The organism is Marinomonas foliarum, assembly GCF_003337275.1.
Lineage (GTDB): Bacteria > Pseudomonadota > Gammaproteobacteria > Pseudomonadales > Marinomonadaceae > Marinomonas > Marinomonas foliarum.
This window is the reverse complement of sequence record NZ_QPJQ01000032.1, coordinates 1-56,850: the sequence shown is the minus strand read 5'-3', so window position 1 is coordinate 56,850 and position 56,850 is coordinate 1. Positions and strand designations below refer to the sequence as shown.

General features: G+C 42.4%; 49 protein-coding genes and 1 tRNA gene. 33 read left to right on the top strand and 17 right to left on the bottom strand.

Annotated elements, in window-relative coordinates:
- Positions 1–103: 103 nt before the first annotated feature.
- Positions 104–1,915, top strand: a complete 1,812-nt coding sequence (locus DFP77_RS15230; RefSeq protein ID WP_114413085.1) for an ATP-binding protein — start codon at positions 104–106, stop codon at positions 1,913–1,915.
- Between the two features lie 9 nt (positions 1,916–1,924).
- Positions 1,925–2,971 (top strand): HD domain-containing phosphohydrolase, encoded by a 1,047-nt coding sequence (locus DFP77_RS15225; protein WP_114413090.1) that lies wholly within the window; start codon positions 1,925–1,927, stop codon positions 2,969–2,971.
- 1 nt (position 2,972) lies between these two features.
- Here the strand turns inward: DFP77_RS15225 and DFP77_RS15220 are convergent, their stop codons facing one another.
- Complete coding sequence (locus DFP77_RS15220) at positions 2,973–3,482, bottom strand: YchJ family protein (RefSeq protein ID WP_114413084.1); 510 nt, start codon at positions 3,480–3,482, stop codon at positions 2,973–2,975.
- A 93-nt stretch (positions 3,483–3,575) separates the two neighbouring features.
- Between DFP77_RS15220 and sbcB the strand changes: the two genes are divergently transcribed.
- The 5 genes from sbcB to pyrC all read left to right on the top strand — a co-directional run bounded on the left by sbcB (position 3,576) and on the right by pyrC (position 11,189).
- Positions 3,576–5,030, top strand: a complete 1,455-nt coding sequence (gene sbcB / locus DFP77_RS15215; protein ID WP_114413083.1) for an exodeoxyribonuclease I — start codon at positions 3,576–3,578, stop codon at positions 5,028–5,030.
- A gap of 9 nt (positions 5,031–5,039) precedes the next feature.
- Positions 5,040–6,074 carry an AI-2E family transporter gene (locus DFP77_RS15210; RefSeq protein ID WP_114413082.1) on the top strand — a complete coding sequence of 345 codons (1,035 nt, stop codon included), beginning with the start codon at positions 5,040–5,042 and terminating at the stop codon, positions 6,072–6,074.
- Between the two features lie 163 nt (positions 6,075–6,237).
- Positions 6,238–8,097, top strand: a complete 1,860-nt coding sequence (locus DFP77_RS15205) for a DEAD/DEAH box helicase (RefSeq protein WP_114413081.1) — start codon at positions 6,238–6,240, stop codon at positions 8,095–8,097.
- Between the two features lie 382 nt (positions 8,098–8,479).
- The gene (locus tag DFP77_RS15200) at positions 8,480–10,150 is read left to right on the top strand and encodes an LTA synthase family protein (RefSeq protein ID WP_181858571.1); all 1,671 of its coding nucleotides are present in this window, start codon (positions 8,480–8,482) and stop codon (positions 10,148–10,150) included.
- Between the two features lie 7 nt (positions 10,151–10,157).
- On the top strand, positions 10,158–11,189 hold the full coding sequence (gene pyrC / locus DFP77_RS15195) for a dihydroorotase (protein ID WP_114413079.1): 1,032 nt from the start codon (positions 10,158–10,160) through the stop codon (positions 11,187–11,189).
- Positions 11,190–11,338: 149 nt separating this feature from the next.
- Here pyrC and DFP77_RS15190 read toward each other — a convergent pair.
- Positions 11,339–11,423 (bottom strand) — tRNA-Leu (locus DFP77_RS15190).
- Positions 11,424–11,605: 182 nt separating this feature from the next.
- On the opposite strand from DFP77_RS15190, the gene DFP77_RS15185 reads away from it, so the two are divergent.
- The 5 genes from DFP77_RS15185 to DFP77_RS15165 all read left to right on the top strand — a co-directional run bounded on the left by DFP77_RS15185 (position 11,606) and on the right by DFP77_RS15165 (position 16,884).
- Complete coding sequence (locus DFP77_RS15185; RefSeq protein ID WP_114413078.1) at positions 11,606–12,337, top strand: DUF599 domain-containing protein; 732 nt, start codon at positions 11,606–11,608, stop codon at positions 12,335–12,337.
- On the top strand, positions 12,327–13,031 hold the full coding sequence (locus tag DFP77_RS15180) for an O-methyltransferase (protein ID WP_114413077.1): 705 nt from the start codon (positions 12,327–12,329) through the stop codon (positions 13,029–13,031). The genes DFP77_RS15185 and DFP77_RS15180 overlap by 11 nt, the downstream gene beginning before the upstream one ends.
- Before the next feature lie 213 nt (positions 13,032–13,244).
- Positions 13,245–15,173 (top strand): molecular chaperone HtpG, encoded by a 1,929-nt coding sequence (gene htpG, locus DFP77_RS15175; RefSeq protein ID WP_114413076.1) that lies wholly within the window; start codon positions 13,245–13,247, stop codon positions 15,171–15,173.
- Between the two features lie 155 nt (positions 15,174–15,328).
- On the top strand, positions 15,329–16,168 hold the full coding sequence (locus DFP77_RS15170; RefSeq protein WP_114413075.1) for a DNA ligase: 840 nt from the start codon (positions 15,329–15,331) through the stop codon (positions 16,166–16,168).
- Positions 16,169–16,194: 26 nt separating this feature from the next.
- On the top strand, positions 16,195–16,884 hold the full coding sequence (locus DFP77_RS15165) for an alpha/beta fold hydrolase (protein WP_258861185.1): 690 nt from the start codon (positions 16,195–16,197) through the stop codon (positions 16,882–16,884).
- Positions 16,885–16,907: 23 nt separating this feature from the next.
- Here DFP77_RS15165 and DFP77_RS15160 read toward each other — a convergent pair whose 3' ends face one another.
- The 3 genes from DFP77_RS15160 to DFP77_RS15150 all read right to left on the bottom strand — a co-directional run bounded on the left by DFP77_RS15160 (position 16,908) and on the right by DFP77_RS15150 (position 19,003).
- Positions 16,908–17,222, bottom strand: coding sequence for an ArsR/SmtB family transcription factor (locus tag DFP77_RS15160; protein WP_181858570.1), 315 nt, complete (start codon positions 17,220–17,222; stop codon positions 16,908–16,910).
- A 174-nt stretch (positions 17,223–17,396) separates the two neighbouring features.
- Positions 17,397–18,212 carry an exodeoxyribonuclease III gene (gene xthA, locus DFP77_RS15155; protein WP_114413087.1) on the bottom strand — a complete coding sequence of 272 codons (816 nt, stop codon included), beginning with the start codon at positions 18,210–18,212 and terminating at the stop codon, positions 17,397–17,399.
- A 140-nt stretch (positions 18,213–18,352) separates the two neighbouring features.
- Positions 18,353–19,003, bottom strand: coding sequence for a hypothetical protein (locus DFP77_RS15150; RefSeq protein ID WP_114413074.1), 651 nt, complete (start codon positions 19,001–19,003; stop codon positions 18,353–18,355).
- A 226-nt stretch (positions 19,004–19,229) separates the two neighbouring features.
- Between DFP77_RS15150 and gorA the strand changes: the two genes are divergently transcribed.
- The 8 genes from gorA to DFP77_RS15110 all read left to right on the top strand — a co-directional run bounded on the left by gorA (position 19,230) and on the right by DFP77_RS15110 (position 26,999).
- Positions 19,230–20,603: a glutathione-disulfide reductase gene (gene gorA / locus DFP77_RS15145; RefSeq protein WP_114413073.1), complete on the top strand. Its 1,374-nt coding sequence runs from the start codon at positions 19,230–19,232 to the stop codon at positions 20,601–20,603.
- A 193-nt stretch (positions 20,604–20,796) separates the two neighbouring features.
- A complete protein-coding gene (locus tag DFP77_RS15140) occupies positions 20,797–22,269 on the top strand; it encodes an aminoacyl-histidine dipeptidase (protein WP_114413072.1) in 1,473 nt (490 codons plus the stop codon).
- A gap of 395 nt (positions 22,270–22,664) precedes the next feature.
- Positions 22,665–22,985, top strand: coding sequence for a cupin domain-containing protein (locus tag DFP77_RS15135; protein ID WP_114413071.1), 321 nt, complete (start codon positions 22,665–22,667; stop codon positions 22,983–22,985).
- A gap of 835 nt (positions 22,986–23,820) precedes the next feature.
- Entirely contained in the window at positions 23,821–24,252 is a 432-nt protein-coding gene (locus DFP77_RS15130; RefSeq protein ID WP_114413070.1) for a hypothetical protein, read from the top strand.
- A gap of 70 nt (positions 24,253–24,322) precedes the next feature.
- Positions 24,323–25,300, top strand: coding sequence for a hypothetical protein (locus DFP77_RS15125; RefSeq protein WP_114413069.1), 978 nt, complete (start codon positions 24,323–24,325; stop codon positions 25,298–25,300).
- A 101-nt stretch (positions 25,301–25,401) separates the two neighbouring features.
- The gene (locus DFP77_RS15120; protein WP_147270563.1) at positions 25,402–25,848 is read left to right on the top strand and encodes a hypothetical protein; all 447 of its coding nucleotides are present in this window, start codon (positions 25,402–25,404) and stop codon (positions 25,846–25,848) included.
- Between the two features lie 99 nt (positions 25,849–25,947).
- On the top strand, positions 25,948–26,271 hold the full coding sequence (locus DFP77_RS15115) for a hypothetical protein (RefSeq protein WP_114413067.1): 324 nt from the start codon (positions 25,948–25,950) through the stop codon (positions 26,269–26,271).
- A gap of 152 nt (positions 26,272–26,423) precedes the next feature.
- On the top strand, positions 26,424–26,999 hold the full coding sequence (locus DFP77_RS15110; RefSeq protein WP_114413066.1) for a YdeI/OmpD-associated family protein: 576 nt from the start codon (positions 26,424–26,426) through the stop codon (positions 26,997–26,999).
- A 134-nt stretch (positions 27,000–27,133) separates the two neighbouring features.
- On the opposite strand, the gene DFP77_RS15105 is transcribed toward DFP77_RS15110, so the two are convergent.
- The gene (locus tag DFP77_RS15105; RefSeq protein ID WP_113917703.1) at positions 27,134–27,310 is read right to left on the bottom strand and encodes a DUF1328 domain-containing protein; all 177 of its coding nucleotides are present in this window, start codon (positions 27,308–27,310) and stop codon (positions 27,134–27,136) included.
- A gap of 415 nt (positions 27,311–27,725) precedes the next feature.
- Between DFP77_RS15105 and DFP77_RS15100 the strand changes: the two genes are divergently transcribed.
- From DFP77_RS15100 to DFP77_RS15065, 8 genes are all read left to right on the top strand, one after another.
- On the top strand, positions 27,726–28,595 hold the full coding sequence (locus tag DFP77_RS15100; RefSeq protein ID WP_114413065.1) for a 2Fe-2S iron-sulfur cluster-binding protein: 870 nt from the start codon (positions 27,726–27,728) through the stop codon (positions 28,593–28,595).
- 50 nt (positions 28,596–28,645) lie between these two features.
- On the top strand, positions 28,646–29,923 hold the full coding sequence (gene sbcD / locus DFP77_RS15095) for an exonuclease subunit SbcD (protein ID WP_114413064.1): 1,278 nt from the start codon (positions 28,646–28,648) through the stop codon (positions 29,921–29,923).
- A complete protein-coding gene (locus DFP77_RS15090) occupies positions 29,920–33,648 on the top strand; it encodes an AAA family ATPase (protein WP_114413063.1) in 3,729 nt (1,242 codons plus the stop codon). The genes sbcD and DFP77_RS15090 overlap by 4 nt, the downstream gene beginning before the upstream one ends.
- 304 nt (positions 33,649–33,952) lie before the next feature.
- On the top strand, positions 33,953–34,678 hold the full coding sequence (gene minC / locus DFP77_RS15085; protein WP_114413062.1) for a septum site-determining protein MinC: 726 nt from the start codon (positions 33,953–33,955) through the stop codon (positions 34,676–34,678).
- A gap of 59 nt (positions 34,679–34,737) precedes the next feature.
- A complete protein-coding gene (minD, locus tag DFP77_RS15080) occupies positions 34,738–35,547 on the top strand; it encodes a septum site-determining protein MinD (RefSeq protein ID WP_114413086.1) in 810 nt (269 codons plus the stop codon).
- 1 nt (position 35,548) lies between these two features.
- Positions 35,549–35,806 carry a cell division topological specificity factor MinE gene (gene minE, locus DFP77_RS15075; protein WP_110572897.1) on the top strand — a complete coding sequence of 86 codons (258 nt, stop codon included), beginning with the start codon at positions 35,549–35,551 and terminating at the stop codon, positions 35,804–35,806.
- A gap of 192 nt (positions 35,807–35,998) precedes the next feature.
- Positions 35,999–37,180: a cytochrome-c peroxidase gene (locus DFP77_RS15070; RefSeq protein ID WP_114413061.1), complete on the top strand. Its 1,182-nt coding sequence runs from the start codon at positions 35,999–36,001 to the stop codon at positions 37,178–37,180.
- Between the two features lie 154 nt (positions 37,181–37,334).
- The gene (locus tag DFP77_RS15065; protein WP_114413060.1) at positions 37,335–38,387 is read left to right on the top strand and encodes an aldo/keto reductase; all 1,053 of its coding nucleotides are present in this window, start codon (positions 37,335–37,337) and stop codon (positions 38,385–38,387) included.
- Positions 38,388–38,518: 131 nt separating this feature from the next.
- Here DFP77_RS15065 and fusA read toward each other — a convergent pair whose 3' ends face one another.
- The 5 genes from fusA to DFP77_RS15040 form a co-directional block, all read right to left on the bottom strand.
- Positions 38,519–40,609 carry an elongation factor G gene (fusA, locus tag DFP77_RS15060; protein ID WP_114413059.1) on the bottom strand — a complete coding sequence of 697 codons (2,091 nt, stop codon included), beginning with the start codon at positions 40,607–40,609 and terminating at the stop codon, positions 38,519–38,521.
- Between the two features lie 184 nt (positions 40,610–40,793).
- Positions 40,794–41,963 carry a cation:proton antiporter domain-containing protein gene (locus DFP77_RS15055; protein WP_114413058.1) on the bottom strand — a complete coding sequence of 390 codons (1,170 nt, stop codon included), beginning with the start codon at positions 41,961–41,963 and terminating at the stop codon, positions 40,794–40,796.
- Positions 41,964–41,979: 16 nt separating this feature from the next.
- Positions 41,980–42,645: a TIGR04211 family SH3 domain-containing protein gene (locus tag DFP77_RS15050; protein ID WP_114413057.1), complete on the bottom strand. Its 666-nt coding sequence runs from the start codon at positions 42,643–42,645 to the stop codon at positions 41,980–41,982.
- A gap of 123 nt (positions 42,646–42,768) precedes the next feature.
- The gene (locus DFP77_RS15045; RefSeq protein ID WP_114413056.1) at positions 42,769–43,245 is read right to left on the bottom strand and encodes a DUF934 domain-containing protein; all 477 of its coding nucleotides are present in this window, start codon (positions 43,243–43,245) and stop codon (positions 42,769–42,771) included.
- A complete protein-coding gene (locus DFP77_RS15040) occupies positions 43,229–44,890 on the bottom strand; it encodes a nitrite/sulfite reductase (RefSeq protein WP_114413055.1) in 1,662 nt (553 codons plus the stop codon). The genes DFP77_RS15045 and DFP77_RS15040 overlap by 17 nt, the downstream gene beginning before the upstream one ends.
- 260 nt (positions 44,891–45,150) lie before the next feature.
- Between DFP77_RS15040 and nfuA the strand changes: the two genes are divergently transcribed.
- The gene (gene nfuA, locus DFP77_RS15035; RefSeq protein WP_114413054.1) at positions 45,151–45,732 is read left to right on the top strand and encodes a Fe-S biogenesis protein NfuA; all 582 of its coding nucleotides are present in this window, start codon (positions 45,151–45,153) and stop codon (positions 45,730–45,732) included.
- Between the two features lie 84 nt (positions 45,733–45,816).
- Here the strand turns inward: nfuA and DFP77_RS15030 are convergent, their stop codons facing one another.
- On the bottom strand, positions 45,817–46,893 hold the full coding sequence (locus tag DFP77_RS15030; protein ID WP_114413053.1) for a 3-deoxy-7-phosphoheptulonate synthase: 1,077 nt from the start codon (positions 46,891–46,893) through the stop codon (positions 45,817–45,819).
- Between the two features lie 96 nt (positions 46,894–46,989).
- The gene (locus DFP77_RS15025) at positions 46,990–47,751 is read right to left on the bottom strand and encodes a sulfite exporter TauE/SafE family protein (RefSeq protein ID WP_114413052.1); all 762 of its coding nucleotides are present in this window, start codon (positions 47,749–47,751) and stop codon (positions 46,990–46,992) included.
- Positions 47,752–47,859: 108 nt separating this feature from the next.
- On the opposite strand from DFP77_RS15025, the gene cysB reads away from it, so the two are divergent.
- Complete coding sequence (gene cysB, locus DFP77_RS15020; RefSeq protein ID WP_114413051.1) at positions 47,860–48,834, top strand: HTH-type transcriptional regulator CysB; 975 nt, start codon at positions 47,860–47,862, stop codon at positions 48,832–48,834.
- Positions 48,835–48,908: 74 nt separating this feature from the next.
- Here the strand turns inward: cysB and wrbA are convergent, their stop codons facing one another.
- The 4 genes from wrbA to DFP77_RS15000 all read right to left on the bottom strand — a co-directional run bounded on the left by wrbA (position 48,909) and on the right by DFP77_RS15000 (position 52,605).
- Positions 48,909–49,511 (bottom strand): NAD(P)H:quinone oxidoreductase, encoded by a 603-nt coding sequence (gene wrbA / locus DFP77_RS15015; protein WP_114413050.1) that lies wholly within the window; start codon positions 49,509–49,511, stop codon positions 48,909–48,911.
- A gap of 28 nt (positions 49,512–49,539) precedes the next feature.
- A complete protein-coding gene (arsC, locus tag DFP77_RS15010; RefSeq protein WP_114413049.1) occupies positions 49,540–49,884 on the bottom strand; it encodes an arsenate reductase (glutaredoxin) in 345 nt (114 codons plus the stop codon).
- 72 nt (positions 49,885–49,956) lie between these two features.
- Positions 49,957–51,681: a proline--tRNA ligase gene (locus DFP77_RS15005; protein WP_114413048.1), complete on the bottom strand. Its 1,725-nt coding sequence runs from the start codon at positions 51,679–51,681 to the stop codon at positions 49,957–49,959.
- 54 nt (positions 51,682–51,735) lie between these two features.
- Positions 51,736–52,605 (bottom strand): SMP-30/gluconolactonase/LRE family protein, encoded by an 870-nt coding sequence (locus DFP77_RS15000; RefSeq protein WP_114413047.1) that lies wholly within the window; start codon positions 52,603–52,605, stop codon positions 51,736–51,738.
- 85 nt (positions 52,606–52,690) lie between these two features.
- On the opposite strand from DFP77_RS15000, the gene DFP77_RS14995 reads away from it, so the two are divergent.
- The 3 genes from DFP77_RS14995 to DFP77_RS14985 all read left to right on the top strand — a co-directional run bounded on the left by DFP77_RS14995 (position 52,691) and on the right by DFP77_RS14985 (position 56,498).
- Positions 52,691–53,134: an HIT domain-containing protein gene (locus tag DFP77_RS14995; protein WP_114413046.1), complete on the top strand. Its 444-nt coding sequence runs from the start codon at positions 52,691–52,693 to the stop codon at positions 53,132–53,134.
- A 56-nt stretch (positions 53,135–53,190) separates the two neighbouring features.
- The gene (locus DFP77_RS14990; protein ID WP_114413045.1) at positions 53,191–54,819 is read left to right on the top strand and encodes a DUF2786 domain-containing protein; all 1,629 of its coding nucleotides are present in this window, start codon (positions 53,191–53,193) and stop codon (positions 54,817–54,819) included.
- A 161-nt stretch (positions 54,820–54,980) separates the two neighbouring features.
- The gene (locus tag DFP77_RS14985) at positions 54,981–56,498 is read left to right on the top strand and encodes a fumarate hydratase (RefSeq protein ID WP_114413044.1); all 1,518 of its coding nucleotides are present in this window, start codon (positions 54,981–54,983) and stop codon (positions 56,496–56,498) included.
- Positions 56,499–56,850: the final 352 nt, after the last annotated feature.

Genomic DNA, 56,850 nt, shown 5'->3' with positions numbered 1-56,850 from the left:
CTGCTTTATCTGTGGTAAGAAGAAGTGTATCAACTTCAGCAGTTGGCTTCTTCTACACCTGATTTGCAGTGTCGCACTTATTATCTGAATTTAGGCCTTTACAATGGTGTTCATTATAGCAATGCTGTTTAAACAGTTGAAAATCACTAAAAAATCTTATGAAAAATCGCGAAAGCTCACCCGTGATTTAGAGCTGGCTGTTCAGTCTGCGAAAAAGGCGCTAAAGGTCAAAACTGATTTCTTAGCAACAATGAGTCATGAAATACGCACTCCGATGAATGCGATAATTGGCTTTAGTTACTTATTACTTGATGATGAGCTAAGTAAAAAACAGCATGAAAAAGTTAATAAGATTCAGAAGTCTGCAGACAGCTTACTTTCCATTATTAACAGCATTCTTGATTTTTCTAAAATTGAGTCTGGAAAAGTAGTTTTAGAAGAAAAAACCTACAGCTTAGATGATGTATTAGATTACGTTTATTGCAGTAGTGAGGTTTCAGCTAACTCCAAAGGTATCGATTTTATCGTCAGTCGTGATTTTTCGATTGCTGATCAGTTAATAGGTGATAAAACTCGATTGCAGCAAATTTTAATCAACATTGTTGGTAATGCGATCAAGTTTACTAAGTCCGGCTTTGTTAAGGTTAATTTATATCAAAACTCTGCTCATGATCTTGTCTTTGAAATAAAGGACACAGGGGTAGGTATCCCTGAAGGTGTTAATGTATTTGATGTTTTTCAGCAAGCGGACAGTACAACGACGCGTTTGTATGGTGGAACTGGGCTTGGGTTAAGTATTACTGATAAATTGGTTGAACTGCTGGGAGGAAGTATATCTTTCGAAAGCACCTTAGGGCGTGGCAGCACCTTTACTGTTCGGCTACCCTATACTCCTGATCCTGCCGCTGAACCTACTGTTGCTCAAAGCATTGCGGTGATAGATCAAGACTCACGCATACAGGCATTATTTGCTAGCCTAAATATTGATTATTTTACTGTTGATTTTACTGGAGCTCTTGCTCATCGATCTATCCTAGGTATAGATGTTCATTGGTTCAAGAATCAAAATGCTTTAGCCTTTGATGTGGTCTCTGCTCTGAAAGAAAAAGCCGTTTTTATTTCAGGGGAGAGTGAATCTATACAAGGTGCTTTAGTAACAGGGCTGTTAACCCCTTCTAATGTTAAAAATAAATCAGCCTTTTTGATGTCGAAAGACACCCATACAGTTGATCATAAAAAGCCACAGCATAAGCATGATTTATTAAGTGGTAAAACAATACTTTTAGCAGAAGACAATAAAATTAACGCTAACATTGTGATTGCTGTTTTAAATAAAGTAGGCGCGAAAGTTGACTGGGTAGAAAATGGTGAAATAGCTTTTAAAAAAGCTCAAGAGTATCCCTATGACTTAATTCTAATGGATATTCGAATGCCTGTTATGGATGGCTACCAATCGAGTAAAGAGATTTCACGACACCTAAAAAATAGCAAGCCTCCAGTTGTTGTTTTAACCGCTGATACGTTTGAGATGGAAGGGCGAACTAACGTCGACTTCGGCATAGACGACTTTCTATTTAAGCCTTTAGATCCTCATCTTTTGATTGAGAAAATAAAAAGTTGGACGTCCATCGACCCTCGCTTGCACTTTGGTAATGAGCAGGCTCTAAAAGGCCTTTCTGAAGATAAATTAAATGACATTATCACAAAGCTTGAAAATCTTGAGTTGCTTCTAATGGAAGGTAGTTTGAAATCAGAAAACAGCATGGATGATATTGTTAAAGAGTGTGAAGGTGTGATTGATTTGAGCATTCTTAGGTCTGCAACTGAGGATATTGCATCTTATGATTATCAGGATGCAATGACGAAAGTCGAGAGTTTTAAAAGAAATTTATTTGCAAATTGTAAGGGAAATTAAGTGATCGATATGGCAGAAACCAACGACAAGGTGTTGGGTGAAAATGAGCGCATTCTTATTGTTGATGATGTTCCGAGAAATATTGATTTGCTAAAAGAGATTTTAACAGAGCACTATCAAGTGCAAATAGCAAAAAGCGGTGCATTAGCACTAGATATTATTGCTCGCACTATGCCTGACCTCATATTGCTGGATATTATGATGCCAGATATGAACGGTTTTGAGGTATGTGCAAAAATTAAAGCCAATCCTAAAACAGCAGATATCCCCGTTATTTTTTTAACAGCGGTGACCGATCCTCAGCATGAGCAGAAGGGGTTTGATGTTGGATGCGTAGACTTTATTACTAAGCCAATAACGCCGTTGACAACACTTGCTAGAGTGTCAACTCATTTAAAATTGGCGGAAGAAAATCTACGTAAAAAGCAAATTATCGATGATAGAACAAGAGAGCTCGGTGAGGCGCTGGAATCTACTGTTGGTATGCTAGGTGCTGTAAGTGAGCTTAATGATACCGATACTGGTGTGCATATGTGGCGAATGGCAGATTATTGTGCTGCATTGGCTAGGGCAATGGGTTGGGAGGAATCACAGGTTGAATTGTTAAAGCTGGCAGCCCCTATGCATGATACAGGTAAGGTTGGTATCCCCCATAGTATTTTGAAATCGCCAAATAAGTTAACGGATGATGAATGGGTGATAATGCGTCAGCATACAGTTATTGGGTATGAGATATTAAGAAGAGGGGAGGCGCCATTATTTAAACTGGCAGCTGAGGTGGCATTAGGTCACCACGAAAGGTGGGATGGCCAAGGCTATCCGTCAAAGCTAAAGGGTGGGGAGATTCCTCAATCTGCTCGAATTGTTGCATTAGCCGATGTATTCGATGCACTTACAATGGCGCGCCCTTACAAAAAGAGTTGGACGATAGAGGAGTCATTTGAACATATCCAGCAAGTGTCAGGTACTCACTTTGATCCAGAGTTAGTACGCACTTTCCTATCGATTGAAGATGAGTTGAGAGACATTAAAGAAAAATGGGACGCTGTTGACTAGGTTAGACAACAGCACAGCACTTCTTAAATTTTTTGCCTGAGCCGCAAAGGCATGGATCATTACGGCCTATATTCATTGCCGCAGAGTTGACTAAAGGGGTGTTTTTTTGCACCGCATGATCACCTGAAATATAAAACCATTGGCCCTTGATTTTTTTGAAGATAGAGCGCTCGCTCAGTTTGCCAATGTGTTTTCCTTCTTTGAAGTGCGCAGAGAACGCCACGACACCTGATTTATCTTTTTCTAAACCATCTTCAGTATCATTTATTTCTAACTTTATCCATTGCGTATTTTCGTTGCTGTCTTGAATGTCTGACGCTGCTTGATCAGGTCCCTCTTTTAACTTTTGCGTTTGTGATATGTACTCAAAGTTACCAATAGCAAAAGCGGTGTAGCGAGAGCGCATGAGGGTTTCAGCAGTAGGCGCTGTACCTGGATTGTTATGATACATACCACAACACATTTCATATGGACTTCCTATTCCGCAGGGACAAAGTACTGGGACTGGCATTGATCAACTCCTCTCTTCGCCAAATACACTTTAACAAATGAACTTTAAGGTGCGTATAATACCTTTTTATTTAATGGCTAACAGGAATTATTTGTGACTTCATCGGGCCCAACCTCATTTTTTTGGTTTGATTTTGAAACGACCGGAACGGACCCAGCGCGAGATCGCCCCATGCAATTTGCGGGTATTAGAACGGATCTTGATTTTAATCCGATCGGCGAGCCAATTATGTTTTACTGCCGTTTAGCGGAGGATGTATTACCTCAACCCGAAGCTTGTTTATTAACGGGAATTAGTCCGCAAGATGCCAATCGTGAGGGCTTATGCGAAGCAGAATTTATGCAGGCAGTTGAAGCAGAATTGTCCTCACCTGGAACCTGTGCACTTGGTTACAATAGCATTCGATTTGATGATGAAGTAGTACGTTATGGCTTCTATCGAAATTTTATTGATCCTTATGCGAGAGAGTGGCAAAACAACTGTTCACGTTGGGACATTATTGATTTGGTCCGTATGACGTATGCGATGCGCCCAGACGGCATTGTTTGGCCAAAAGGCGAGGATGGTCAAGTTTCCATGAAACTTGAAGCATTAACCAAGGCTAATGATATTGCGCATGAGCAAGCTCATGACGCCTTATCAGATGTCTATGGGACGATTGAAATCGCTAAGCTGATTCGTCAAAAGCAACCAAAACTATTCAATTATTATTTAAAAATGCGTCAAAAGCATGAGTTGCAACAATTTATCGATGTTGCGCGATTAAAACCTTTTTTACATATTTCTGGCATGTTTGGTCAAGCAAAACATTATTCCTCTTTTGTTGTGCCTATTGCTCCGCATCCTACTAATAAGAACGGTGTGATCGTATTTGATCTGATGGCCGATGCTCAGCCTCTGATTGACTTGAGTGTGGAAGAGATTCGTCATCGCGTATTTACACGACAAGAGGAGTTAGGTGACGTTGAGAGGCTTCCCCTTAAAGTTATTCATTACAACAAGTCTCCTGCTGTGGCTCCAGCGACTTTTTTGAAAGATGCCGATGTGGTTAAGCGCCTCGCCTTGGATGGTGCGATTTGTCGTCATAATCTTGCCATCATAAAAGGGCAAGCTGGTCTAGCAGCTAAGCTGAGTGATGTCTTTGCTCAGGAAGATCGACCAATACATAAAGACCCAGATGTTATGTTGTATTCTGGAGGCTTTTTTTCACGAGAAGATAAAGTCAGAATGGAGAAAATTCGTTCTACTCCGGCTGATCAGTTATCAGGGCTGGCAATATCGTTTGATGATCGTCGTTTACCTGAAATGTTAATGCGTTATATTGGAAGGAATTACCCCGATCAACTAACAGAACAGCAACAGTTCGAATGGGAAGAGTATCGACAAGTTCGCTTGCTTGAAAAAGATGGTGGTGGTTCTATTAATATGGAGCAGTATTTCGATCGCTTGAACCACATTGCTCAACTGCCAGATTTGTCTCAATCGAAACAGATAATGCTTCAAGACCTAGCGGATTACGCTCAAAGCATTTATCCAATACCTCTATAAGGAATAGATATGAATGAACAGAATAAAGGAATCCATTGGCTGGTTGGTTTTGCTGCCTTTGTGATTATCATAGCCGCCCTCAAAGCGGCATCTCAAATTGTTGTGCCCTTTATGCTGTCAGTATTTATTGCCATTATTTGTGCGCCAGCTATGTCTAGTTTGCGACGTCGTGGCGTGCCAACTTGGCTTTCTATTATGCTAGTGGTTTTGGTCATATTGGTGGGCATTAGTTCACTTGCTGTTCTCGTTGGTGCGTCTTTGGACGACTTCTCTAATCAGTTGCCAAATTATAAAAAGCGTTTTGCAGAAGAGGCAACGAGTGTCATTCAGGTTCTAAATAGCTTTGGCTTAAATGTCTCCTATGATCAAGTTAAAGGTTATATTGACCCTTCGGCTTTGATGCAGATGGTAGCGAATGCTTTAAGAGGACTTGGAAGTGCGCTGACTAATTTTGTCTTGGTAGTGATGATTGTGATCTTTATTCTCTTTGAGGCTGTTGAATTACCTAAGAAGCTGACCTTGGCATTTAGTGATGCTTCTAAATCCTTAGATAAGTTTGACTCATTCATCAAATCAGTTAATCGTTACTTGGTAATAAAAACCTTAGTGAGTATGTTTACTGGCGTTTTGATTACCTTACTTATGTGGGTGTTGGGTGTAGATTTCCCAATTTTGTGGGGTGTCTGCGCTTTCCTTCTAAATTTTGTTCCTAATATTGGCTCCATTATTGCTGCTGTTCCAGCTGTACTGCTTGCTTTTGTTCAACTTGGCAGCTTATCTGCTGGTTTAGTAGCAGGGTCTTTTTTATTGGTGAATTTGATCGTAGGTAATATGATTGAGCCACGCTATATGGGGCGAGGCCTAGGGTTGTCGACCTTAGTTGTGTTTTTATCCTTGCTGCTGTGGGGGTGGGTTTTTGGTCCAGTGGGGATGCTGCTTTCTATTCCATTGACTATTATTATGAAGTTGGCTTTCGAGGCCAACCCAAAAATGCGTTGGCTGGTAACTCTAATAGACTCAGAAACGAGTAAATCTAAGCTTTAAAAGCAATCGAAGCTTGCTGTGAAATAGAATCTATTTTGTAATTTTACTAGCGTATTTTGCTTTTTTTGTATATACTTCGCGATCAGTTTTTCCTCCGAGAATTTCTTTAAGGCATGTAAATGGTTACAGGCCTTATCCTCACCAAAAAAAGGTACTAATTTACATGTCTGACGCTGATACTCAGCCTACATTTGATTCGTTGGGTCTAATCGCCCCTGTTCTTAAAGCGGTTGCTGACTTAGGTTACGAGCAACCATCTGCTATCCAAGCGCAAAGTATTCCATATCTATTAGAAGGTCGAGACCTTTTGGGGCAAGCGCAGACGGGTACTGGTAAGACAGCAGCGTTCGCGCTTCCGTTGTTGTCTCGCATTGACGTTACAGATAAAACGACACAATTACTTGTCTTGGCTCCAACTCGTGAACTTGCTATTCAGGTTTCTGAAGCATTTCAAAGTTACGCTCGTAATCTTCCAGATTTTCATGTTCTGCCAATTTACGGTGGCATGTCATACGACACTCAACTTCGCCAGCTAAAACGTGGTGTTCAAGTTGTTGTTGGTACGCCTGGTCGAGTTATGGACCACATTCGTCGTAAAACATTAAAACTAGATGGCCTTAAAGCCTTGGTTCTTGATGAAGCAGATGAAATGTTACGCATGGGCTTCATTGACGATGTCGAATGGATTCTTGAGCAAACACCATCAACTCGTCAAATTGCTTTGTTCTCTGCAACTATGCCTGCAGTGATTCGTCAGGTAGCTAACCGCCATTTGAACAATCCTAAAGAAGTTAAAATTGTTACCAAAACTTCTACGGCAATGACAATTACTCAAAAATACTGGCCAGTAAGCGGTCTACATAAGCTAGATGCTTTGACTCGTATTCTTGAGATGAATGAACACGATGGCATGATCATCTTTGTTCGTACTAAAGCGGCAACGGTTGAATTGGCTGAAAAGCTAACGGCTCGTGGTCACGCTTGTGAAGCCTTAAATGGTGACATTAGCCAGAATTTGCGTGAACGTACAGTTGATCGTATTAAGAAAGGTCAAATTGACATTCTTGTAGCGACTGACGTTGTAGCACGTGGTTTGGACGTAGAGCGTGTAAGTCACGTTGTTAACTATGACATTCCATACGACACTGAATCTTATGTTCACCGTATCGGTCGTACTGGTCGTGCTGGTCGTTCTGGTACTGCAATTTTATTCGTTGCTCACCGTGAGCGTCGTATGTTGCAAGCTATTGAACGTGCAACTCGTCAGCCAATCGAAAGCATGACATTACCAACTGCTTCAGATATTAATGCGCATCGTGTTAATCGCTTCAAGCAAAGAATTACAGATGCGATGGATAACGAAAATCTTGATTTCTTCTTGGAGCTTGTTCAAAGCTACCAGAAAGAAAACGAAGTTGATCCATTGAAAATGGCTGCTGCTTTAGCGCATATGGCTCAAGGCAAAACGCCATTGCTATTGTCTGAAATGGAAGTTCGCCAAGAGCGCCGTGAACGTCGTGATGACCGTGAAAATAATCGTGGTGATCGTGCACCTCGCGAGCGTAAAGTTCGTCCGGTTACTGCTGAAGCTATGCCATTGAAAGATGATCCTAGTACTTCAATGACACGTTTCGTTGTTCAAGTCGGTTACAACGCTGGTGTTAAACCAGGTAACATCGTAGGTGCCATTGCTAACGAAGCGGATATTGAAAGCCGCTACATCGGCCACATTGAAATTTATGAAGATTTCTCTACCGTTGATTTGCCAACCAACCTAAACGCTGATGTTTTGGGTAAGTTGAGCAAAACACGTATTTGTGGTCAGCGTACAGACATTGCGAAATTAGAAAATGCAGACGAGCTGAATAAGCGTGCAGCATCTCCTTCTACTCGCAAGCGTCCTGCTGGTGGCAGTGATCGCCGCCCATCTAATGGTGGTGAGCGTCGTCGTCCAGCCGGTGGTCGTGATCGTGATAATAATCGTGCAGAGCGCCGTCCTAGAACGCCACGTAAAGACGGTTAATCAATTGTTTTAGATGTGATTAAAAAAAACCGAATCTAGTGATAGATTCGGTTTTTTTGTATTATACAGCTCCAATTTTGATAAGGCTTTAATAAGGTTTGATATGGAAAGAGCACCTCATTTGAATAGAAAGAAAATTAATATAACGCCATTTCTCTTTTTTGGTATGGGTTTGCTTTTTGTCCTCATAGGATACATCGTCACAAGATGTTATTTCTTAGCTGTTAACTCAGGCTATTTTATTAGTGAACCAGTCGGTGATATCTCTCTTGCTCTATTACATGGTTTACGGTTTGATTTAGCTGCCATTGCTTTATTAAATGCTCCTCTTCTACTGCTGTTATTGATATCAATATGGTTCCGCATTTTATTAGGTGCGAATATGAAGTTGATATATGGCTACTTATTTGTGGTCAACGTATCTGCAATTGTTGTTAACTTCATCGATACTGTTTATTTCCCTTATACTGGTCGTCGTAGTGGTCCAGAAGTTTTTTCTATGGCAAATGATGTCGTTTCTCAGCTACCTGAGTTGATTTTTGTCTATTGGTGGTACCTTGTCGGTAGTATTTTTATTCTTTGGTTCTATATCGCGGCTTTTCGAAAAATAGCAAGAAAATTAAAGGCTGTTTATATGCATTGGCTGTTGGTTTTTTGTCTCTGTTTTTTGTTGGTCTTGATCTTTATAGTTGCTGGTCGAGGAGGCTTTCAGTCTAAGCCTATTCGCGCTCTAAATGCTTACAGCTATCCTTCTAGTAGTCTGGGTGGTTTGGTGTTAAATACGCCTTTCAGCATATTAAAAGAGGATGCTGAGGATTTAGAAAGAGTTCATTATTTCCAGTCTGAAGATGACATCAGAGAAGTACTTGAGAATGGGAAGGCAGCAGGAGCAACAAGAAATAAAGATATTAGTGAGATAAATAAGCAAAATGTCGTTATTTTAATACTAGAAAGTTTTGGGCTTGAGTATTTGGGGCCGCCGTATGGGATAAAATCTTATGCACCATTTATTCAAGAGCTTGCAGAAAAAGGACGCTTTTTTCCTAATGGTATTGCTAATGGAAGGCGCTCAATAGAAGCGGTACCTTCTATACTGGCTGGTATACCGTCGTTAATGTCTGAAGCCTACATGAGATCACCCTATCAATCTAACACGACCTATGGGCTAGGTGAGATAGTGAAGTCGTATGGCTATAGTACTGCTTTTTTTCATGGAGCAAAAAATGGCAGTATGTATTTTGATAATACAACATACCGTTTTGGCTTTGATCACTATTTTGGCCGAAATCAATACCCAGACCCATCTCATTTTGATGGGCAGTGGGGGATATATGATGAGCCATTTTTGCAGTTTGCTGTGGATGAGCTAGACAAGTTGCCTAAGCCTTTTATGTCTGGGATTTTTACTATTAGCTCTCATCCTCCTTATAACTTACCTGAGCAATACCAAGACAGTATTCCTGAGGGTGATATTCCTATGCATAGAGTTGTTCGCTATTCTGATATGGCTTTGCGCAAGTTTTTTGAGTCGGCAGCCAAAAAAGATTGGTACAAAAACACTTTATTTGTTCTTACCGCTGATCATACGTCGGATAACTTTGATCCTCGATTTGCGTCTTCCTTAGGGCGACATCAAATCCCTATTATTTTATATCAGCCAGACGATAATATTGAGCAGGGTGTTATTAGTGAGGTTGCTCAACAAATAGATATTCCAGCCACAATAATAGATTATTTGAACCTTCCTGAGCAGGATAAAGTATTACCTTTTGGGCGTTCTTTACTGACTCAAAACAGCCAAGCGGATGCCGTTATAAAAGAAGAAGATTCTTATTGGTTATTATCGCAAGGTAAGTATGTCAAATTGTCGATGGAAGAAAATCTGCCTGTTGAGGTGGGTGATTTGCCTGCTACTTTCATGAAACCAGCAGGCCAAGTGGTTCAGGCTGATCTTGGGCAATTAGAGCGTCGATTGAAAGCGTACGTACAAATTTATACTAATGGATTGATTGATAATTCTTTATACAGTTTTTCATCTGAAAACACACAGTAGGTAAACAATGAACGAAATTACTATTATCAAGCCAGATGATTGGCATTTACACTTTCGTGATCAAGAGATGTTGCTTGAAACTGTTCCAGCAACAGCACGTTGTTTTGAGCGTGCGGTGGTGATGCCTAATTTGGTTCCGCCAGTCACCACGGCAGATTTAGCAATGAGCTATAAGGCACGCATTTTAGCGGCACGCCCTGAAGGTAGCTCTTTTACTCCAATTATGACGATTTATCTAACAGATAAAACGAGTGTTCAAGATATTCAAGAGGCCAAAAAAGCGGGTGTTTTGGCGGCTAAAATGTACCCTGCAGGCGCGACGACTAATTCGGATTCTGGCGTGAGCTCGTTGGAATCACTTTACCCTGTGTTTGAGGCTTTGGCTGACAATGATATGTTATTGCTTATTCACGGTGAGGTAACTCAAAAGCATGTTGATATCTTTGACCGTGAAAAAGAATTTATCGATCAACATATGGTTAATATTGTAGAGCGCGTGCCAAATCTTAAAGTGGTATTCGAGCACATTACAACGAAAGACGCGGTTGATTTCGTATTGGCGGCTCGTGATGGTGTGGCAGCAACGATCACGCCTCAGCATTTGTTGCTAAACCGAAATGATATGCTGGATGGTGGTGTTCGCCCACATAACTATTGTTTGCCTGTGCTTAAGCGTAGTACCCACCAAGAGGCACTTCGAGCTGTCGTTAAATCTGGTTCACCTAAGTTTTTCCTAGGAACGGATTCAGCACCTCACGCGAAGCATCGCAAAGAATCTGATTGTGGCTGTGCAGGTTGTTACAGTGCTTGGTCTGCGCTTGAGCTTTATACGCAAGTATTCGATGAGCTAGATGCTCTTGATAAGTTAGAAGGCTTTGCGAGTATCTATGGGGCTGACTTCTACGGTTTGCCGCGTAATACAGAAACAGTGACTTTGGTTCGTGAATCTTGGGAAGTGCCAAACAATATCACTTTACCAAACGGCGAGCCAATAGTGCCTTTCTTTGCTGGCAAGCAAGTCTCTTGGAAATTGAAATAATTAGAGATTAAACTTTATCTAGAGAAAGCCGAATTCAGCAATGGGTTCGGTTTTTTTATTGTGTTTTAGAGTTATGGTTAGGTGGGTAGTGTGAAAAAATTAAAAGTGAAGTTTGGCTTTGATTGCACGAGGGGTAAAAAGAAAATAAATGGTGCGGATGGAGAGACTCGAACTCTCACGCCGTGAAGCACTGGAACCTAAATCCAGCGTGTCTACCAATTCCACCACATCCGCATGTCGTGTTGACGGGCGAGATATTACCTATATTTTCAGTCGATGCAAGTGTTTTCGATGAAGTGTTTATAATTATTCTCTTAATGGCGCTTGCTGTTTTTTATAAACAGAAACGAGGACATATAAAGTGAAAAGTGATCTAATATTGTTACCCTAAATCGTTATACTTGCAGAGTTTAAATATGGAAAGTCATTCCGTCTATTTGCTATTAAACCCCCTTGATCTTGCCACGTTTTTTGTCTTTTTTGCTTGTTGGTGGGGGTACGCTTTTTATGCCCAATATAATTCCAAGCGTCGCTCTTGCTTAGTGAGTGTGCTTCACCAATTTCGTTTAGCTTGGATGTCTAGGCTTCTAAGAAGAGATAACCGAATTGCCGACGCGTCAGTGATGGCGAATTTAGAGCGAAGCAGCTTGTTCTTTGCTTCCAGTAGCCTATTGATTATTGCTGGCTTATTTACTGCCTTTAATTATTCTGAAAAAGCGATTGGTATTTTATCGGATTTTTACCTTCTGGCGCCGATGAGTCAGCAAGAGTGGGAGTTGAAAATTATCATTCTGGTGGCCATCTTCTCCTATGCATTTTTCACTTTCACATGGTCTGTAAGGCAATATAATTTTTGTTCTGTTCTAGTTGGCAGCGCGCCACTTGCGACAGAGCGCGGTATAGAAGACAGTGAGCGTGAATTATACGCAATGCACATGGCTCAAATTTGTAGTCTAGCAGCCAATCAATTCAATTACGGGCTTCGTGCGTTTTATTTTGCAATGGCGTTTTGTGGCTGGTTCCTTGGCCCATATTTCTGTATGGCGGCGAGTGTTATGGTGGTGGCGGTACTGTATCGCCGCGAATTCCGTTCTAAAACTTTTAAAACATTGAGCCGCGGACTCGTTATGAAATCTCATGCTTCCTAATTTCCCCAAACCTTTACCTGAAGATGATAAGCCTGTTAATCGTACCGTTAATGTTGATGACAGGCTGTACCAGTACTTAGTTGATGTATCCGTACGTGAAGATGATTTATTAAGAGCTTTGCGCCGTGAGACGGCTCAGTATCATATGGCGCGTATGCAGTTGTCGCCAGAAGTAGGCCAGTTTTTGGCCTTGTTGGTCAAATTGCAGGCACCAAAAAAGCTCCTCGAAATTGGTGTTTTTACGGGCTACAGCACCTTGTCTATGGCGATGGCGATGCCAAAAGAATCAAGGCTTATTGCGATCGAAAAAAAGCAGATGTGGCTAGATATTGCGGCTCGTTATTTAGATCAAGCGGGCGTGATGGATCGTGTAACGACTTTTTGTGATAAAGCTTTGTCAGTCATGGAAGCTTTATCACAAACTGAGCGCGAAACGTTCGACTTCATCTTTATCGATGCAGATAAGCAAAACCTCTTAGCTTATTATCAGTTAGCCAAGAAATTATTGCGTCCAGGTGGTTGTTTGTTGATTGATAATACCTTGTGGTGGGGGAATGTTGCGGATGAAGCCTTTACCGATAAAGACACCAGAATAGTTCGTGAGTTGAATAAAACCATTCATGAAGATACGGAAGTTGAGCTATCGCTCATTCCTATTGGTGATGGTTTGACCTTGGTTCGAAAAAGTATCTAAAGCCTGATCGTAAATTGATCAGGCGTCTTCGCTATTTCTTCCTGAATACCTTTAGCTTGTTTATATCCATAAACTTATTGTGACTTTTTTACTTCTTTTAGTGAGTTAGCCTCTTGAAATTGCTCCAAGAGGCTTTATCTATGAGGCACAAGTGAAACGAAATACGCCTTTGGTTTTGTCCGAAGGTTCATTCAAATAGGAGCAAGTTACAACATGGCAACTGATACTCAAAAAGAAACGTTAGGGTTTCAAACGGAAGTTAAACAACTACTTCATTTGATGATCCACTCTTTGTACTCCAACAAAGAGATCTTTCTACGAGAGCTTATTTCGAACGCATCCGATGCGGTAGATAAGCTTCGCTTTGAGTCTGTCGCTAACGCAGACCTTCTAGCAGAAGACCCAAACTTACGTGTTCGTATTGAATTTGATAAAGAAACGAATACGGTTGTTATCGATGATAACGGTGTAGGTATGTCCCGTGACGAAGCGATTGCTAACCTAGGTACGATTGCAAAATCCGGTACGTCTTCTTTTCTAGAGCAATTGAGCGGCGACCAGAAAAAAGACAGCCAATTAATTGGTCAATTTGGTGTAGGCTTTTATTCTGCGTTCATTGTTGCAGATAAAGTAACTGTGGAAACGCGCCGTGCAGGTGCTGCGCAAGACGAAGCGGTTCGTTGGGGATCGGATGGTTCTGGCGAATTTACTATCGAGAACATTGATAAAGATTCACGCGGTACGCGCATTATTTTGCATCTTAAAGCAGATGAGGCTGAATTTGCTGATAACCATCGTCTTCGCCATTTAGTTACTAAGTATTCCGACCATATTTCTATCCCTGTTGAAATGGAAAAGCCGGTTTATCCAGAAATGGATGAAGAGGGCAACCCTAAGCCAGTGGAAGAAAATAAAGCGCCAGAATATGAAGCAGTTAACTCTGCAAAAGCGCTTTGGACTCGCCCTCGTAACGAAGTAACTGATGAAGAATACCAAGAATTTTACAAGCACATTTCTCACGATTACCAAGAACCTTTGAAGTGGTCTCACAACAAAGTAGAAGGTAAGTTGGAATACTCAAGCTTGTTGTACATTCCATCCAAAGCGCCTTACGACCTTTGGAATCGTGATATGCAACGCGGCCTAAAATTATACGTTCAGCGTGTATTTATCATGGATGAAGCAGAAGCATTCCTACCTCCTTACATGCGTTTTGTGAAAGGTGTAGTGGACTCAAATGATTTGTCTTTGAACGTGTCTCGTGAAATTTTGCAAAACGACCATGCGGTTGATTCTATGCGTTCAGCATTGACGAAACGTGTGCTAGACATGCTAGGCAAGATGGCGAAGAACGAACCAGAAGATTACCAAAAATTCTGGGACGAGTTTGGTAACGTTATCAAAGAAGGTCCAGCAGATGACATGGGCAATAAAGACAAAATTGCCGGCTTGTTACGCTTCAGTTCTACAAACACGGATGCCGCTGAGCAGACTGTGTCTTTGGCTGACTACATCGAGCGCATGAGCGAAGGTCAAGATAAAATCTATTACATCTACGCTGAGAGCCATAACACGGCAAAAAACAGCCCACACTTAGAAATCTTGCGCAAGAAAGGTTTTGAAGTCTTGTTGTTGAGTGATCGTATTGATGAATGGATGATGTCTTCTTTGCAAGAGTTTGAAGGTAAGCAATTCCAAGATGTCACTAAAGGTAAGCTAGACCTAGCAGACTCTGAAAACGAAGAAGAGAAAAAAGAAAAAGAAGAAAAGGCAGAGCAAATTAAGCCGCTTCTTGAGCGCATGAAGTCTGTTCTTGAATCTAAAGTCACAGCAGTTAACAGCACAGACCGTTTGACTAACTCGCCTGCCTGTCTGGTTGTTGGTGAATACGATATGGGTCTGCAAATGCGCCGTTTGCTTGAGCAAGCAGGTCAGCAGTTACCAGAGTCTAAACCTAGCCTTGAGGTGAACCCAGATCATCCAATTGTGGCGAAAATGGATGCTGAAACGGATGAAGATCGTTTTGCAGATATGGCGTGGTTGTTATTTGAACAAGCGACTCTATCTGAAGGCGGTCAGTTGGAAGATCCAGCGACTTTTGTTAGCCGTATGAACAAACTGATCGTGCAGCTAAGCAAGTAAAATCTATACCTAAACAGTTATAGTCTAAGCCCATATTTGCTTGCAAATATGGGCTTTTTTTACGGGTTTTAAAAGTGGATTTGCGTATAGAAATAAAATCGTATAGCGTTAATGAGTGCTAAGGAATAGCGCTTTTATTATCAATGGAGTGAGTCATGTTTATATTTAAAAAATGGTTAGTCTGTGTATTGTTACTTCCCCTGTTTGTCCTAGCTGAGCCTGATGTTCAATTGGCGAAGGTGTACTCGGATGACACTCAAATACAAGATTACTTAGTCAGTGAAAAATACGACGGGATTCGTGGAATCTGGACAGGAAGCGAGTTATTAACTCGCCAAGGCAACGTTATCAATGCGCCTTCATGGTTTACCGAAAAATTGCCACCAGTTTGGTTAGATGGCGAACTGTGGTCAAAGCGCAATGATTTTGCTTACATCATGTCCACTGTGAGTAAGCAGGTTCCAATAGACAGTGAGTGGCGTAATATCTATTACATGGTATTTGATGCACCTGATAAAGCGCGTTTATTCACCTTTTATGAGCGTTACCAGCGCTATACCGCCATCGTTACTGACCTTAATCTTCCTCATGTTTTACCTGTTGAGCAATTTTCTGTAAACACGACCGACGAGTTGAATAAATTATTGTCGTCTTATACGGACAAAGGGGCAGAAGGCTTGATGTTGCAGCGCAAGCTTGCACGTTTTGAATCTGGGCGTACTGATAATCTCTTGAAGCTAAAACCTCATATGGATGCCGAGGCAGAAGTGGTGGAAATATTAAAAGGATCGGGTAAATACCAAGATGTGATGGGTTCTTTAGTCGTGAAAATGCCTTCAGGGTTGCGCTTTAAAATAGGTACAGGCTTTACGGATGCGGAACGAGAAAATCCGCCAAAAGTTGGAGAGATTATTACTTACAAATATCATGGTTTTACCGAACGCGGGGTTCCAAGGTTTGCCAGCTATATGCGAATTCGTGATACCCATTTTTAATTGACTGATTCTAAGTTGAGACGGTAGTGGAAATTTATTGTTTACCAGGCACCATGTGTGATCATCGGCTCTGGGGCTTCACACAACAGGCTTTAGGTCGCTCTATTACTTTGCATCATATTGCTATCCCAATGGAAGAAAGCCTTGAGTCTATTGTGGACGCCTTGGCGAAATCCTTGCCTGATAAGCCAATAGACCTGTTAGGCTTTTCTATGGGGGGATACCTTGCGAGTCGTTTTTCGGTTAAATACCCAGAGCGTATTAATCGTCTAATGGTTTTGTCTAATACGGCAACAGCTCTATTAGACAGCGAGCGGAAGCAGCGTGAAGTGGCCTTAAATTGGGTCGCTGCCCAAGGGTATCGTGGTATTCCGCGAAAAAAAGCGGTTGCTATGCTGGGAGAGAATAATAAAACCAATGACATTTTGATCAGCTTAATTCAAGACATGGACAAAACACTGGGCGAAGAGGTGCTAATACAGCAACTTAAAAGTAGTTTAGATCGCCCTGATGTATTGTCAGTGCTTGAAACTGTGCATTTTCCTCTGTGTTTCGCCCTAGGGCAACATGATGGGTTAATTTCAAAAGAGACGATAGACAGGATGACAAGCGTGTCTCGATTTGATGTCAGAATGGTAGCGTGTGGTCACATGTTGCCATTAGAGCAACCAGAATGGCTGGCGAGTTTAATAACGGGATTTTATGAAGGTGCGTAGCTCAACCACACTCTAATATTGAGTTAGAGTGTTGGGCAAAAGAGTTGATGTAAGGTCAGAATCATCTCTTTGACTCTGTTGTCTCCAATGCTATAGAAAATGGTCTGTGACTCACGTCGAGTGCTAACTAAGCCATCTTTTCTTAACACTGCAAGATGCTGAGACAATGCAGACTGGCTTAATGGAAGGTGTTCGTTTAGTGCTGTGACGGAAAGTTCTTGATCAAGAATGTGGCATAAGATCATTAGGCGATTTTCATTGCTGAGTGCCTTCAGAAACGTAGCGGCCTGGGCGGACTGCTTTGCCATATTTTCCATGGTGAGGTATTCATTGCTCATGATCGTGCTCTCGTTAGTATTTTCGCATCCGACTTAGTGCGATAAAGAGTAAATTCATCCACATTCTCTGTGGATAAATAGGGTAGTACTGCTGTTTGATAGTGGCTCTTATCAAGTAGGGCGGTCATTATATTGTTTTGTACGTTATTCATACAATGACCGCGACTAATTGGCTTATTTGTCTAAGTCGAAATTAGTCCAAATTGGAGCATGATCCGATGGCTTTTCAAGTGCACGTAAATCGTAATCCACATCGGAATCGGTTAAGTAAGGGGCGAGACCATTCGAAGCCATAATCACATCAATTCTTAGGCCACGCTTAGGTGTGTCTTCAAATCCCTTCGAACGATAGTCAAACCAGCTGAAACGATCATTCTTGGTAGGGTTAAGCTGGCGGTAGGTATCTGTCAAACCCCAGTCTGCCAATATTTTAAACCACTCTCTCTCTTCGGGTAAAAAGCTGCATTTACCAGTTCTTAACCAGCGTTTTGCATTTGGCTCGCCAATGCCGATGTCCAGATCCGTTGGGGAAATATTGATATCGCCCATAACGATGATCTTTTCATCAGGAGAATGCGCGGCAAGGTATTCCATTAGGTCCGCATAAAATTTCCGTTTTGCGGGAAACTTAGTTTCATGGTCACGACTTTCACCTTGAGGAAAATAGCCGTTCAATACTTTCACTGGGCCTTGCGGCGTATCAAAAGTAGCAATGATCATGCGACGTTGTGCCTCTTCATCATCACCTGGAAAACCGTACTCAACGCTAGTGGCTTCTTGTTTACTAAAAATAGCAACGCCGTAGTGAGATTTCTGTCCGTAATAGTAAGCGTGATAGCCAACAGACTTAGGAATTTCGTGAGGGAAAGCGTCGTCGTGGACCTTAATTTCTTGCAAGCCAATGACATCTGGCGCGTGTTTCTCTACTAAAGCTTCGATTTGATGTGGACGAGCACGCAAGCCATTGATATTAAAAGAGACAAATTTCATGTGAATGATTCCATAGCGAATTTTCTTAATGATACCCAGTTGCGTAGGAGTCATAAAGGGATTTACCTATCCATTGCTATAGATTGTCTTGTCTCTTATAAAGCCTGAGCTGATAATCCGATGAGGACGACATCGATAATTTAAAAAAAGGCGACTATGATACCCTTTAGTAGAAAGCTTCCGGGAATGATGCCTAACGTGGTGTAGGCAAATAGGAAACGTTGCTCAGGGTTTATTTTTCTGATTACGGCGAGTAAAAACAATATTGCAAATAGGCCTAAACTTAGTGCCATGCCATAGAGGAATGAGCCGCAAAAGTGTGGCAAAGCAGCAAAGGCAAAGGCAGAAATATGGATGCGTGTTAACTCTAAACTTTCTTTGTTGCTGCGAAAAATAGTCAGGAGAGAAAGAACAACTGCGAGCCCGTATAAAACAATCACATAAGTTGGCCATTCATAACTCAGTGGATTATTTAAATGAAAAGTCGAAAAGCTGAAGTTCGAAAGGAATGTCCATGCTGTTTTAATGGCGATACTAACGCCAAAGGCACCGATAGAGAAAAAGAAAAAAGCAACCACAGCACCGCCAGCGGTCGGACCTGCCTTGTACCCCTCAATAATTAAGAGCACGACACTTAACGCCGCACTTAATGGTAGCCAAAGCCAATAATCGTCACTAAAGAGCGGGATAAATGGTAACGCCATTATAATGAAGAATGACTTCCCATCGTCTTTTTGAAAAAAGTAAAACGCCATGATGGCGATGTAAACTAGGGTAATGAAATCGGGCATGTAACTTCCTTGTAGTATGATCTTTTGCTGAGATTTGTTGGTAAGGTTATCGTTTGTTTAATGGTACCGTAGTAGCCTTTAACGATACATTTTTTATGTTCATTATGTGTATCTAAAGAGAAATGAATATCTACAGTATCTCTATTTTTGGTTCTGCCTTCTTCTCAGAGGGTAGGGCTGTTAAACTGCTCTCATATTACATCATGAATGATTTTGGAGACTAAGAATGTCTTATCAGTACGATTTATTTGTTATTGGCGCCGGTTCTGGTGGTGTGCGTGCTAGCCGTGTTGCGGCATCCAAAGGCTATAAAGTGGCGGTTGCCGAAGGCAGTGCTTTAGGTGGAACTTGTGTGAACATTGGCTGTGTACCGAAAAAATTATTTGTTTATGGTTCAGAATACGGTCATGGCTTTGATGAAGCGGCTGGCTTTGGTTGGTCTCATAAAGGTTTAGAGTTTAACTGGTCTGTTTTACGTGATAATAAAACCAAAGAAATTCAGCGCCTAAACGGCATTTATGGAAATTTGCTTGGTAATGCTGGTGTTGAACTTATTACGGGTTATGCGAGCTTTGTCGATGAACACACCGTCATGGTGGATGGCAAAACTTACACCGCAGAGCGAATTTTGATCGCCGTTGGTGCCAAGCCGTTTATTCCTGAGTTCCAAGGCAGTGAATTGGTGGTTAGCTCTAACGAAATGTTCTTCTTAGAAGAGCTACCTAAAAAAGCTCTTGTTGTGGGCGGTGGTTACATTGCGGTTGAATTTGCGGGCATTTTAAATGGCTTGGGCGTTGAAACCAGCCTTGCTTATCGCGGTGATCAATTACTTCGTGGTTTTGATGAAGACGTTCGTGGGTTTGCCAGCGAAGAGTACGCAAAGTCTGGTATCGATGTGCGCTTGAATACGGATGTTGAAAGCATTGAACTTACTGATGCTGCCAACCCAAATGGTGCTCGTACCGTGCATTTCAAAGACGGTCATACAGAAGAGTTTGGTTTGATTCTATATGCAACGGGTCGTGTGCCGAATGTTGAATCTTTAGCACTTGATAAAGCGGGGATTAAAACAGGCAAAAATGGTGCCGTGATCATTGATAATAACTTCACCACCTCAGCGAAAAGTGTATTTGCCCTTGGGGATGTGACAGACAATATTCAGCTAACCCCAGTAGCGATTAAAGAAGCCATGGCGTTGATCGCTTATTGGTTTGAAGGCAAAGAAGTCGATTTTGATTACGACAACATTCCAACGGCTGTCTTCAGCCAGCCAGCGATTGGCACTGTTGGTTTAACCGAGCAAGAAGCAGAAAAACGAGGCCTAGACTTCCGTGTTTATCAAACCGACTTCCGTCCAATGAAACACACGTTAAGTGGTGGTACTTCTCGTTCCCTAATGAAGTTATTAGTGAACAATGCCGACGACAAAGTTATTGGTGCCCACATGGTAGGCGATTACTCTGGCGAGATTATCCAAGGCTTGGGCATCGCTATTAAAGCAGGCGCTACCAAAGCGGACTTTGATGACACTGTGGGTGTTCACCCAACTAGTGCTGAAGAATTTGTTACTTTCTCGGCGGGTTCGCTTAAGAAAAAATAAACTCAGAATTGCTTACTGAGTAAGTAAATGAAAACAGACGCCTTGGTAAATTTTATCAGGCGTCTTTTTTATAAGCGTCTATTTCACATACGTTTTCTCTATCGGCATAGTCTTAATTTCGATTGCCACGATAGGTTGTCTTCTTTAGTGTTGCTAGCACTAGTAACACGCACTTTAAAGATAAGAGATTACGATGAACGAAGTACTCACGACGTTACAACCAACAGCCATTTGGCGACATTTCCAAACACTATGTAATACTCCTCGACCTTCTTTCCACGAAGCCGAACTAAGAGAACACCTAATCAAATGGGCGACTGAGTTAGGTCATGAAACCTATGTGGACCCAGTTGGGAACCTATTAATTCGCAAAGCCGCTACCAAAGGCATGGAAGACAGAGAAACCGTTGTCTTACAAGGTCACCTAGACATGGTCGCGCAGAAGAACGCCGACATTGATCATGACTTCGCCAAAGACCCCATTGTCACGCAAGTGATCGATGGCTGGGTTCATGCAACAGGAACCACACTTGGAGCCGATAATGGCATAGGTGTCGCGGCCGCTATGGCCGTATTGGAATCGACTGACTTAGCCCATGGGCCAATTGAAGCCTTGTTTACCATCGAAGAAGAAACCAGCTTACGTGGCGCACTACAGCTAGAAGAGGGTATTCTAAAAGGCAAGATTCTACTGAACTTGGACTCTGAAGACCGTGGTGATGTCTACATTGGTTGTGCGGGTGGTATGGATATCAACATTGAAAAACAATACTCCGCTATTGCTGCTGATAGCCACAAAAAAGCCTTCAAAATTACCATCTCAGGCTTGCGTGGCGGACACTCTGGTTTAGATATTCACAAAGGTCGTGCCAGTGCCAACGTGTTAATTGTACGTTTATTAAACCTACTGAAAGAGCATTGTGACTTTGGTTTAAGTGCTTTTTCTGGTGGCACGCTTCGCAATGCAGTCTCCCGTGATGCAGAAGCGACGATAAACGTTAGCACTGAAGACCAAGCCAAACTGTTTGCCTTTGTTGAAGAGTTTGAACAAGCCACTAAAACAGAATTTAGCGCTACGGAAACGAATCTTACTGTGACATTAGAAACCGCTGAACTAGATTCGGAACTGAAAGAAACGGACAAAGACGCCTTGTTAAACGCTATGTACTGTGCACCTCATGGCGTCCATCGCATGAATGCGGACCTAGACGGTGTAACAGAAACCTCCTGCAACTTTGGCGTGATCAACCTGCGCAACACGGCAGATGGCAAAAAAGCCTTTGATGCTTGCTTGTTAGTGCGCTCTCTTGTGGATTCCGCCGTAGAGCACCTTGCTTATGTGGCAAAATCTGCGTTTTCATTGATTCAAGCTGAGGTAAAATTAGAAAACGGCTACCCAGGCTGGCGTCCAGATCCAAAAGCAGGCTTGCTCAAGCATTTCTTAACGGTTCACACAGAAGTTATGGGGCACGAAGCCAATGTGAAAGTCATCCACGCCGGACTAGAATGCGGCATTATCGGCGCGAAATACCCCGGCATGGAAATGGTGTCATTCGGCCCTAATATTCGTGGTGCTCATTCTCCAACTGAACGCATGGAGATAGACTCCGTTGGGGATTTTTGGCGACTACTTGTGGCTCTTTTAGAATCTGTTCCAAAAGTATAAGTTTTTGGGTTTTTGTACATAACTCGAACCGAGTGACATTCTCTTCGATATCAGGTGAATGTCACTCTTATCCTCGTTAATCAGAATCCCTATGCGCTGCTGGGTCGAGCCTTTTTATTACCAAATAGACTGCTGACATTAAAAGCGCTTTTAAAAAGGGTTTTGGCCCTGAGGTATCCAAATCCTTCCATTTATCAGCTCAAAGTAGCAGCATCTGAAAAACTAGGTTATGTGAAGTAATGCTATTTAATATATCTAAAAAGCAGGAACGATTTCATTGTCTGCTTTTTTTACGCCTATAAATATAAGTGAAACGGCTTTTCAAAAAATATTGAATAATGTTTTATCGCTGCTATAGTAGAAGAATCTAAAACAATAATGCAAAGAGTTATCCTATGTTTGTTTACAATAATGAAGTCCCTCTGGAAGATCTTGGTGCGGGCGTTTCACGCAAAATCATGGCTTATTCAGATCACATCATGGCAGTAGAGGTGCACTTTGAAAAAGATGCCATCGGCCCACTGCATAATCACCCACATGAACAGTTAACCTACGTACTGTCTGGTAAGTTTGAGTTCACCATAGGGGATGAAACCAAAACTGTAGGTCCTGGCGACACGCTTTATAAAGAGCCAAATGTTATGCATGGCTGTCGCTGTTTAGAGCCGGGCGTCTTGCTGGACAACTTCACTCCAGTACGAAAAGACTTTCTATAAACTGCTTTCTTGTTCAATCATATTAATAATGGCAACGTCATTGCCATGGCGTTTGCCAAAGGTTTTGCTTGCGCCTGTTTGGAATATGACTCTGCACACACAACTCGAATCGAGTGACATTCCCTTCGAAACTACCGCCTACCTCAGGTGAATGTCACTCTTATTCTCGTTAATCAGATCCCCATAGCAGGTAGAATTACTAATAGTAGGGCGCGATGAGGGAGGAACGACCGTGATCCGCCGTTTGGCTTATGCCAATGCTGTATACTTTAAATCACCTTGATATTACTTTTGCTTGCGCTTGTTTCGCATGCTCAACGCAAAACCAAACCAAGGTGATTGGCAGGCGTTAGCTCCGAAGTTATTCGTTACCTCGAACAGACTTTGTCGTAACTCATTGTAGGGAATCATAAGCGAAGCGTAATGTGCCGTTGAAAGCGAAGCTTTGATTTTCTATGTGGAGATATGACTTCATACTTCAATTTCAATGCTTTTAAAATTTGCAATAACCGAATCGCTATACATCGATTAAAACTGAGCGGATATACAGTTTATTTTCGAGATGACTGATTATTGGCACGGTTTGCCTGAAAAATAATCGCAGTATTGCGCGCTTTGGCTGGCAGTAAATAAAAAAGTCTTTTAGTATCAATCAACAAGAATCTACAGAGCATAAATAACGCGCTGTGGATAAATGAAATAACGCGCACGCTCGCTTTTCCAGTTTTAACTTTTGTTGATATTTCTATTAATGGCTTTAGAGTCAGTGACTTATAGTGATAATAAGGAAGTTTCTGAAATGTGTAAACGCGCATGCGCACTATTAAAATGTTAAATGCAAATGATCATCGAGTCTTTACGCTCTATCCATAAGAAGCATCGCCTTTCAGAAGGGGATGTTTCTTCGCATACGAAGTCAGCACAGCGCATATCGTCTGAGTGGCAAGAAGCTGTATGCAAGGATGCGGTAGAAGCAGAGGTTAAGGTTTCACCGGAAAACAATGAGCGCATTGATGTTGTTGACCACTGCGTTAATGTCGCGTACGAGCTAAAAGTTTCGGGTAAGAACACGCACCATGAATTTTATAAAGACCTTATTAAAGTTCTTGCATACAATGAATACCAAGAGACTGAAAATAGAATATCCAAGTTGGTTTTTATCAGCGAGCCAGTCGGCATTAAATCATTATCAGCCCGTTTGGACTCAAAATTCATCAAAATGTTGTCAGCTAATCACGAATTATCCATCGAGCTGGTCAGCATTTAACAAGCAAAGGCAGCGGACACCAAAAAGCGGCGCTCACTGCTTTGGGCGTTAAATTTTTCAGAGAGTACAGATGTCACTTCCACCATATAATTCGAGTGTGTACTGGAAAGAGTACGAAATAGATACCCCTACATTTGACTTGGCACCGGTTGAAAAACCGGACATGTCGCCATTTCTATTTCATATGACGGGTAAGAATCAAATATTATCTATACTTTCTGATGAAGAAATAGGTGAGGGTAATGGCTTTCTGAAAGCCTGTATTCCTGAAAGTAACGAAGGGAAGTATAATGCAAGTGTAGTTTGTTTTACTGAGTCCCCTACCTTCGCTCTAGATTTTTTCAGATATAGAAGTTTTCGACGTTGGTCTGACAACCAAATGTTTGGAATTGGTTTTTCAAAAAGTGCTCTTGTAAAAGCAGGAGTACGTCCTTGTGTCTACGCAGACGATGAGCTTAAAACGAATATAATAAATTTAAAGTATTACGTAGAAAATCTAGAAATCGAAAATGAAAATTTCGCAAAATGTCTGCAAACGCTTTCAGATAGGCTTTACCCGCTAACCACTCCTCTCCTAGAAAATTTCGCATCTCAGGGCTTTATGTGGGAACGTGAGTGGAGACTGTGTCCTACTGAGAAACCAGAAGGGTTATCATTTCCATTTGAATCTATTCGTATAATCTGCTGCCCTGCTAGTGAAGAGAATGAGATCAAAGAAATCCTTGGAGACCATTCTAGAAATATAAATTTTGTTAGGTCATGGAAAGAATATAATGAAGTTGTAGATTATTTAACCAAACGCAAGTCAGATTTATACATTCCTGATTCCGTAACCGCTCCGCATGAGCAAGAACGTCTCGAAGATCTCAAAGAACAGTTGAATAAACACAAATCTTTATTCAATAAGCTCTCTGGATACCGCGAAGTTATTGAACGATTCGAAAACCCAAGTGAATCACTGGACGTATCTATAAAAGAAATAGAAGATAGTATTGCTCAAATTGATCAATCAATCAGAAAAATTGAGAGCAGTGCAAGAAAAATTTAACAAGCCCATCCATGCGACCGCCTACGGCGGCGCATGATGGGGGCGTTAAGGTTCTTATGCTCAGATTTTTTTATTTATTCATATTTCTACTGGGAGGTGTAATGAGTTCTAATGCCAATAGCGAAGTAGTCCGGGATTTGACTGAAAATGAAATTAAGTTGTTGTCTGAAATTGATTCCTGGGGACATCAATTAATAAATATATATGCCAAAGGTGAGAATATCTCCCCATCCTTATTGGATGAAGTATTTAAATCATGGAAGCTAGATCCCTCTGAACAAAGGCTCGAACAGAAATATGTAATCTATGGGTTAAGTAAGCTTTATGGGGATTTCATTATTAATAGTAAGGATTGCAGTTGGAAGGTTATTGTAGATGAGCACGGTGCAGATTTTATGATTCACTCTTCAGCTGGGTCAAATATATTTGTGAAGGATATTGTTTTAAAACGAGCAAGATCGGAAGATGATGAATTTGGATTTTTTCTAGCAACTTGGAACGCTGTTAATTCTGAAGAGTGGCTCGGCCTTTTTCCTCCAAAACCTTAACAAATAGTTGGTGATCGCACCTGCGGTGCTGGGACGGTTAAACTTCGCTCGTACCTAGCTACGTTTCACCGCCCCACAACAAAAGCGTTAGGAATATTAATGGCTTTAAAGCTCGAAATCAGCATTGAAAGCTGTTGGCGTGGGGAGATTTTAGATACAGTGGCAAAAGTCGCTGAATTTGAACTATTTGCTCATGAATCAATTCCAGGACTATTTGGATTGGAGTCCGGCAAAGAAAAGCCAATGACATTGACAAATAAAGATATAGCTTTTGTCTGGGCCGCAAAAACAGCTAACGGCAGTTATTTATTTAGCATCAGCCATAACAATAAAAAAATCTTCTCGGCACAAGCGAATAGCGATATATATGTAGAAGCGTATTTACCTGATGCAAAACTCTACCAATTCAATCTAAAAGAATAAAAAGTTCATTCGCACATATTAATGTCCTAAATATAGCAGAGCATTAGATGTAGTAAATTCCTAACAAATGGTTCAAACCGTTCGCTCCGCTCACTGGGACGGGCTAAAGCCCGCCCCTTAGCTTAATCGTTAACATTAAAGAGCCCAATTCAATGCCTTCACCAAATCCCGTAAAAATCATGTCATTTGAAACACCTAGCGATCTCGATGAGTGGCTTAAGGTGAATCACGCGGTTGAAAGTGAGTTGTGGGTAAAGATATTTAAGAAAAACTCTGAGGTTCAAAGTGTTTCTTGGAATGATGTTGTGGTGGAGGTTTTATGTTGGGGTTGGATTGATGGTGTGAAAAAGTCATTGGATGATGAATCCTACCTTCAACGAATAACACCACGAGCTGTACGAAGCACTTGGTCTAAAAGAAACACGGAACATGTGGAGCGTTTGATAAGCGAAGGCCGAATGAAGGAGCCTGGGCTTGTACATGTTCGCGCAGCGAAAGCTGACGGTCGCTGGGAAAAAGCTTATGTAGCGAGTGAAATGGAAGTGCCTGCAGACTTTTTAGCTGCACTGGAAGATCAGCCGAGGGTAAAATACTTTTTTGAAACGCTTAATAAGTCGAGTCGTTATGCGATTGCTCATGGCTTAATGAGTGCGAAGAAACCTGAAACTAGGCAGCGGCGATTTGAAAAATTTTTGGACATGCTTATCAGAGAAGAAAAACCGACTTAGTCTCTATGACATTCAAAAGATCATAGTAAGGTGCTCAAACTCTTCGAATTGGTAATAGGTGAGGTAAGTAATAGAAAAAGGGCGCATGCCCCTTTTCTATAAATTGAATGAAAATAAGTGTCTGCGAGCCAATGTTAAAGCTTAGGCCCTTTGCCTCTGATTGCTCTGGATACAAGTGAAATCACCAATAATACTACGAAAATAAAGAAGATGATTTTTGCAATTCCCGCCGCGGCACCAGCAATACCTGTAAAGCCTAGAACCCCTGCAATAAGGGCGATGATTAACAATAATACAGTCCAGCCTAACATGTCGTTCTCCTTGTCTTAGTAAATGATACTTATCGAAAGTTGACGATATTTTCAAAGCTCATAACTCATAATCAACGATTAAAAACATAGCAAGCTTAGAGTTATAAAGTCAACCAACTGGTCAGGATTGGATCAATAAGTCACAAAGTTGATACTTTGCTAACATAATCGAGTTAAGTGATTGGCTTTAAGGGGGCAGGGAGTTGCATAAAATACTTAAGCCCTTTTGGCATGATGCGGGACATGATGCTGGAAGCTCCGTTTTTGCGCAGTTAAGAATGACCTATTATAAAATCGAAAGGCTAATGAACTTGTTCTTATCGTAACTAAATGGGATTTTTCTACGATTGAGTGTCACACAAGAGAGGTAGTTAGGCAGAATATGTCATAATAGCCAGATCAAAGATGAGGTTGGATGATGGATTCACAGGCGCTGACGATAGAATTGGATGATGAGCAGTTTGAGGCAGTTTTGGGTGACAACTTATTGTCGTCGTTACTTTCTCAGGGGGCGGATGTTCGTTACGGTTGTCGCGCTGGCGCTTGTGGTGCGTGTCGTCTTTATGATGCGAGCAATTGCGAGTCGATTCTTTCCTGCCAAACTACTGTTGCTTCGTCTATGTCATTAACCCAGCAAACACTGGCTGAGTCTTCTACTTTTTCTGTTCTAAGTAATGTTTCCCTTAATGATGATTCTATTGAGCTTGTGTTGTTAGGGCCAAGTGATGATTCTTTTGGCGACCGTGTTTTTGTGTCCTTACCATTTAAAGAAACAGGTGAAGAAGCGAATTTTGAGCACGCTCATTTTTATGAGTGTATGGCTTTAAATCCTGCGGGTGCGCCTTTGAAACTGGTGTTGCAAAAAGCGGAGTTAAACGAAAAGGATTGGTTGCGAGCCTTGGCGCTTTCGGCTGAGGATCAGGTGGCGGTTCAGTTATCGACAGGCGTTAGGAAAGGGCGTTTGTTGTTTGAAATGGACATTGCAGACGCGCCTGTTGTGGTGATTTCTTCGCCTGGAAATACCATGTTCGAATCTTATTGGCGTGAGGCATTGTTGGACTTTACGCCAAACTTTGTTGGGCATTTTACTCTGTTTGATAATACTGACCTGACGCTTAGTTTAGCCGACGATGCGTTAATTGCTTTTCTGCAAGAGGCATTGACGAGCTCTGGCGGTACTTCTTTACAACTTATTTATCATGGACAAAGCGTGTCGGCGAAAGATTGGGCGATGTTATTACGTCCGTTAAGGGTCCATCTGAATCAGTTGCATTTTGTTCGGTAACTTGGCCTTTTTATTTTTATGCTTATTTTTATATTCAACGGATTCAATAAATGAAAATTCTACACACTTCTGACTGGCATCTTGGTCAGCATTTTATGGGAAAATCCCGCCGTGATGAGCACAAAGCCTTTATCGATTGGTTATTGGCGCTGGTGGATAAAGAATCTATCGATGCGGTGATTATTGCGGGTGATGTATTCGATACGGGTTCACCACCAAGCTACGCGCGCGAAATGTATCATCAGTTGGTATTAGACATGAAGGCGCGCCAATGTCAGTTAGTGATCGTCGCGGGGAATCACGATTCGGTCAGTATGCTAAATGAATCCAAGAGCTTGTTGACCTATCTCGATACTCAAGTGTCGAGCCAAGCTAACCTAGAAGATATCGATTCTCATGTTATTCCGCTAAAAGACAAAACGGGTGATATTGCCGCCTGGGTATGTGCTGTGCCGTATTTACGCCCGAAAGACGTAATGCAAAGCGTCGCTGGACAATCTGAACAAGACAAGAAGCTCGGCTTGTTGCAAATGATAGGTGATTTTTACCAGCGAGTGTTTGACGCTGCATGTGAAAAAAACAACGCACTGAAAACGGCGGTGCCGATTATTGGCACTGGGCATTTAACGGCAGTAGGTGGCCAAGTAAGCGAGTCGGTTCGTGATCTTTATGTGGGCACTTTGGAGGCCTTACCGACGTCGGTGTTCCCAGCGTTTGATTATCTTGCCCTTGGGCATATTCATCGTGCTCAACCGATCAGTAAAAGTGGTCGGTTTCGTTACAGCGGTTCACCGATTCCGTTGAGCTTTGATGAGTTAGGGCGTGACAAAACTGTGGTGATATTTGATACCAATTTATTAGGTGAAGATACCTTTGTTGAAGATTTGTTTGCTGAGCCTGTGGACCCTGTTCAGTTGGTAACGATTCCGAATTTTCAGCCTATGGCGAGTTTGAAGGGTAACTTGAAAGAAGTGATTAAACAGATCACTGCTTTGGAATTAGCAGAAGACAAAACCCTTTGGTTGGAAGTCACTGTGATTGCTGATGAGTATTTGAGTGATGTGCATAAGCGCTTGCTGGAAGTTATTGAAGGCAAACCGATTGAGTTACTGCGAGTGATGCGTCGCAGTGCGATAGAGAAAAAGAACGAAGGTTTTGAGGCGCGCAAAACCTTGTCGGAATTAACGGTTGGTGATGTATTCGAGCAGAGTCTTAAATCCAATTTAGAACTGGATGAAGACGAGTCTAAAACTCTGACCGAGCTTTTTAATACTTGCTTGGTGGAGCTGGAAGAGCATCAGCAAGATGGCGAGGAGAAGCAAGCATGAAAATTTGCAAACTGCGCCTGAAGAATTTGAATTCCCTAAAGGGCGAATGGGAAATTGATTTTACAAAAGCGCCATTTGACGACGCTGGTGTGTTTGCCATTGTTGGGCCGACGGGCGCGGGTAAGTCGACATTGTTGGATGCGATTTGTTTGGCTTTGTATCACGAAACGCCGCGCCTGAAAGTGTCACCAAGTCAGAACGATGTGATGACGCGTCATACGTCGGAATGTTTGGCTGAAGTTGAGTTTGAAATAAAAGGCAAAGGCTATCGCGCTTTCTGGGGGCAGCGACGCGCTCGAGGTCAGAGCGATGGTAAGTTGCAGCCGATGACTTGTGAGCTTTGCGAGCGTGATGGCACCATCATTACCACTAAGATAAATGAAAAAATCGATAAAATAGCCGACATCACTGGTTTGGATTTTTCGCGTTTTACCAAGTCTATGTTGCTGGCTCAAGGTGGCTTTTCGGCGTTTTTGAATGCGTCAGCCAATGACAGGGCAGAATTGTTAGAAGAGCTAACCGGCACAGAAATTTACGGTGATGTGTCGAAGTGGGTGTTTGATAAACACAAGCTTGAGAAGCAAGCCATAGCGTCGCTTGAGAAGTTTAATGAGCAGACTCAGTTATTATCAGATGACGCTTTTGCTGAGCTAAAGCAGACCGAGTCGAGTTTTGAGTCAAATGAAAAAGCCAATGCAGACGCGTTAAAGCAACATCAAGCGGTATTGGAGTGGAGACGTACTGAGAAGAAACTGCAAGAGCAAGTGGCTGAATATCAGCAACAATTCGATGATGCAATGCAGGCGTTAGCGGATTTTGCACCTCAGCAACGACAGCTTGAGCAAGCACTCACGGCGCAGGTTTTACAGCCAGATTATGACAAACAGCAAGGTTTACAATCACGCTTGGATCAGAATCAGGCGGATGTTAGTCAATACTCTGAAATGCAACAAGCACAGCTACAGCAAAGCCAGATATTGTCTGATTCCGTTGAGCAAGCGAAAGAAAAGTTAGCCCGTACGCGAGCAGATTTGGAAGCTTTGAATAACAAGATCAATGATGAAATTCAGCCGATCTTGTCCCGTCAAGAGAGTGTGAAGGATCAGCATCAGGATAGCCTTGCTCGACTTAAACAAGCGACAGAAAAAGTCGATAATCAGCAGGCGCAACTAAAAGACGTGACTGAGAAGCTAACGGGTATTGATAAAGCCTGTGACGAAAGTAAAGCTATTTTAAGCCGCTGGACATCGCCAGAAAAAATTGAAAACCAGTTGGCCAGTTGGCAGCATCAAGCACAAAGCATAGAGGCAAATACTCACGCAATTGCCGAACTTGAGATCAGTATCGATCAAGGTACCAAAAGTTATGATGCTGCTCTCTCTGCTCATGGAAACAATCAAGCTAAGTTAGAGCATGAACAAGCCAGCCTAGAAGAGCGTCAGCAAGCATTGCAGAGCACGGTTCATGATTACATGGCGTTATCATCGCAGCTTGAATATGCTGATTGGCAGAAAGGTTATCATCAAACTGAACGTGCTCAGTATAATGCGCAGTCACTCTGGAAACAGTTTCATCAATATCAAGATCAACAGTTTCAATTGTCCGAGCTGGACGAGAATCTGAATACAATGGCAAGCCGTATTCAGCAACAGAAAAGCCAGCTAGAGCAACAAAGACAAACCTACAAAGACAAGCTTCGTCATCAAAAATCGATTGAAAAACTTGCCGAGGCGGAGCGTCATATTGTGGCGTTAACCCATTTACGTAATGAGTTAGGTGAACATGATGATTGTCCGTTGTGTGGTTCAGCAGAGCACAATCTTGCTAATGCTTTGTACCAAGCAGATTCTGGTAGCCAAGAAGAGTTTCTTCTATTAGGCAAAGAATTAGACGGTCTGAAAGGCCAGGGTATGCAGTTGGCGGCAGACTTGGAATCCATGCAGCGCGAATTAACATCTGCTCAAACGCGACGTCAGCAATTGATCGATGGCTTACTGGCAACCGAAAATGATCTGAAAGAATGGCTGACGTCGTTGAATCAGGATCAAGGTTTTAACCTGTCTGATAAAGAACAAGTCTCTGCTCTGGTTCAACATGTAGAGCAAGATTGGCTGGCGCTGCAAAACATAGCACCTAAACTTGAAGCCTTGCACCAGTCTCGTTTGGCTTTAGAGACTGAGTTGCAGAACCTGGTTGTTCAGCACCAAACAACACAGCAGCAGGTTTCACAAGATCAGAATCAATGTCAATTATTGTGGCAAACCTTAGAGACTCATCAAAAAAATCTTGTTAGTAAGAAGGATGAGCAAGAAAAAATCACTGCGAATTTACGCCATGATATGCAGCAAGCGAGTGTGCCGGACAGCTATTTTGATTTGTCTTTGGTTGATGCGCTGACCCAGTTACAAGAGGCGATGAAGCAATGGCGCGACAGCAAAGCCGGTTACGATGCTTTGTTGCAGCAGCGTGAGCAGCTTGGTTATGAAAGTAAAAATTTAGATAATACGTTAAAAGAGAGTCAGCAAGTACGTGATGATGCGCAAGCCAAAGTGAATGAGTTAGATGCGAGCTTAGCTGATATTACTAAACAGCTGTATAGCTTGTTAGGTGATAAGAGTGTTGGCGAACTTCGTCAAGAAGCGCAATCTTTGGCTGATCATGCTTATCAAGAGCTGGAGAAAATTGAAGCGGAGCGGCAGCAGCTTGCTCAAGCTTTGGCGTCCAGCAAGGCGTCGCTTGAAGCACTTAATAAGACTCGTCTAGTTTTGGCAGAGGAATATGATGCAGCGCTTGCACATTGGCAAAAGTCCCTAGCCGAGAAAGGTTTTGAGGACGAAGCTGCTTGGCTGCAAGCAAGTTTATCCACAGAAGATATGGCACAGCGCCAAGCAACACTTAAACATCTTCAAGAGGCTGTTTCTAAACTACAAACATTGTTTAATCAATCTCAAGAATCTTTAGCTAAACATATTGAAAGAAAGTCTGAGTTTGTTGCTCTTGAAGGCGAAGAATCTGGTAATGCGGAGTTTGACGCCATTTCTCTTGAGGCACTAGAAGAAAAATACATTCAGCTCGATACAGAGCGCCAAGCGTTACATCGTCAATGGGGTGTTATTAGTCAACAGATTCAAGAAGAAACACAGCGTAGGGAGCAAGTGGCTAAATCTAAGGAAGCACTAGAGGCGCGTCGAGAGGCTTTCATACATTTGGAGCGTTTGAATCATCTGATCGGTTCGGCAGATGGTGCCAAGTTCCGCCGCTTTGCGCAAAGTTTAACCTTGGATCATTTGGTCTATTTGGCTAATCAGCATTTGGACATTTTGCATCGTCGTTATCAATTAATGCGCAACGAAGATGCTTTGTCTTTGCTTGTGGTGGATACTTGGCAAGCAAATGCCTCGCGAGATACTAAGACGCTGTCTGGCGGTGAATCTTTCTTAGTAAGTTTGGCATTGGCATTGGCATTGTCTGATTTGGTTTCCCATAAAACCAGTATTGATTCTTTGTTCTTGGATGAAGGCTTTGGCACATTGGATAGCGAGACATTGGAATCTGCTCTTGATGCCTTGGATAACTTACATTCTTCCGGTAAAACCATTGGTATCATCAGCCATATTAGCGCTCTAAAAGAGCGTATTCCGGTACAAATCAAACTCACAAAACAAAGTGGTTTAGGCGTCAGTCGTCTTGGAGCTGAATTTGCGGTTCATGCGGTTGAGGAGTAAGTTTTTTTTTTGGGTTGTTATGGTGCAAAAGTTTTCCCCAGATTAATGGGAACAAGTATGTAAGTAAGTTGTAAAATATTAACTAAATCAAATGGTTAATCTTTCGTTCATTATTGAGCATTTTGCGTTATCCTTAGCACTATAAGGGAGCAGTTAAGTGTTTTCCTTAGTGTAAAGAGAGTGTTGCACTGACTTTCTTTAATCTTTTAGCTTGATAGAATGAACTTTCAATGCTGATGATGAGATTTCAGTGTGGTTAGAATGTATTTATGGTCATTAAAGGTATTAAAAAAGGACAGTTTGCATGACAGACTCAGGCTTCCGGCTTAAAGGAAGTGTCGTTACGACGGTTTTGTTGGAAATTCAGACATTTTCTTTAGATGGTATTGTGTTTCATCTAAAGGAAAAAATTGATCAAGTCCCGCATTTTTTTAATCAAGCGCCAATCATTGTCGATATATCGAAAATGAAGCGAGGCGTGACTGTGGGTGAATTTGAAGCTTTAATTCAGTCTGTGAGTGCGTTGGGTCTTGGGGTGATTGGTTGGCGGTGTGATCCGGATAACCTGCCTGTTTGGAGCGCCTCTGTCACTATTCCATTGTTGCCTGCCAGTAAAACGCGCCCAATTAATATTGCGCCCACTGTTAAAGAAGAATCAAGCCCTGATGTGGTGGTGAAAACCGTTGTAGAAGAACGTCTTGTGCCTCAATCAACTAAGGTCATTACTAAGCCTATTCGTTCCGGTCAGCAGGTTTACGCTGAGGGTGATTTGATCGTGTTGGCACAAGTCAGTGCGGGGGCAGAAGTGTTGGCCGATGGCAATATTCATGTTTATGGCGCCTTAAGAGGGCGAGCGTTAGCAGGTGTAAAAGGCGATGTAGAGGCGCGAATCTTTTGTAAAAGCATGGAGGCTGAACTGGTTTCCATAGCTGGTAATTTTATGTTGAGTGATGCGTTGCAAAATATCGTTTGGAAAGACAGTGCGCAAGTGTTATTAGTTGACGATAGTTTAGAAATCGTACCGCTTTAAGATTATTATTCATTTAATTATTTGGATAAATTCAGGTGAATTTATTGGGGGATATGGAATTGGCAAAAATTATAGTAGTCACCTCAGGCAAGGGCGGTGTCGGTAAGACAACATCCAGTGCCGCTATTGGGACTGGTATTGCGTTGAAGGGTCATAAGACGGTCATTATCGATTTCGATGTAGGTTTGCGTAATTTAGACTTGATTATGGGTTGTGAACGACGTGTTGTTTATGACTTTGTGAATGTCATAAACAAGGAAGCGACTCTGTCTCAGACCTTGATTAAAGACAAACGTACGAAGAACTTGTTTATTTTGCCGGCTTCCCAGACACGCGATAAAGATGCGTTGACCATTGAAGGTGTACAGGAGGTCCTTGAGGAGCTCTCCAAAGAGTTTGACTATATTATCTGTGACTCTCCAGCGGGCATTGAAAAGGGTGCTCAAATGGCACTGTACTTTGCTGACGCAGCCATTGTAGTAACAAACCCTGAAGTATCTTCTGTGCGAGATTCAGATCGTATCTTGGGGATTCTACAAAGTAAGTCTAAGCGAGCTGAGGATGGAAAAGCGCCAATCGAGGAACATCTACTTTTAACTCGTTACCACCCAGGGCGCGTTGCATCGGGTGAAATGTTAAGTGTGTCTGATGTTGAAGATATCTTGGCGATTCCATTGCTAGGTGTTATTCCTGAATCGGAAGCCGTATTGAAGGCGTCTAACCAAGGTACGCCTGTCATTTTGGATACGGAGTCTGAAGCTGGTTTAGCTTATATGGATGCGGTTGATCGTTTGATGGGAGAAGAGCGTCCATTGCGCTTCTTAGAGATTCAGAAGAAAGGCTTCATCAAGCGTTTGTTAGGGGGTTAGAGTGGGAATTTTTGATTATTTTAAAAGTAAAAGTGCTCCTAGCTCGGCGTCAGTAGCAAAGGATCGTTTACAGATTATTGTTGCTCATGAACGCAGTAAGCGTCATCAGCCGGATTATTTGCCACAGATGCAGCAAGAAATTATTGATGTAATCCGTAAGTATGTGAATATAGGCAGTGAAGATGTGCAGATTCAGCTGGATAATACGGACGACTGTTCTGTTTTGGAGTTAAATGTCACTTTGCCAGAACAAAATTAGCGTAAAATTATAGTTCTTAGCTTTAGTAATTTATAAAGCGCCAAACAAGGTCATTGATGTAGGTCTTGTTTGGCGCTTTTTTATGTTTAATTTTATCTGTTTAAACAGCATTGTTTTACTCACGTTTTCATGGGTGTATTATTTACGCTACTTGCTTGTTTCTGATTAAATTTTTCCATAAGAGTAAAGCTAATGCTGCGTTTCTTTCTAGGTGTGGTTGCCGTCTCATTGCTTATCTCTGCTTGCAGTGAACCTAAGCAAGCTGTTTCTAAAAAGTCAGTTAAGAGTTCTGCGCAAGAGCTTCCTATTACCATGACAGATCCTAAAGCTATATTAGGGGCGCAACTGTTTTTTGATACTAATTTATCCAAGGAGCGTAATCAGTCTTGTGGAACTTGCCACGATATAGCAAACGGCTTTGTAGATAAAAGACCGGATGCACTCCTAGGTGCCGTTTCCCTGGGCAGTGATCGCTTATCCATGGGTAGTCGCAATACGCCGACTGCAGCCTATGCTGCTTTTGCGCCTTCTTTCCACCGTATGTCTAATGGTGAGTATCGTGGTGGTCAATTTTTAGATGGTCGTGCTTCTGGATTGTCTGAGCAAGCAGAAGGACCATTTTTAAACCCTTTGGAAATGGCATTGCCAGATGGCGCTGCTGTAGTAGATCGAGTAAAAGAAAACGAACGCTATGAAGAGTTGTTTAATGCTGTTTATGGGCAAGGTGTTTTAGATGACCCTATTAAGGGGTATAAAGCCATTACCGATTCAATTGCGTCCTTTGAAATGACTGCCATGTTTATGCCATTTGATTCTAGATACGATCGCGCTTTGCGTGGTGAGGTGAAACTCACGCCTCAGGAAGAGCTTGGTAAAACACTATTTTTCTCTCAGCAGTTTACGAATTGTAATGCATGCCATCAGGTGAATACATCACAGCTCAATCCTCAGGAAACCTTCACCAACTATGAATACCGTAATATTGGTGTTCCTGCTAATCCTGATGTTTTGCATCAAAATGGCAGAAGGGATCTAGGCTTGTTGGACAACCCAACTATTGATGATGAGAAACAAGCTGGCAAGTTTAAAGTGCCTTCTTTACGTAATGTTGCTGTGACAGGGCCGTATATGCATAACGGCGTGTTTACTGATCTTCGTACTGTGGTGCTTTTTTACGACAAATACAATAACCCTAGTCGTACGGAGAATCCTGAAACAGGGGAGCTTTGGGCGAAGCCTGAAGTGTCAGAAAATATTGATTTAGTGAATTTGGAAAAAGGACCAGCGTTATCTGATCGGAGAGTTGATGCCATTGTGGCTTTTCTGAAAACACTAACTGATCAGCGTTATGAGTCTCTGCTTACTGACCAATAGCGGGTTATAGTCCTAAGCCTTATTGTTTTTAGCTTGAATTCCTTATTGTTTTTATTGATAAAACTGGCCTGTTGGTCAAAATTTTATTACATTGATCCTTTCGTAAATATTTTCATATTTAGTATGTGTTGCTTGAATTTTAAGGGTAGATCTAATGAAGTATGTTCCACTTGGCCGAACTGGCTTAGAAGTTTCACGTGTATGTTTGGGTACTATGACTTGGGGTACTCAAAACAATCAATCTGATGCTGACGCGCAAATTGAGTATGCATTAGCAAATGGTGTGAATTTTATTGATACTGCCGAGATGTATTCTGTTCCGCCGACAGCAGAGTCTTATGGTAAAACAGAGGCCATCATTGGCGATTGGTTGTCTCGTCACCCTGAGCGCCGTGAAGAATTTATTCTTGCTACCAAAATTGCTGGGCCTGGTCTTAAGTATGTTCGTGATGGTAGTAATATTTCTGGAAAAACCGTCATTGAGGCTGTCGATGCCTCTCTAGCGCGTTTGCAAACGGATTATATTGATCTTTATCAGCTTCATTGGCCTAACCGTACAACACCGCATTTCGCAAAGCATTTTCCTGGTGTAATTAGCTTTACCGATGTTGATCGTGACGATCAGTCAGCACAAATTCTAGATATTCTTCAAGGCCTAGATGCTTGCATTAAAGCGGGTAAAATTCGCCACTTCGGTCTGTCTGATGATACGACTTGGGGCATTAATGAGTTTATTCGTCTAAGTGATAAACATGGTTTGCCTCGAGTGGCCTCTATCCAAAACGAATTTAGCTTGTTGCACACAAAAGACTGGCCTTATTTGGTTGAAAATTGTGTGCATGAAGATGTTGCGTATTTACCTTGGTCAGCCTTGGCTGCCGGCGCTCTAACGGGTAAATACCTTGGTGGTGCTCGCCCTGCAGGAAGTCGTTGGACGTATGCTCAGCGTAACGGTATTTTCCGTGATACAGATTTGGTTGAAAAAGCTGTATCTGCTTATATGGAAGTCGCTAAGAAACATGGTTTTACTCCTGCACAGCTCGCCTTGGCTTGGTGTGACCAAGTGGATGGAGTTAGCTCAACAATCATTGGTGCAACATCTATGGATCAACTTAAAGAAGATATGGCAGCCTTTGATATGACTCTGTCTGAAGAGGCGTTAAAGGACATTATGGCTGTCTATAAAGAATATCCAGTACCGTTTTAGTTAGTGGTTCCTGTTTTAAAAAAAGCGCCTATAGGGCGTTTTTTTGTGTCTATAAATTTATTTTTTAGGCAATAAAAAACCCGATGTACTTTGTACATCGGGTTTTTATAGATATTAGAAAAAACTAGTAATTAGTTCTTTTCTTTTTCTTTCTTCTCTTTAATCGCTGCAATTACTGTTTCAGCAACGTTAGAAGGACATGGTAGGTAGTGAGAGAACTCCATAGAGAACTGACCACGACCAGATGTCATCGTACGTAGAGTACTGATGTAACCGAACATTTCAGAAAGAGGTACGTCTGCTTTGATGCGAACACCAGTCAAACCTTTCTCTTGGTCTTTGATCATGCCGCGACGACGGTTCAAATCACCGATAACATCACCTACGTGGTCATCTGGAGTGAACACGTCAACTTTCATGATTGGCTCGATCAATTGAGGGCCGGCTTTTGGAATTGACTGACGGAAAGCGCCTTTAGCTGCGATTTCGAAGGCAATTGCAGAGGAGTCAACTGCGTGGAAACCACCGTCAAACAACTCAACTTCAACGTCTAGTACAGGGAAACCAGCTAGAACGCCTTGCTCCATCATAGACTTAAAGCCTTTTTCAACTGCTGGGAAGAACTCTTTTGGTACGTTACCACCGACAACAGAAGAGCTGAATGTGAAGCCAGAACCCACTTCACCTGGTTTGATGCGGTAATCGATTTTACCGAATTGACCAGAACCACCAGACTGTTTCTTGTGCGTGTAAGTGTCTTCTACAGGCTTAGTGATAGTTTCACGGTAAGCAACCTGTGGTTGACCAACAATAAGATCAACGCCGTAAGTACGCTTCAAGATATCTACTTTGATATCTAGGTGAAGCTCACCCATGCCTTTAAGAATGGTTTCGCCAGAATCTTGGTCAGTTTCAACGCGGAATGTTGGATCTTCTGCAACCATTTTACCGATTGCGATACCCATTTTCTCGTTGCCACCTTTATCTTTTGGTGTAACAGAGATAGAGATAACTGGCTCAGGGAAGACCATTGCTTCAAGAGTACAAGGGTGCTTAGGATCACATAGAGTGTGACCAGTTTGTACGTTTTTCATACCAACGATTGCTAAGATATCACCAGCTTGTGCTGTGCTGATTTCTTTACGATCGTCAGCTTGCATTTCAACCATTCGGCCTACACGTTCAGTTTTGCCCGTGAAGCTGTTAAGAATAGTGTCGCCTTTGTTAAGTACGCCTGAGTAGATACGTACGAAAGTAAGAGCGCCGAAACGGTCATCCATGATTTTGAATGCAAGTGCTTTTAATGGCTCTTTAGCGTCTACGATTGCTTTTTCACCATTTGGATTACCTTCTTCATCAGTAAGATCCTGAGGGATTACGTCAGTTGGGCTTGGTAGGTAATCAACAACAGCGTCAAGAAGAAGTTGCATGCCTTTGTTTTTGAAAGCAGAACCACAGTATGTTGGGAAGAACGCAAGGTCACGAGTACCTTTACGGATACAAACTTTTAGGTCGTCAATAGATGGCTCTTCGCCGTCCATGTACGCCATCATTAGGTCGTCATCTTGTTCAACTGCTGTTTCGATTAGTTTTTCACGGTATTCTTCAACTTGATCAACCATGTCAGCAGGAACATCTTCAATGCTGTAGTTTTCAGGTAAACCAGTATCATCCCAAACGTAAGCTTTACGAGTAAGAAGATCTACAACACCAGAGAACTCGTCTTCAGTACCGATAGGTAGAACCATGATAAGAGGAGTCGCACCAAGTACCTTTTCTACTTGCTCTGTTACGCGGTAAAAGCTTGCACCTAGACGGTCTAGCTTGTTTACGAAGATCAAACGTGCAACTTCAGATTCGTTCGCATAGCGCCAGTTAGTTTCTGATTGTGGTTCAACACCACCAGAACCACAGAATACACCAATGCCACCGTCAAGAACTTTAAGGGAACGATATACTTCTACTGTGAAGTCAACGTGTCCAGGTGTGTCGATAACGTTAAAACGGTGATCTTTCCAGAAACAAGTTACAGCCGCAGACTGGATGGTAATACCGCGCTCAGCTTCTTGTTCCATGAAGTCTGTTGTAGATTCACCTTCGTGAACTTCACCAAGCTTGTGGATCATACCGGTAAGTTTAAGAATACGTTCTGTAGTAGTAGTTTTGCCCGCGTCAACGTGAGCAAAAATACCGATGTTTCTGTATTTTGATAAGTCAGCCATTACATTACTCTAAATAAGTGAGGACGAAATTTGCGCGTTAGTATACAAGACTTTTTACATATGTAGCCAAGTATTTCGCGCTATTCTATTATATTTTATGTGACTAAAGAAAGAGGCAATAGAAAAGCATTTTATAAATGTGGCTTAAGGTGGCTTGGGGGTGTTTGAAATTGCAGTTAAAACACTAATCGCGGCGTAATTTATCCGAAATGGCGATTGGGTTTGGGAAGTTGAGTATCACTATATAAGTTGACATGGCAAAGCTTAAAATTGCTGTAGCTTGAATGACGTGTGATGCTTCTTGTCCAATTAGTCCTATGTTTGCCGCTAAATAGGCAATGAGTAGTGAAAATTCACTTACTTGGCCTAATCGAAAGCCGACTTCCCATGATGTGCTGGCATCTTCTTTGATGCCTTTTAATAGGTAGCGAAAGACGACAGGTTTAATGAGCATAGAGCTAATGGCGAGAATTAAGGCTGGCAGAATGACTAGCCCAAGCAGGTCAAGGTTGAAACTTGCACCAATAGAAAAGAAAAAAAGAATTAAGAAAAAATCCCTTAACGGTTTTAAGTGAGTGGCGATGTATTGGGAAATTGGGCTAGTGGCCAAGGCGACACCTGCAATAAAAGCCCCCATTTCTGCAGAAAGCCCTGCTGTTTCGGCAAGAACTGCCATAGATAGACACCAACCAATAGACACTAAAAATATATATTCATGGAAACGGTCAAAGCGTGATATTAACTTCAATAAAATGTATTTCACAAATAGGAATGCGCCAGTCACAAGAAGTGGCAGGGCGATCAAAGGTTTTAAGTATTGCATTATTGTACTGTCGTCTGCGCTAGCGGTGCTGTAAAGCACAAGCAAAACAGCGATGGCGATCATGTCTTGTAGTAGCAATAAGCCAACAACGAGCTCACCAGTATGTTTGTGGTGCAAGGCTGTTGTGGGGAGGAGCTTTATACAAACAATGGTGCTTGAAAACATCATGGCAATGCCAATAATGAAACTTTCAATTTGGCTATAACCATAGAGAATGGAAACACTAAACCCCAGTATGGCAAAAGCGATGGAGCTGAGTAGAGCAATCCATGATGCTTTTTTGAGCATATTTATTAGGTGGCTTGGCTGCATGTCTAGGCCAAGTAGGAAAAGTAAGAAAATGATGCCGATGTGGCTCATTTCATCCATTAGTTTGGGTTCATTGATTAAGGAGAGTGCCGAAGGGCCAAGTAAAATGCCAAGTGCTATATAAGCGATAATCATTGGTTGCCTTGTATACAAGGCAATGGAAGCAACGATAGCGGCTCCAGCAAATATTAAAAAGAAGGAGTGTACTATCGATGATTCCATGAGTTTGGCTCCGTTATTACCAGGAACCTGTACCAGTTTTTTTGCGTCTCAGCATAGGCGCCAAGATACCTAGTAGTAAGCCTCCAAAAAGCGTTGCTCCGCCAATCATGAACCACTTTTGTTCAGTCGTATCTTGGAGCCTTTCTGCTTTGGCAACAGCAATGTCGGTTTGTTGCTTAAGGCTCTCAATTTGATAACTTACATCTTGATTTTGAGCGACGATAGCTTGCGCTTTCTTCGAAAGAGTTTCTGTATCTTCAAGTTGTTGTTTCAATTCTTGGTTTTCATTTTGCAGCGTTGAGTTGGTGTTGTTAAGATTTTGGATTTTTTGTTGGCTAGCTTTTAAAGCATTCGCTATTTCTGTGCGGGTTTCATTGCTTCTATTGAGTCTAGTTTGAAGGTTGTCGAGCTGATCTCTGCTGACCATATCTTCGCTTAAAAAATAATCGGCAACCCAGCCTTCATTTCCGGATGGCGTGCGAACTTTTGTGTAGCCATCGCTTTGTTCAAGAGTTTCTAGTGGTGTACCACTTTTTAGCCCTCTTTCAACCGCTCTTGTGCTGTTGTCTAAACCTTCTCGGATAGCAACAAATTGAATGTCAGAAATGTATACCGTGGCAGAGTGCACAGTGGCAGAGAGTAGTGAACCAACAATTAGGCTCATGATGCGTTTCTTAGACACGTTAAGTTCCTTTAACAATCAATTACTTTATCTTGTTTATACGATAATGATGAGCGGGGGATTGCGCAATAGAAAAGGCCATCGTAATGGCCTTTTATCGTGATTTTATTGAAAATGTTTTGTCTAGCGACGCAAGAACAGCGGTCTAGGCTCTGAAACATCGCCTTGATAAGCAATACTAAAAGGCTTATGAAGCGCTAATGCTTTCTCTAGGTCAACTTCTTCATTGAACTGAAAGCTATTAAATCCGACTCTAATAAGAAAGCCTAGTTGGTCTGGAATGAAGTTACCAAGGGCTCTGATTTCGCCTTGGTAATTCAGTCTTTCTTTTAGTAGGCGAGCGTAACTAAAGCCTCTACCGTCAGTAAATGCTGGAAAGTTGATTCCTATTACTTGGAATTGCTTTAGGTCGACATCCTGTAAGAATTCAACTCCATCGCCAGCCTCTAGCCAAATGCCAGCAATGTCTCCAATAGAATCTTTATCTGCCAGCCACTTCTGTGCTGGAACAATGCTGTTTGCGGTGGCGGCTTGTTCTGCGCCTTGTAGCCAGTAGTATGTGTTGTCGACTATTTCGCCGTTCTTAATTAGCTTTGGCATAAGCGGCCTCTTTAAATGGTGTGATGCCAACGCGGCGATAGGTGTCGATAAAGCGCTCTTCTTCAGAACGGTTTGCAACATAAACATTCATGAGCTTTTGAATAACGCTACTAATTTCTTCTTGAGCGAATGATGGGCCGAGTATTTTACCAATACTTGCATCGTGGCCAGAAGCGCCACCAATGGAAATTTGATAGAACTCTTCACCTTTCTTGTCTACACCCAGAATACCTAGGTTGCCAACATGGTGGTGACCACAAGCATTCATACAACCGGAAATGTTTAAATCGATGTTCCCAAGGTCATAAAGGTAATCAAGATCATTAAATGTTTCTTGGATCTGGGCTGCAATCGGAATGGACTTGGCGTTGGCTAGTGCACAGAAGTCACCACCTGGGCAGCATATCATGTCAGTTAGCAAACCAAGAGTTGGTGTGGCGAAGCCAGCTTGTTTGGCGGCTTCCCAGAGATCGACAAGTTGCTCTTGGCGAACATCAGCAAGCACTAGGTTTTGTTCATGGCTTACGCGTAATTCACCGAAACTGAACTTGTCAGCAAGGTCTGCTGCTTTTTGCATTTGCTCGGCTGTAGCATCACCTGGAGCTTGGCCCGCTTTTTTCAGCGTTAGTGTGACGATTCGGTAGCCTGCTTGCTTGTGTTCGAAGGTGTTGCGTTCAAACCAGCGTGCGAAGCCTGCACTGCTAGCTAGCTTGCTTGTTAGAGCTTCTGGGTAGTTGGTTAGATTGTCGTAAGCAGGTGCAGAGAAGAAGCCAGCAAGTCGATCGAATTCGCTCATTGGTACTGTGCTTTCTTTGCCTTTCAAATGAGCCCATTCAGCATCAACACGTTTACGAAATTCTTCAATCCCTAGCGCTTTAACTAGTATCTTGATGCGAGCTTTGTATTTATTGTCTCGGCGACCTTGTTGGTTATAGACGCGGATAATGGCGTCTAAATACGTTAATAGATCTGCGCGTGGAGTGAATTCACTAATGGTAACGCCAACCATTGGGGTGCGGCCTAAGCCACCGCCAACGATTACTTTAAAGCCAATTTCGCCCGCTTCGTTCTTTTTGATGTGCAAACCGATGTCGTGTACTTGTGTCGCTGCGCGGTCAGAAGATTCGGTGGCATTTACCGCAATCTTAAATTTGCGCGGTAAAAAAGCAAACTCTGGGTGGAAGGTTGACCATTGGCGAATCAGTTCGCAGTATGGGCGCGGATCAACTGTCTCGTCAGAAATTACACCGGCATATTGATCCGTTGTTGTGTTACGAATACAGTTGCCACTTGTCTGAACCGCGTGCATTTGAACTTCTGCTAGTTCTGCCAAAATATCTGGCACATCCTCTATCTTAGGCCAATTTAACTGTAAATTCTGACGAGTACTGAAATGCCCATATGATTTGTCATAGCGGCAGCTAATATCAGCCAATTTACGTAATTGAGCACTAGAAAGCATTCCGTATGGGATAGCAATTCGTAGCATAGGTGCATAGCGCTGTACATAAAGGCCGTTTTGTAAGCGTAAAGGTAGGAACTCTTGTTCGCTTAGCTCGTTATTCAAATAGCGGCGTGTCTGGTCGCGAAATTGCGCTACGCGTTCCTCAACAAGCTGTTGGTCAATGGCGTCGTATTGATACATAGTGAAGTGAACCATGGTTAATAAATTTTAGTATCTCTCATATTAGCAAAGATCCTTTATTCTAAAAATGAATATTTATCTATATCTTTAGCGGTTTTCCTAATAAGGCTTATTAGACTTAGTTGAGTTGAAAGAGGTATTAGAGCTCAGCGGAATATAAAGGAAAAATACCCTACTTTTTTACTTGGTCTTTGGCTTTGTGTGTCATCTGCTGTAATATGGCGAGTATTGATCGTTGTATAGATTTAGAAAGGGTTATTATGAATATTACAATTACGGATGGTGCCCAAGAATATCTTTCTTCTTTGCTAGAAAAACAAGGAGTTGAAGGTATTGCGGTGCGAATTTTTATTCAGCAACCAGGTACGCCTTATGCTGAAACTTGCCTTGCTTACTGTCGTCCAGATGAAGTAAATGAGACGGATGAGATTTTAAACTTACCCAAGTTAAAAGTGTATATCGAAACGAATTCGGTAAACTTTTTAGATGAAGCTTTTGTTGATTACGCTACTGAAAAAATGGGTGGTCAATTAACGATTAAAGCGCCAAATGCGAAAATGCCAAAAGTAACGGCAGACAGCCCAATTGAAGATCAAATCAATTACGTGCTTTATTCGGATATTAATCCAGGCCTAGCAGCTCATGGCGGCGAAGTAAGTTTGCTTGAGGTTGTCGATGGAACAATTGCTGTATTGAAATTTGGCGGTGGTTGTCAGGGGTGCAGTGCGGTTGATTTGACGCTTAAAGAAGGCGTCGAAAAGACCTTGATAGAGAAAGTGCCAGCTTTGACGGCAGTGAAAGATTCGACTGACCATAGTGTGACAGATAACGCTTTCATGTAAGTTTGTCTTATTGGTGTTATAAGAAAAAGGGAGTTGCTATATAGCGACTCCCTTTTTTGTTGGATGGTTTTCTATCCAGTATGTTTACCCACGTTGGCGTTGTGGTAAAACATCACGTAAAGCATTCGCCATGTCGGTTAGTGCCTTTTCTGTCGTTTCCCAATCAATGCACGCATCAGTGATAGATACACCGTATTCTAAATCGCTCAAATTAGCTGGCACTTTTTGATTGCCCCAGCCGATGTTACTCTCGATCATTAAGCCCATGATAGATTGGTTGCCGTCAAGGATTTGTTGTGTGGCGCTTTCTGCCACAGTGACTTGACGCTCTGGCTTCTTGCTAGAGTTTTCGTGAGATGTGTCTACCATTATGTTCATTTTTAGTTTGGCTTTAGTGAGTTCTTGCTCAGCTTCAGCGACAAACTCTGCTTCATAGTTTGGTTTGCCACCACCTCCACGGAGAACAACGTGACCATAATCGTTACCTTTGGTGTTCACTACAGTCACTTGACCTTCTTCATTAATACCTAAGAATGAATGAGGGTGGGATACAGATTGCATGGCGTTGATAGCTACAGTTAATCCGCCATCTGTACCGTTTTTAAAGCCCACAGGGCCTGATAAGCCAGATGCCATTTCACGGTGAGTTTGTGACTCGGTTGTACGTGCGCCAATCGCAGACCAGCTTATAAGGTCTTGGATATACTGTGGCGAAATTGGATCAAGCGCTTCAGTGGCAAGTGGCAGGCCATGCTCGGCAAGGTCAATTAGCAACTTGCGGCCAATACGTAGGCCTTTGTTGATATCAAAGGTGCCGTCTAAATTTGGATCGTTGATTAAGCCTTTCCAGCCAACAGTAGTGCGCGGTTTTTCAAAATAAGCGCGCATAATGATATATAGAGTGTCATCTAGTTTTTCAGCTAGCGCTTTTAAGCGAGCAGCATAATCTAATGCAGCTTGTGGGTCGTGAATAGAGCAAGGGCCTATTACGATCGCTAGGCGATGATCTTTGCCATCCATGATATTTTTAATTGTGTCGCGGGATTCCGCTACGTGGCTGCTAACGTTTTCGTTTACTGGCAGCTCTTTTTTTAATTGGCTCGGTGTTACCAAAGAGGTAAAAGAGGCAATATTTAAGTCTTCAAGACGCTTGTTACTCATTGCGGGGTTTCCTGCTTTTTTGCTTTTAGTTATAGCTGTTTACAATATCGTGTTTTTCGCTTTGAATGAACCGCTAAACCTGCATTTTTTAATTTTTTAAAAGAAAAGATATTTCACGCCAAAAGACAATAAGGCGGTTGCTAAAACGGGTTGTAATACGTGATTAGGGACATGGCTAGCGATACGGGTGCCAATATAAATGGTAGGGATGGAGCCGATTAATAGAGCTGCAAGCAAGGTGTAGTCGACATTTCCTAAGAAAATGTGACCAATGCCAGCAACAAGGGTGAGCGGTACTGCATGAGCAAGGTCCGTTCCTACTATATTTTTTGCTCTCATCGCTGGGAACAACATCATCATAATAGCGGTGCCTAAGGCACCAGCACCTACGGACGTTAGGGTGACTAGGATGCCTAGAATGAAGCCGCAGAAAAAAACGACTTTCGTGCTCTGCTTCTCGGATAAGTTAAAATTTAGCTTACTGGTGAGCTTTGCTCTGAATACAATGACCGCTGCCGTTAGGACAAGCATGATTCCAAGTGTGCTGGTAAGGATTTCTTGGTAATGGTCTGGTTTGTCAAAACGAGATAGTGCCCATACGGTTATAAAGGAGGCAGGAATGCTTCCCGCTGCCATGGCAAACACTATCTTCCAATTTACATGGCCTCGTTTAGCATGCATTACCACACCGGTGCTTTTCGCTATGCCTGCGTACATTAAGTCTGTGCCAATGGCGATATGAGGAGGGAAGCCAAACATCAATAAAAGAGGCGTCATCAGTGATCCACCGCCAACACCCGTTATACCAACAGCTAAGCCAACCGCTGCACCAGCACAAATGTACCAAATAAAATCCATTAGAACGCCATATAAAGTTGATTTAAGCTGGCAACACTAGATCTTTTTTACTATTCTATAAAGTAATATTTTATTATGTTTTTAACTCTTTTTCGAATAAGGGCGATGATGAAGTTACAGCAGCTTAGGTATATATGGGAAGTGGCGCGTCATGACTTAAATGTTTCTGCGACGGCACAAAGTTTATATACGTCACAACCTGGCGTCAGTAAGCAGATTCGTCTTTTAGAAGATGAGTTGGGTGTGGAGGTATTTGCAAGAAGTGGCAAGCATTTAACGCATGTGACACCTGCTGGGGAAAAAATTATAGCATTGGCAGGAGAGGTGCTCAATCAAACCTTAAATATTAAGCGCGTAGCCAAGGAGTTTAGTGATGAGCGTAAAGGCTCGCTTGATATTGCGACTACTCATACGCAAGCTCGATATGCGTTGCCTAAAGTAATAAATCAGTTTATTGATGGCTACCCAGACGTTACTTTGCATATGCATCAGGGTACACCGATGCAGATTGCTGAAATGGCGAATGATGGAGTTGTAGACTTTGCTATTGCAACGGAAGCGTTGGAGCTATTCGGTAATTTGGTGATGTTACCTTGTTATACATGGAATCGGTCGGTTGTGGTGCCAAAAGATCACCCTTTGGCTAAGGCCAATAAGCTGACATTGCAGGCGTTAGCTGAGTACCCTATCGTGACTTATGTATTTGGCTTTACAGGTCGATCGCAGTTGGATCAGGCATTTCAAGACGCTGAACTTGAGCCTAACGTTGTTTTTACAGCGGCGGATTCAGATGTTATTAAAACCTATGTACGCTTGGGATTAGGTGTGGGTATTGTGGCTTCAATGGCTCATGATGAATTACAAGACGCAGATTTGGTTGCATTGGATGCGTCGCATTTGTTTGCGGATAGCTGTACAAAAATAGGTATTCGCAGCAATACTTTTATTCGCGGTTATATGTATAAATTTATTGAGTCATTTGCACCGCACCTTACAAAAGACGTTGTGATGGCGGCAATGGAGGCGGGAAATCGACAGGATGTTGAATTGTTATTTAAGGATATAGAGCTTCCTAGGTACTAACGTTTTGATATCTATTAAAAACCGCAACATATTGGTGTATGTCGCGGTTTTTGCTTTTAGACTGCTCCATGCGATTATTTTTTTAGTTTCGCTGCCATTTCTGCAATGCGTTTTCCTTGCGCTTCACAAAGTGCTTTTTCATCATTGGTAAGTGATGTTTCGCTTGTGCTGTTTGCTAAGTGGCTTGCGCCATAAGGTGTTCCGCCAGCTGCGGTGCTGATGAGTTCTTTGTTTTTGTATGGTAAGCCGAGCCAAACCATTCCATGATGCAATAATGGCGTCATCATACTGTGCAAGCATTGTTCTTGGCCGCCGTGCATGGTGCTTGCGCTAGTGAAACCACACGCAGGTTTATCGATCAGTTGACCTGTTAACCAAAGTGTCGAAGTTTGGTCGATAAAATGTTTGAGTGGTGCTGCCATGCTGCCAAAATAGGATGGTGAACCGATTGCAAGTCCAGAACAATCCGCCAGTTCCTCTAATGTGCAATATGGCGCGCCATCATCTGGTAATGGGGGTGCAGCAATCTTTGTTGTATCAGACACATCCGGTACTTGGCGTATCTTTGCTTCTACGCTTCCTGCTTTATTGATGCCGCGCGCAATGTATTTTGCCATTTCAGAAACGGAGCCGTGTCGGCTGTAAAATAAAACAAGTACGTAAGGAGGCTGGGGCATTGGGTGATTCCTGTTAAGTTATGCTCATTTATTCAAATAAGGCCAAGACATCTTCTGGAGGGCGACCAATTTTGGCTTTGTTGTTATGAATAACAATAGGGCGCTCAATTAAGCTTGGGTTTGAGTGCATGGCTTGTAGGCGTTCTTCGTCAGTAGATTCTTTGCTTAAGCCAAGTTCTTTGTAGATGGCTTCTTTGGTGCGCATAAGCTCAAGTGGTGTAATAGAGAGTTGACTGAGCAGTGTTTTAATTTCTTCAATGCTAGGCGCATCTTGTAAATATAAGCGAACATCAGGTTGAATGTTGTTTTCTTCTAGAAGTTGTAGAGTCTGTCGGGATTTCGAGCAGCGAGGGTTGTGGTAGATGGTGGTCATGTACGCACTCCTGTTTACGATTTGCATAAAAAAGCCTAACGGAAGTGAAGGCTTCCGTTAGGCTTGGTGGGGTTATTTCTTGCCTAAGATGAAACCGACAGCATCAGCAATGGCGATGTCTTCGTTTTCGCCTGCTTTGCGGTATTTGTATTCCAGCGTGCCTTTTTCTAGCCCTTTATCGCCAACAACTAAGCGGTGAGGAATGCCTAGTAATTCACAATCGGCAAATTTAACGCCTGGGCGTTCTTTGCGGTCATCTAGTAATACGTCTAAGCCTTTTGCTTTAAGTTCGGTGTATAGTCGATCACATTCGGTTCTTACCGCTTCTGATTTGTCGTAGTTCATTGCAACGATAGCGACGTCGAAAGGCGCAATGCTTTCCGGCCATAAGATGCCTTTGTCGTCGAAGTTTTGCTCAATCGCAGCAGCAACAATACGAGAAACACCAATGCCGTAACAGCCCATGTGCATGACCTGAGCTTTACCGTTCTCATCTAAAACTGTGGCTTTAAGTGCTTCAGCATATTGTTGGCCAAGTTGGAAAATATGACCTACTTCGATACCGCGCTTAATGACGATGGTGCCTTGTCCGTCTGGAGACGGGTCGCCTTCAACCACGTTACGTATATCTGCCACTTCAAATGCGGCACAATCACGCTCCCAGTTTAAGCCGGTAAAGTGGTAGTCATCTTTGTTTGCACCAGCGCAGAAGTCAGACATCACTGCAGCAGAGCAGTCGGCAATAACGCGAATGCCTTTTTCTGCCAGACCCTTTGGTCCGATAGAGCCAGGTGCGCAGCCTGTTTTCGCAACAATGTCGGCTTCATCTGCGAACTCAAAAGGAGTGACTATACCTGCTAGTTTTTCTACTTTGATTTCATTGATGTTGTGATCACCGCGTAACACAAGGGCTACGATGCTTGGTTGTTCATTCTCATCTACAGCTTTTACCAGCATAGTTTTAACTGTGCTGGTTACGTCTAGTTTTAAGAATTCAGCCACTTTTACTATGGTTTTGCAGTCTGGCGTGAATACTTCAACGATGTCTTGTGTTGGCGCATCGGCTTTTTCTTTTAAGCAAACGGCTTCGGCAAGCTCGATGTTGGCTGCAAAGTCAGATGAATCGCTGAAAGCAATGTCATCTTCACCTGAATCCGCTAATACGTGGAATTCATGTGAATACGCGCCGCCAATACTACCGGTATCTGCTCGAACTGGACGATAATCAAGGCCAATACGGTCAAATACGTTGCAGTAGGCTTTATGCATGATGTCATATGTTTCTTGCAGTGATTCAGCGCCAACGTGAAATGAGTAGGCGTCTTTCATACAAAATTCGCGTGAGCGCATTACGCCAAAGCGAGGACGTACTTCGTCGCGGAATTTTGTTTGAATTTGGAAGAAGTTCATTGGTAGCTGTTTGTAGCTGGTTAGTTCGTTGCGCGCAAGATCCGTGATGACTTCTTCGTGAGTTGGGCCAAGGCAGTAGTCACGACCATGGCGATCTTGAAGGCGAAGCAGCTCAGGGCCGTATTTTTGCCAGCGGCCTGTTTCTTGCCATAATTCAGCTGGCTGGACACCTGGCATTATTACTTCTAGAGAACCTGCTTTTTCCATTTCATCGCGAACAATGCTCTCGACTTTGCGGAACACCTTTAGACCTGTCGGTAACCAGGTGTATAGCCCCTTTGATATCTGGCGAATCATGCCAGCGCGGACCATTAGTTGATGGCTTGTGACTACAGCGTCAGTCGGGGTGTCGCGTAGGGTAGAAAATAAATAGTTGCTTGCGCGCATAATAATATGGGTACTTTAAAGTTGAATGATTAAAGTTAAATTACAAAAAAAGCCTTATCCGGCGAACCTGGGTTCGGTTTGGCCTTTTACATTAGTTTCAATTGAAAATATTCCTCCTGCTTGAGGAAATTTTATAAGTTCTTCGTCTGTTTGTGCGCCACGGCAAGTACTTATAAAGAGAGTTTTCATTTCTGGCCCACCAAAAGCTACCATGGTTGGGTAGGTTGCTGGAACCGGGTACTCTTCTAAAATTTCACCTGCAGGGTTGATTTTGACGATACGCTGCCCTTGGTAAAGGGCTGACCAGTAATTCCCTTCGCTGTCTACAGCGGCGCCATCTGGGCGGCCGTTGCCATGGGGGAATTCAATGAACACGCGTTTATTGGTGGCTGAGCCTGTTTTTAAATCGTAATCAAATTGATAGACCACATGGTTAGGCGTGTCCGAATAATACATGATGGTACTGTCAGGTGAAAATGCTAAGCCGTTAGAGGTCCAGGCCGCTTGATCGATAAGCTTTTCTTGACCGTTACTAAATTGATGTAGTGCACCGTTAAACGCATCTTTTGGAGAGTACATGGTGCCAGCTAAGAAACGGCCTTTTGCATCGCAGCGACCATCATTAAAGCGAGTTGTTTTTTGGTCGTAATTAGCAAGCCAATAAGGTTTTAAGTCTGCGTGTAAATCTTCAAATGTATATACACCGGAACGAAATGCGGCGATGAAGCCGCCACTGTCGGATAGCGAAAAGCAGCCAATCTCTTCATTAAATTTACGGTGTGTAAGGCTCTTTGATTCTGTGCTGTAAGCGTATAGTATGAAAGAATCTATATCGACAAAATAGAGCGTTTGAGTGCGTTCGTCCCAACGAGGACATTCGGCTAATTTTGCTTGTACGTCCACGGCACATTGCATATCAGTCATGCGGGCTCCAAGTCTCTGAGAGTTTTAAAAAATAGGGTGCTATAGTGCTTATTAAAGCCATTTTTGTAAATAGGGAGATGTAAAGATGTTTGAGTTAAATCCCGTGTTAGGTCGTGATTCTATTCTTGTAGGGCACTTTTCCTTGTGTCAGCTTCGTATTATTAATGACGCTCAGTTCCCTTGGTTTATTCTTGTTCCTCAGAGAAATGATATTAGTGAAATTTATCAGTTGGTCGAAGAGGATCGTCAGCAATTACTATTGGAAAGCTGTGTGTTGGCTGAGGTTTTGCACGATGCCTTCTCAGCAACCAAGCTAAATGTTGCCGCGCTTGGCAATCAGGTGCCGCAATTGCACGTCCATCACATTGTCCGCTATAAGACCGATCCTTGTTGGCCTGACCCTATTTGGGGGAAAAACAAGGCTGTGCCATACGCTCAAGCAGAATTGGCTGAAATCTTGCAGAAGGTTCAATCATTACTGAGCGATGAATTGACGTTACCGAGTGATGGAGCCGAGCTTTACTATTAAACGAGCAAAAAATTCATAATTATTGAGTGATAAGCTAACTTTGGAAAGCGTGTTTTATGAGCATACGAAAAAGGAAGAAGGTCATACAAAAGGTTGTTAAGTTACTTAATTTAGCGACGTCTACTAATTCAAGTGAATCTACTGTGGCTTTGCGTCATGCAGAATCTTTAATTAGGCAATACGAGATTGCTCAGCGAGAGCTACCTATTTTGCAATTGTGTGACCGTTCTATGCTTTACCGAGTTAGTTGGGGTGGTGCAGCTCCCAGATACGTTAAAGAGCCTACTGCAAAAACATCATCTGAAAGTTCGGTTTATCAGCGTCGATTTAGTGAAAAAACTAATGATCCAAGTAGGGCTTATGAATCCGCCCGTACTATTCTGGATGATTTAGAGTTCACCGCCTTTCAAGGAACTGAAAACTCTTCTTTTAGTGGGCAGCAACCTTCAGAGGCTGAGCCTGACCTTGACGATTGTGTTGCTGAACATAATGATGAGTTGGATTGTAATTCGATTGATGAGAACGATATGGTTGTAGATGAAGTTTTGGATGATGTCGAAGTAGCTCGCAGTGAAGAGTCGTTTGCCTATACATCTACAGATAACGTAATTAATGCAACTAATGCTTTTCGCCCGAGTAGTAGTGAATTTACCGAAACGCTTAAAAATCAATACGCAACCAGTGATCCAGCTGTGCCATTCGCAGAAGATGCATACTGGTCAAAAGTCTATGAGAAATTAGCGGATTTCGATGAGGCGCAAACTCAAGCTCAAATAGAGATGCTTGATAAGCAGCTTTTGTTGGCAGAAGAAAGCTTGCAGATCAAAAAGAAAGAGCGCTATGAACAAGAGCAAACTGAAATACAGGAGCGTGCTGAACGCGCTCGAATAGAGCAAAGTTTTGAGGAGGCAATCGAACGCGCGTTTCAGGCGAGAGCAAGATCCTATGAGTCATGGGAAGAGCGTTGCACTAAAGTTCGATTGGCTCGACTACGAGATGAGCAAGAAGCGGTGCAGGGCTATGATGCAATCAGTGATACTTTGATTAAGCATAAAGAGTCTTTTAAACAACACTTGCAGCGTAAGGAAGATTATAGAGCGGCTAAAATCATGCACGAGTTGCGCATGCATCTTGTGTTGGCGGTTTCTGTTGGGGAAGAAGCGACAGCTTCCTATGAAAAAGTGATTGAGATTATGGGGAGTAATGGTCTTTCTCTTAAAGATCTTGAGTTTTCAGACATTAAAAACAAGAGTTTATTTATTCGTCTGTTAGAGAGAGAGTCTGCATTGATTTCTGATGTACATGAAAGAGAAGTTCACACTGAGGAGATGCTAGATAAGTTCTTAACATCCAGTCTGACCAAGAAGGAATCTCGCTCTTCAGAAAATCCTATTCAACATATTCAGCGCTTGCTAGTGGCTGCTAATGAAGGTGGCCAATTTGAGACGCAAAAAAATCTAGAGCAGGTGATCTATCTGATGGACGCAAATGACATTGGCGTCAGGGATATTGGTTATGGCTTTATTAAAAAGTATTCGGTTTTTATTCGTTTGATTAACTGGGAGGCGGAGCGTATTACATCCTTGCCAGAGCGTGAGAAGTTCACCGCTCAAATACTGGAAGAGTATATTCAACATTCTGTTCAAAAACCAAAAACAGATAGAGAGCAAAAAGCCAATCGCTAGATTTTGATATCTCTTATTGCACTAACTTGTTATATAGCCCTCATTCATTTCATTGATGAGGGCTATATTTGTTTTAAATCCACCTTAACGCTTTCTTTGCGGGGCTGCATCTTTTACCATTTCATCTTTAATTGAATCGTAATTCTCAGCAGGAGAGAAGCATGAGTATTATTAAAGAAGATGATCTGATTGATAGCGTTGCTGACGCGCTGCAGTTTATCTCTTATTATCACCCTCTGGACTTTGTGAAGGCGGTACATGAAGCCTATGAGCGAGAAGAAAGTAAGGCTGCGAAAGATTCGATGGCGCAGATTCTTATTAACTCTCGTATGTGTGCAGAAGGTAAGCGCCCAATTTGCCAAGATACAGGTATTGTTACTGTTTTCGTTAAAATTGGTATGAATGTTCAGTGGGAAAGTACAAAAAGCGTTACTGATATGATAAATGAAGGTGTGCGTCGTGCTTATCTTCATCCAGATAATGTGTTGCGTGCCTCTATTCTAGCTGATCCTGCTGGTGCTCGTAAAAACACCAAAGACAATACGCCTGCTGTTATCCATATGGAAGTTGTTCCGGGCGATACGGTTGAGGTGCATGTTGCCGCTAAAGGCGGTGGTTCTGAGAATAAATCCAAATTAGCTATGCTTAACCCTTCTGATGATATTGTTGAGTGGGTTAAGAAAACGGTTCCTACAATGGGTGCGGGCTGGTGTCCTCCAGGGATGTTAGGTATAGGTATTGGTGGCACGGCAGAGAAGGCCATGGTTATGGCTAAAGAATCTTTGATGGAGCCAATTGATATTCATGAGTTGAAGGCTCGTGGTCCGAAAACGCGTGTTGAAGAGCTCCGTCTCGCAATCTTTGAAGAGGTTAATAATCTTGGTATCGGTGCTCAGGGACTTGGCGGTTTGACAACGGTTCTTGATGTAAAAATCATGGATTACCCAACGCACGCTGCATCTTTGCCGGTTGCTATGATTCCAAACTGTGCCGCCACACGTCACGCACACTTTGTGCTTGATGGTTCTGGTCCAGCGGACTTGGTTCCACCATCTTTGGATGATTGGCCGGAAATTACTTGGGAAGTAGGTGAGAGTGTTCGTCGAGTTGATTTGAATACCATCACTCCAGAGCAAGTAAAAGACTGGAAGCCGGGCGAAACTGTTTTATTGAATGGTAAGATGCTGACGGGTCGTGATGCTGCTCATAAGAAAATGGTCGAGATGATGGCTAATGGCGAAGAGCTTCCAGTCGATCTAAAAGGTCGCTTTATTTACTACGTAGGTCCTGTGGATCCAGTAAGAGATGAGGCTGTTGGTCCTGCAGGTCCAACCACGGCGACTCGAATGGATAAATTTACCCGAACAATTCTTGATAAAACTGGTTTGCTTGGCATGATTGGTAAGTCTGAGCGTGGTCCCGTTGCTATTGAAGCTATTAAAGAGTTTGGTGCTGTTTATCTAATGGCAGTTGGTGGTGCCGCTTATCTTGTCTCGAAAGCGATCAAAAAAGCTGATGTTATTGCTTTCCCAGAGCTGGGTATGGAAGCTATCTATGAGTTTGATGTTGTAGATATGCCAGTAACGGTCGCTGTAGATTCTGCCGGTACATCAGTTCATATTACGGGCCCTGCTGAATGGAAAGCGAGAATTGAAGCTCAGGCACTCGAGATAAAATAGTGCTAGGTTAGGTAGTTATTACTAAATGCTAAAGCCACTGCGTAATGCGCGCAGTGGCTTTTTTATTTAAAAGTGGTTGCATGGGGCTGAATTATCTGTATTATACACGACCTCAGCCACACGGCATGTGTGGTGATGCTCTTTAAAATAGATAATCAGATAATTTGTGTGGGCGCTCGCTAGAGGCTTCAGAAGATTGTCCGGATTGGTTTTTAACTGATTCGAGATAATCAAAAAAAATTGAAGTCTTGCGAAAGGTCTAACACGTCAATTCGCTTTATGTTGGCTTATTGTTCTTAGGGATGATGAGTCGATTAAGTTATTGTTAGTGTAATAGATTTTGAGTAAGCAA

Bases quoted from the DNA above. Each gene is read 5' to 3' on its own strand.
- DFP77_RS15200 (WP_181858571.1), top strand. From the start codon at position 8,480: ATGAAGTTGATATATGGCTACTTATTTGTGGTCAACGTATCTGCAATT.
- DFP77_RS15045 (WP_114413056.1), bottom strand. From the start codon at position 43,245: ATGCCAAAGCTAATTAAGAACGGCGAAATAGTCGACAACACATACTAC.
- DFP77_RS15170 (WP_114413075.1), top strand. From the start codon at position 15,329: ATGTTTATATTTAAAAAATGGTTAGTCTGTGTATTGTTACTTCCCCTG.
- DFP77_RS15230 (WP_114413085.1), top strand. From the start codon at position 104: ATGGTGTTCATTATAGCAATGCTGTTTAAACAGTTGAAAATCACTAAA.
- DFP77_RS15225 (WP_114413090.1), top strand. From the start codon at position 1,925: ATGGCAGAAACCAACGACAAGGTGTTGGGTGAAAATGAGCGCATTCTT.
- sbcD (WP_114413064.1), top strand. From the start codon at position 28,646: ATGAAAATTCTACACACTTCTGACTGGCATCTTGGTCAGCATTTTATG.
- DFP77_RS15160 (WP_181858570.1), bottom strand. From the start codon at position 17,222: ATGAGCAATGAATACCTCACCATGGAAAATATGGCAAAGCAGTCCGCC.
- DFP77_RS15125 (WP_114413069.1), top strand. From the start codon at position 24,323: ATGTCACTTCCACCATATAATTCGAGTGTGTACTGGAAAGAGTACGAA.
- DFP77_RS15110 (WP_114413066.1), top strand. From the start codon at position 26,424: ATGCCTTCACCAAATCCCGTAAAAATCATGTCATTTGAAACACCTAGC.
- DFP77_RS15090 (WP_114413063.1), top strand. From the start codon at position 29,920: ATGAAAATTTGCAAACTGCGCCTGAAGAATTTGAATTCCCTAAAGGGC.
- DFP77_RS15130 (WP_114413070.1), top strand. From the start codon at position 23,821: ATGCAAATGATCATCGAGTCTTTACGCTCTATCCATAAGAAGCATCGC.
- DFP77_RS15005 (WP_114413048.1), bottom strand. From the start codon at position 51,681: ATGCGCGCAAGCAACTATTTATTTTCTACCCTACGCGACACCCCGACT.
- pyrC (WP_114413079.1), top strand. From the start codon at position 10,158: ATGAACGAAATTACTATTATCAAGCCAGATGATTGGCATTTACACTTT.
- DFP77_RS14990 (WP_114413045.1), top strand. From the start codon at position 53,191: ATGAGCATACGAAAAAGGAAGAAGGTCATACAAAAGGTTGTTAAGTTA.
- DFP77_RS15070 (WP_114413061.1), top strand. From the start codon at position 35,999: ATGCTGCGTTTCTTTCTAGGTGTGGTTGCCGTCTCATTGCTTATCTCT.
- fusA (WP_114413059.1), bottom strand. From the start codon at position 40,609: ATGGCTGACTTATCAAAATACAGAAACATCGGTATTTTTGCTCACGTT.
- DFP77_RS14995 (WP_114413046.1), top strand. From the start codon at position 52,691: ATGTTTGAGTTAAATCCCGTGTTAGGTCGTGATTCTATTCTTGTAGGG.
- DFP77_RS15210 (WP_114413082.1), top strand. From the start codon at position 5,040: ATGAATGAACAGAATAAAGGAATCCATTGGCTGGTTGGTTTTGCTGCC.
- xthA (WP_114413087.1), bottom strand. From the start codon at position 18,212: ATGAAATTTGTCTCTTTTAATATCAATGGCTTGCGTGCTCGTCCACAT.
- gorA (WP_114413073.1), top strand. From the start codon at position 19,230: ATGTCTTATCAGTACGATTTATTTGTTATTGGCGCCGGTTCTGGTGGT.
- DFP77_RS15135 (WP_114413071.1), top strand. From the start codon at position 22,665: ATGTTTGTTTACAATAATGAAGTCCCTCTGGAAGATCTTGGTGCGGGC.
- DFP77_RS15115 (WP_114413067.1), top strand. From the start codon at position 25,948: ATGGCTTTAAAGCTCGAAATCAGCATTGAAAGCTGTTGGCGTGGGGAG.
- cysB (WP_114413051.1), top strand. From the start codon at position 47,860: ATGAAGTTACAGCAGCTTAGGTATATATGGGAAGTGGCGCGTCATGAC.
- htpG (WP_114413076.1), top strand. From the start codon at position 13,245: ATGGCAACTGATACTCAAAAAGAAACGTTAGGGTTTCAAACGGAAGTT.
- DFP77_RS15105 (WP_113917703.1), bottom strand. From the start codon at position 27,310: ATGTTAGGCTGGACTGTATTATTGTTAATCATCGCCCTTATTGCAGGG.
- DFP77_RS15205 (WP_114413081.1), top strand. From the start codon at position 6,238: ATGTCTGACGCTGATACTCAGCCTACATTTGATTCGTTGGGTCTAATC.
- DFP77_RS15120 (WP_147270563.1), top strand. From the start codon at position 25,402: ATGAGTTCTAATGCCAATAGCGAAGTAGTCCGGGATTTGACTGAAAAT.
- DFP77_RS15030 (WP_114413053.1), bottom strand. From the start codon at position 46,893: ATGAGTAACAAGCGTCTTGAAGACTTAAATATTGCCTCTTTTACCTCT.
- DFP77_RS15040 (WP_114413055.1), bottom strand. From the start codon at position 44,890: ATGTATCAATACGACGCCATTGACCAACAGCTTGTTGAGGAACGCGTA.
- minC (WP_114413062.1), top strand. From the start codon at position 33,953: ATGACAGACTCAGGCTTCCGGCTTAAAGGAAGTGTCGTTACGACGGTT.
- DFP77_RS15185 (WP_114413078.1), top strand. From the start codon at position 11,606: ATGGAAAGTCATTCCGTCTATTTGCTATTAAACCCCCTTGATCTTGCC.
- DFP77_RS15150 (WP_114413074.1), bottom strand. From the start codon at position 19,003: ATGCCCGATTTCATTACCCTAGTTTACATCGCCATCATGGCGTTTTAC.
- DFP77_RS15025 (WP_114413052.1), bottom strand. From the start codon at position 47,751: ATGGATTTTATTTGGTACATTTGTGCTGGTGCAGCGGTTGGCTTAGCT.
- DFP77_RS15140 (WP_114413072.1), top strand. From the start codon at position 20,797: ATGAACGAAGTACTCACGACGTTACAACCAACAGCCATTTGGCGACAT.
- DFP77_RS15100 (WP_114413065.1), top strand. From the start codon at position 27,726: ATGATGGATTCACAGGCGCTGACGATAGAATTGGATGATGAGCAGTTT.
- wrbA (WP_114413050.1), bottom strand. From the start codon at position 49,511: ATGCCCCAGCCTCCTTACGTACTTGTTTTATTTTACAGCCGACACGGC.
- arsC (WP_114413049.1), bottom strand. From the start codon at position 49,884: ATGACCACCATCTACCACAACCCTCGCTGCTCGAAATCCCGACAGACT.
- DFP77_RS15000 (WP_114413047.1), bottom strand. From the start codon at position 52,605: ATGACTGATATGCAATGTGCCGTGGACGTACAAGCAAAATTAGCCGAA.
- DFP77_RS15055 (WP_114413058.1), bottom strand. From the start codon at position 41,963: ATGGAATCATCGATAGTACACTCCTTCTTTTTAATATTTGCTGGAGCC.
- DFP77_RS15220 (WP_114413084.1), bottom strand. From the start codon at position 3,482: ATGCCAGTCCCAGTACTTTGTCCCTGCGGAATAGGAAGTCCATATGAA.
- nfuA (WP_114413054.1), top strand. From the start codon at position 45,151: ATGAATATTACAATTACGGATGGTGCCCAAGAATATCTTTCTTCTTTG.
- DFP77_RS15180 (WP_114413077.1), top strand. From the start codon at position 12,327: ATGCTTCCTAATTTCCCCAAACCTTTACCTGAAGATGATAAGCCTGTT.
- DFP77_RS14985 (WP_114413044.1), top strand. From the start codon at position 54,981: ATGAGTATTATTAAAGAAGATGATCTGATTGATAGCGTTGCTGACGCG.
- DFP77_RS15065 (WP_114413060.1), top strand. From the start codon at position 37,335: ATGAAGTATGTTCCACTTGGCCGAACTGGCTTAGAAGTTTCACGTGTA.